The sequence below is a fragment of the Alkalihalobacillus pseudalcaliphilus genome (assembly GCF_028610675.1).
Classification (GTDB): Bacteria; Bacillota; Bacilli; order Bacillales; family Bacillaceae_D; genus Alkalihalobacillus; species Alkalihalobacillus pseudalcaliphilus.
Window position 1 is genome coordinate 230,685 of record NZ_JAQQWS010000003.1, and the last position, 57,671, is coordinate 288,355.

General features: G+C 35.9%; 53 protein-coding genes and 3 pseudogenes (1 of these 56 only partly in view). 17 read left to right on the forward strand and 39 right to left on the reverse strand.

Annotated elements, in window-relative coordinates; all coding sequences use genetic code 11:
• Positions 1–560 precede the first annotated feature (560 nt).
• From PQ479_RS09535 to PQ479_RS09545, 3 genes are all read right to left on the reverse strand, one after another.
• Positions 561–1,196 carry a CalY family protein gene (locus PQ479_RS09535; protein ID WP_047989970.1) on the reverse strand — a complete coding sequence of 212 codons (636 nt, stop codon included), beginning with the start codon at positions 1,194–1,196 and terminating at the stop codon, positions 561–563.
• 115 nt (positions 1,197–1,311) lie between these two features.
• Entirely contained in the window at positions 1,312–4,968 is a 3,657-nt protein-coding gene (locus tag PQ479_RS09540) for a S8 family serine peptidase (RefSeq protein ID WP_053070489.1), read from the reverse strand.
• A 494-nt stretch (positions 4,969–5,462) separates the two neighbouring features.
• Complete coding sequence (locus tag PQ479_RS09545; protein ID WP_047989971.1) at positions 5,463–6,035, reverse strand: hypothetical protein; 573 nt, start codon at positions 6,033–6,035, stop codon at positions 5,463–5,465.
• 229 nt (positions 6,036–6,264) lie between these two features.
• On the opposite strand from PQ479_RS09545, the gene PQ479_RS09550 reads away from it, so the two are divergent.
• Positions 6,265–7,485, forward strand: coding sequence for an MFS transporter (locus PQ479_RS09550; protein ID WP_047989972.1), 1,221 nt, complete (start codon positions 6,265–6,267; stop codon positions 7,483–7,485).
• 136 nt (positions 7,486–7,621) lie between these two features.
• Here the strand turns inward: PQ479_RS09550 and PQ479_RS09555 are convergent.
• Positions 7,622–8,154, reverse strand: a pseudogene (locus PQ479_RS09555) (GNAT family N-acetyltransferase).
• A 192-nt stretch (positions 8,155–8,346) separates the two neighbouring features.
• Between PQ479_RS09555 and PQ479_RS09560 the strand changes: the two are divergent.
• Entirely contained in the window at positions 8,347–8,658 is a 312-nt protein-coding gene (locus PQ479_RS09560; RefSeq protein ID WP_047989973.1) for a hypothetical protein, read from the forward strand.
• A 67-nt stretch (positions 8,659–8,725) separates the two neighbouring features.
• On the opposite strand, the gene PQ479_RS09565 is transcribed toward PQ479_RS09560, so the two are convergent.
• Together PQ479_RS09565 and PQ479_RS09570 are read right to left on the reverse strand one after the other, a co-directional pair.
• Entirely contained in the window at positions 8,726–10,555 is a 1,830-nt protein-coding gene (locus tag PQ479_RS09565) for a serine hydrolase domain-containing protein (RefSeq protein WP_047989974.1), read from the reverse strand.
• Positions 10,556–10,720: 165 nt separating this feature from the next.
• A complete protein-coding gene (locus tag PQ479_RS09570; RefSeq protein ID WP_273716953.1) occupies positions 10,721–11,344 on the reverse strand; it encodes a hypothetical protein in 624 nt (207 codons plus the stop codon).
• 377 nt (positions 11,345–11,721) lie between these two features.
• Here PQ479_RS09570 and PQ479_RS09575 point away from each other — a divergent pair.
• From PQ479_RS09575 to PQ479_RS09590, 4 genes and pseudogenes are all read left to right on the forward strand, one after another.
• Positions 11,722–11,820, forward strand: a pseudogene (locus PQ479_RS09575) (GrpB family protein); the annotation flags it as partial.
• Between the two features lie 80 nt (positions 11,821–11,900).
• Positions 11,901–12,062, forward strand: a complete 162-nt coding sequence (locus PQ479_RS09580) for a GrpB family protein (RefSeq protein WP_273716965.1) — start codon at positions 11,901–11,903, stop codon at positions 12,060–12,062.
• Between the two features lie 139 nt (positions 12,063–12,201).
• Positions 12,202–12,723, forward strand: a complete 522-nt coding sequence (locus tag PQ479_RS09585; RefSeq protein WP_047989975.1) for a TetR/AcrR family transcriptional regulator — start codon at positions 12,202–12,204, stop codon at positions 12,721–12,723.
• A gap of 616 nt (positions 12,724–13,339) precedes the next feature.
• Positions 13,340–14,455: an MFS transporter gene (locus tag PQ479_RS09590; RefSeq protein WP_047989976.1), complete on the forward strand. Its 1,116-nt coding sequence runs from the start codon at positions 13,340–13,342 to the stop codon at positions 14,453–14,455.
• A gap of 233 nt (positions 14,456–14,688) precedes the next feature.
• On the opposite strand, the gene PQ479_RS09595 is transcribed toward PQ479_RS09590, so the two are convergent.
• The 3 genes from PQ479_RS09595 to PQ479_RS09605 form a co-directional block, all read right to left on the reverse strand.
• Entirely contained in the window at positions 14,689–14,880 is a 192-nt protein-coding gene (locus PQ479_RS09595; protein ID WP_047989977.1) for a hypothetical protein, read from the reverse strand.
• A gap of 36 nt (positions 14,881–14,916) precedes the next feature.
• Positions 14,917–15,315, reverse strand: coding sequence for a VOC family protein (locus tag PQ479_RS09600; protein ID WP_047989978.1), 399 nt, complete (start codon positions 15,313–15,315; stop codon positions 14,917–14,919).
• A gap of 158 nt (positions 15,316–15,473) precedes the next feature.
• Positions 15,474–16,859 carry an aminotransferase-like domain-containing protein gene (locus PQ479_RS09605; protein WP_047989979.1) on the reverse strand — a complete coding sequence of 462 codons (1,386 nt, stop codon included), beginning with the start codon at positions 16,857–16,859 and terminating at the stop codon, positions 15,474–15,476.
• A 105-nt stretch (positions 16,860–16,964) separates the two neighbouring features.
• On the opposite strand from PQ479_RS09605, the gene PQ479_RS09610 reads away from it, so the two are divergent.
• Positions 16,965–17,579, forward strand: a complete 615-nt coding sequence (locus PQ479_RS09610) for a LysE/ArgO family amino acid transporter (RefSeq protein WP_047989980.1) — start codon at positions 16,965–16,967, stop codon at positions 17,577–17,579.
• Between the two features lie 122 nt (positions 17,580–17,701).
• Here the strand turns inward: PQ479_RS09610 and PQ479_RS09615 are convergent, their stop codons facing one another.
• Positions 17,702–18,424, reverse strand: a complete 723-nt coding sequence (locus tag PQ479_RS09615; protein WP_047989981.1) for a ferredoxin--NADP reductase — start codon at positions 18,422–18,424, stop codon at positions 17,702–17,704.
• 1,478 nt (positions 18,425–19,902) lie between these two features.
• On the opposite strand from PQ479_RS09615, the gene PQ479_RS09620 reads away from it, so the two are divergent.
• On the forward strand, positions 19,903–21,114 hold the full coding sequence (locus tag PQ479_RS09620) for an MFS transporter (protein WP_047989982.1): 1,212 nt from the start codon (positions 19,903–19,905) through the stop codon (positions 21,112–21,114).
• Positions 21,115–21,219: 105 nt separating this feature from the next.
• On the opposite strand, the gene PQ479_RS09625 is transcribed toward PQ479_RS09620, so the two are convergent.
• From PQ479_RS09625 to PQ479_RS09700, 17 genes and pseudogenes are all read right to left on the reverse strand, one after another.
• Complete coding sequence (locus PQ479_RS09625; protein ID WP_053070491.1) at positions 21,220–22,431, reverse strand: SEC-C metal-binding domain-containing protein; 1,212 nt, start codon at positions 22,429–22,431, stop codon at positions 21,220–21,222.
• A 122-nt stretch (positions 22,432–22,553) separates the two neighbouring features.
• Positions 22,554–22,703, reverse strand: coding sequence for a hypothetical protein (locus tag PQ479_RS09630; protein WP_273716954.1), 150 nt, complete (start codon positions 22,701–22,703; stop codon positions 22,554–22,556).
• Positions 22,704–22,991: 288 nt separating this feature from the next.
• Positions 22,992–23,306, reverse strand: coding sequence for a hypothetical protein (locus tag PQ479_RS09635; protein WP_047989983.1), 315 nt, complete (start codon positions 23,304–23,306; stop codon positions 22,992–22,994).
• Positions 23,307–23,535: 229 nt separating this feature from the next.
• The gene (locus tag PQ479_RS09640) at positions 23,536–24,165 is read right to left on the reverse strand and encodes a hypothetical protein (RefSeq protein ID WP_053070492.1); all 630 of its coding nucleotides are present in this window, start codon (positions 24,163–24,165) and stop codon (positions 23,536–23,538) included.
• Positions 24,166–24,176: 11 nt separating this feature from the next.
• Complete coding sequence (locus tag PQ479_RS09645) at positions 24,177–25,073, reverse strand: hypothetical protein (RefSeq protein ID WP_053070493.1); 897 nt, start codon at positions 25,071–25,073, stop codon at positions 24,177–24,179.
• Between the two features lie 297 nt (positions 25,074–25,370).
• On the reverse strand, positions 25,371–26,309 hold the full coding sequence (locus PQ479_RS09650; protein ID WP_337957093.1) for a GIY-YIG nuclease family protein: 939 nt from the start codon (positions 26,307–26,309) through the stop codon (positions 25,371–25,373).
• A 481-nt stretch (positions 26,310–26,790) separates the two neighbouring features.
• Positions 26,791–27,798, reverse strand: a complete 1,008-nt coding sequence (locus PQ479_RS09655) for a reverse transcriptase family protein (RefSeq protein ID WP_047989985.1) — start codon at positions 27,796–27,798, stop codon at positions 26,791–26,793.
• A gap of 194 nt (positions 27,799–27,992) precedes the next feature.
• A complete protein-coding gene (locus PQ479_RS09660; RefSeq protein ID WP_047989986.1) occupies positions 27,993–28,313 on the reverse strand; it encodes a MarR family transcriptional regulator in 321 nt (106 codons plus the stop codon).
• Complete coding sequence (locus tag PQ479_RS09665; protein ID WP_047989987.1) at positions 28,314–29,225, reverse strand: phosphoribosyltransferase-like protein; 912 nt, start codon at positions 29,223–29,225, stop codon at positions 28,314–28,316. It abuts the gene before it with no gap.
• Between the two features lie 605 nt (positions 29,226–29,830).
• Complete coding sequence (locus tag PQ479_RS09670; protein WP_047989988.1) at positions 29,831–30,166, reverse strand: hypothetical protein; 336 nt, start codon at positions 30,164–30,166, stop codon at positions 29,831–29,833.
• A gap of 49 nt (positions 30,167–30,215) precedes the next feature.
• Positions 30,216–32,228 (reverse strand): AAA family ATPase, encoded by a 2,013-nt coding sequence (locus PQ479_RS09675; RefSeq protein ID WP_047989989.1) that lies wholly within the window; start codon positions 32,226–32,228, stop codon positions 30,216–30,218.
• Complete coding sequence (locus PQ479_RS09680; protein ID WP_047989990.1) at positions 32,225–32,692, reverse strand: hypothetical protein; 468 nt, start codon at positions 32,690–32,692, stop codon at positions 32,225–32,227. The genes PQ479_RS09675 and PQ479_RS09680 overlap by 4 nt, the downstream gene beginning before the upstream one ends.
• Positions 32,692–33,642 (reverse strand): hypothetical protein, encoded by a 951-nt coding sequence (locus PQ479_RS09685; protein WP_053070494.1) that lies wholly within the window; start codon positions 33,640–33,642, stop codon positions 32,692–32,694. Before PQ479_RS09685 ends, PQ479_RS09680 begins: the two co-directional genes overlap by 1 nt.
• A gap of 182 nt (positions 33,643–33,824) precedes the next feature.
• Positions 33,825–34,271 (reverse strand): hypothetical protein, encoded by a 447-nt coding sequence (locus tag PQ479_RS09690; protein WP_047989991.1) that lies wholly within the window; start codon positions 34,269–34,271, stop codon positions 33,825–33,827.
• 8 nt (positions 34,272–34,279) lie between these two features.
• Positions 34,280–35,629 carry a recombinase family protein gene (locus tag PQ479_RS09695; RefSeq protein ID WP_047989992.1) on the reverse strand — a complete coding sequence of 450 codons (1,350 nt, stop codon included), beginning with the start codon at positions 35,627–35,629 and terminating at the stop codon, positions 34,280–34,282.
• A gap of 17 nt (positions 35,630–35,646) precedes the next feature.
• Positions 35,647–35,868, reverse strand: a pseudogene (locus PQ479_RS21900) (hypothetical protein); the annotation flags it as partial.
• A 242-nt stretch (positions 35,869–36,110) separates the two neighbouring features.
• Positions 36,111–36,269 carry a hypothetical protein gene (locus tag PQ479_RS09700; protein ID WP_273716955.1) on the reverse strand — a complete coding sequence of 53 codons (159 nt, stop codon included), beginning with the start codon at positions 36,267–36,269 and terminating at the stop codon, positions 36,111–36,113.
• A 450-nt stretch (positions 36,270–36,719) separates the two neighbouring features.
• On the opposite strand from PQ479_RS09700, the gene PQ479_RS09705 reads away from it, so the two are divergent.
• Positions 36,720–37,873 (forward strand): IS3 family transposase gene (locus tag PQ479_RS09705; RefSeq protein WP_273716956.1). Its coding sequence is split into 2 segments (ribosomal slippage): positions 36,720–36,993 and positions 36,993–37,873, totalling 1,155 coding nucleotides; the frame shifts between segments, so codons are not numbered across the junction.
• Positions 37,874–38,004: 131 nt separating this feature from the next.
• Here PQ479_RS09705 and PQ479_RS09710 read toward each other — a convergent pair.
• On the reverse strand, positions 38,005–39,735 hold the full coding sequence (locus PQ479_RS09710) for a retron Ec67 family RNA-directed DNA polymerase/endonuclease (protein ID WP_273716957.1): 1,731 nt from the start codon (positions 39,733–39,735) through the stop codon (positions 38,005–38,007).
• Positions 39,736–40,048: 313 nt separating this feature from the next.
• On the opposite strand from PQ479_RS09710, the gene PQ479_RS09715 reads away from it, so the two are divergent.
• Genes PQ479_RS09715 through PQ479_RS09725 form a run of 3 tightly spaced genes read left to right on the forward strand, consistent with a single transcriptional unit; the run spans position 40,049 to position 41,531 of the window.
• The gene (locus PQ479_RS09715) at positions 40,049–40,288 is read left to right on the forward strand and encodes a recombinase family protein (RefSeq protein WP_053070495.1); all 240 of its coding nucleotides are present in this window, start codon (positions 40,049–40,051) and stop codon (positions 40,286–40,288) included.
• A gap of 31 nt (positions 40,289–40,319) precedes the next feature.
• Complete coding sequence (locus PQ479_RS09720; RefSeq protein ID WP_053070496.1) at positions 40,320–40,553, forward strand: recombinase family protein; 234 nt, start codon at positions 40,320–40,322, stop codon at positions 40,551–40,553.
• A 33-nt stretch (positions 40,554–40,586) separates the two neighbouring features.
• Positions 40,587–41,531 carry a recombinase family protein gene (locus PQ479_RS09725; RefSeq protein WP_053070497.1) on the forward strand — a complete coding sequence of 315 codons (945 nt, stop codon included), beginning with the start codon at positions 40,587–40,589 and terminating at the stop codon, positions 41,529–41,531.
• Between the two features lie 38 nt (positions 41,532–41,569).
• On the opposite strand, the gene rlmD is transcribed toward PQ479_RS09725, so the two are convergent.
• The 3 genes from rlmD to PQ479_RS09740 all read right to left on the reverse strand — a co-directional run bounded on the left by rlmD (position 41,570) and on the right by PQ479_RS09740 (position 44,613).
• The gene (rlmD, locus tag PQ479_RS09730) at positions 41,570–42,946 is read right to left on the reverse strand and encodes a 23S rRNA (uracil(1939)-C(5))-methyltransferase RlmD (RefSeq protein ID WP_047989996.1); all 1,377 of its coding nucleotides are present in this window, start codon (positions 42,944–42,946) and stop codon (positions 41,570–41,572) included.
• A gap of 69 nt (positions 42,947–43,015) precedes the next feature.
• Complete coding sequence (locus PQ479_RS09735; RefSeq protein WP_047989997.1) at positions 43,016–43,528, reverse strand: LURP-one-related/scramblase family protein; 513 nt, start codon at positions 43,526–43,528, stop codon at positions 43,016–43,018.
• A gap of 68 nt (positions 43,529–43,596) precedes the next feature.
• Complete coding sequence (locus PQ479_RS09740) at positions 43,597–44,613, reverse strand: NAD(P)H-dependent flavin oxidoreductase (RefSeq protein WP_273716958.1); 1,017 nt, start codon at positions 44,611–44,613, stop codon at positions 43,597–43,599.
• Positions 44,614–45,310: 697 nt separating this feature from the next.
• On the opposite strand from PQ479_RS09740, the gene PQ479_RS09745 reads away from it, so the two are divergent.
• From PQ479_RS09745 to PQ479_RS09755, 3 genes are all read left to right on the forward strand, one after another.
• Positions 45,311–46,762, forward strand: coding sequence for an Msr family ABC-F type ribosomal protection protein (locus tag PQ479_RS09745; RefSeq protein ID WP_047989998.1), 1,452 nt, complete (start codon positions 45,311–45,313; stop codon positions 46,760–46,762).
• Between the two features lie 12 nt (positions 46,763–46,774).
• Positions 46,775–47,683, forward strand: coding sequence for a macrolide 2'-phosphotransferase (locus PQ479_RS09750; protein ID WP_047989999.1), 909 nt, complete (start codon positions 46,775–46,777; stop codon positions 47,681–47,683).
• A gap of 1,214 nt (positions 47,684–48,897) precedes the next feature.
• Positions 48,898–49,437, forward strand: a complete 540-nt coding sequence (locus tag PQ479_RS09755) for a hypothetical protein (protein ID WP_047990000.1) — start codon at positions 48,898–48,900, stop codon at positions 49,435–49,437.
• A gap of 142 nt (positions 49,438–49,579) precedes the next feature.
• Here the strand turns inward: PQ479_RS09755 and PQ479_RS09760 are convergent, their stop codons facing one another.
• The 8 genes from PQ479_RS09760 to PQ479_RS09795 all read right to left on the reverse strand — a co-directional run bounded on the left by PQ479_RS09760 (position 49,580) and on the right by PQ479_RS09795 (position 55,476).
• Complete coding sequence (locus tag PQ479_RS09760; RefSeq protein ID WP_053070498.1) at positions 49,580–50,089, reverse strand: hypothetical protein; 510 nt, start codon at positions 50,087–50,089, stop codon at positions 49,580–49,582.
• Positions 50,090–50,179: 90 nt separating this feature from the next.
• The gene (locus PQ479_RS09765) at positions 50,180–50,485 is read right to left on the reverse strand and encodes a hypothetical protein (protein ID WP_047990001.1); all 306 of its coding nucleotides are present in this window, start codon (positions 50,483–50,485) and stop codon (positions 50,180–50,182) included.
• A 40-nt stretch (positions 50,486–50,525) separates the two neighbouring features.
• Positions 50,526–50,888 (reverse strand): hypothetical protein, encoded by a 363-nt coding sequence (locus PQ479_RS09770; protein WP_047990002.1) that lies wholly within the window; start codon positions 50,886–50,888, stop codon positions 50,526–50,528.
• A gap of 369 nt (positions 50,889–51,257) precedes the next feature.
• Entirely contained in the window at positions 51,258–52,163 is a 906-nt protein-coding gene (locus PQ479_RS09775; RefSeq protein ID WP_047990003.1) for a diacylglycerol kinase, read from the reverse strand.
• A 277-nt stretch (positions 52,164–52,440) separates the two neighbouring features.
• A complete protein-coding gene (locus PQ479_RS09780) occupies positions 52,441–53,307 on the reverse strand; it encodes a LiaF transmembrane domain-containing protein (RefSeq protein WP_053070499.1) in 867 nt (288 codons plus the stop codon).
• Positions 53,308–54,399 (reverse strand): hypothetical protein, encoded by a 1,092-nt coding sequence (locus tag PQ479_RS09785; RefSeq protein ID WP_047990004.1) that lies wholly within the window; start codon positions 54,397–54,399, stop codon positions 53,308–53,310.
• Entirely contained in the window at positions 54,386–54,901 is a 516-nt protein-coding gene (locus PQ479_RS09790; RefSeq protein ID WP_047990005.1) for an anti-sigma factor family protein, read from the reverse strand. Before PQ479_RS09790 ends, PQ479_RS09785 begins: the two co-directional genes overlap by 14 nt.
• Positions 54,898–55,476, reverse strand: a complete 579-nt coding sequence (locus PQ479_RS09795; RefSeq protein ID WP_337957092.1) for an RNA polymerase sigma factor — start codon at positions 55,474–55,476, stop codon at positions 54,898–54,900. The genes PQ479_RS09790 and PQ479_RS09795 overlap by 4 nt, the downstream gene beginning before the upstream one ends.
• An 851-nt stretch (positions 55,477–56,327) precedes the next feature.
• Between PQ479_RS09795 and PQ479_RS09800 the strand changes: the two genes are divergently transcribed.
• Together PQ479_RS09800 and PQ479_RS09805 are read left to right on the forward strand one after the other, a co-directional pair.
• Complete coding sequence (locus tag PQ479_RS09800) at positions 56,328–56,468, forward strand: YrzI family small protein (RefSeq protein WP_083991329.1); 141 nt, start codon at positions 56,328–56,330, stop codon at positions 56,466–56,468.
• Positions 56,469–57,045: 577 nt separating this feature from the next.
• Positions 57,046–57,671: the 5' portion of an AI-2E family transporter gene (locus PQ479_RS09805; protein ID WP_047990007.1), read on the forward strand. 451 nt of this gene lie beyond the right edge of the window; the window shows 626 of its 1,077 coding nt (coding positions 1–626); the start codon lies at positions 57,046–57,048; its stop codon lies off the right edge, out of view.

Genomic DNA, 57,671 nt, shown 5'->3' on the forward strand with positions numbered 1-57,671 from the left:
ACTTTCATATAAAACTTCCATGGACTTGCTAAGCAACATTCACCAATAAACATGAAAGTCATCTTTCACCATGTTAACAAAACAAAAAGGTTGTGCAGATACGGACACCAAACTTAGGAGTATCTGCACAAAGACCATTCTTCATGGATAGTTACGACTTCTTAACCTGTGGATACGTTTACAACTAGTCCTCTCCAAATATATAAGTAGGGTTTCAATCTTTAACTGGTAGCTTTTCATTCATAAACGGTTTTGAGGATTCTCACACTTTACCGTAGCCCCGCCACTTTTTAGGAAAGAGGTCGCAAGAGCTTTCTAAAAAGATTCAGCTCACCGCACAACCAGCCACCACCAACACAGAAAATGTGTAGTATTCCATCAGGATTAGTATCCAAAAACAAAGACCGAAAGGTCACGTTAACTTAGGAAATGAGCGCCACCCAGGTAACTTTCATATAAAAGTATTTTAACAAGAGAAACTTACAACTACATTCATAATACAATAAAAACTGAGTCACAAAGGCGTACATAACGCCCTTATAACTCAGCTTTGATATCAATTATTCAAAAACTTCACCTTCAGTTTGATAAGCCTTAAATGTCCATTTTAGTTCAAGAGAATCGCCTTGAAATTGATTTTGATCCTTACCATTATCAACAAATTCAAAGGCGACATACATGGAATCACTCGTACCTGCTTTTAAACCACTTTCTTCCCCATTTAATTCAAAGAACCATGTAACCCAATCCTGTAAGTTTTCTACAGCATCTGGTGTCATATGTTGAAGGTCATATAATGTCGTTTCACTAATCACATCATTATAATCATCAATTAACCAACCATCACCGGTCTTATCAATATTTTCTAGGAAAAGCACCTTAATGTGCTTACCAAAATCCTCTGCGTTGTTGCCTTTTACATCAATTACTTTATAATTTGTGAGAATATCTATTTTTGAAATATCCAAAGTACCATTATTTTCTAGCGAGAACTCTCTCAGCACCGTATCACCAGGTTTCATATTCGTTATATCGACAATAACAGATGGATTAACAGCTAAATCTAAAGTACCTGCCGCAAATGTATTATTTGTTACCTCTGTGTCACTAAAATAAGCAAAAGTTCCCCCACCTACTAATGTTACGCCAAGAATAGCTGATGCGAATCCCATTCCTAATTTCTTCTTAATACTCATGAATCTTCCTCCTTTACCCACTTGGGTATGTAGTCTTATTTATTTTTCATCGTCCAACAGGTCTTTCCTTAGGTGAAGAGTTGGTATGTCACTACCAACCCTTCTTTATTTTTTGTTAACGTGAAGGAGTTACTCTTGGTGGTCTTGTATCATCATTTTTTGAAACTGCTACCGTAATTTGGATAGAGCTCTCACCATAATGAGCAGTGACGACGGTAATCCCCGCTTTCTTTCCTAAAATAATCCCCTCTGTTACAGTTGCAATCGCTTCATTATCAACCACGTATGTTGCCTTTGCGGTTACATCTTCTTCTATTTCGTCGTCACCTATTGTTGTTACCTCTAAGATTTGCACATTCCCCGTTGCACCTTCCTTAATTAGGAATTGCTCATGGTTAGCTTTTAAGCTTACGGTTTTATCCTCGTCTCCCTCTATTACTGTCACAGCTACTTCTACATGATTATCACCATAAGCAATTGTAACGATTGTTTCACCGACCGCTTTAGCAATAATTTCACCCGATTGGGCGACAGCAATCTCCTCATCAGCTACGCTATAAGTCGCAGCAGCAGTTACGTCTTCTTCCGTTATTTGCTCACCATTCTTTATTGTTTCTGTTACTATAACTGTTGTAGATTGTCCCGCTTCGATTGTAACGGCAGGTTTGTCAACGGATAAAGAAACTTCAATTTCTGTTTCCACATCAAATATTGCTTCACCTTGATTTCCTGCAGCGTCATCGACAATGACTTTTACTGAATCTGCTGCTTGTGATAAAGCAATCTCAAATGAACCATCTTGATCGAGTGTGAAAGCTACTGGCTCACTCTCCTCGCCATTAGTTGTAGTCACATAGGATGCTTGTAGTTTGGAATTCAGATCATATTGGAGACCATAATTACTAAGAACTTCATTGTAATCGATATACTTATCGGTTATTTGTCCTGTCAATGTATGCCCATTTACATCACCATTAATAACAGGCTTGGTTGTTTTAACGACAATTGGACCAACATAATCACCAATCGTCCCTCCTGCACTTACTTGTGCCGTAAAATCAATCGTGTAAAGGCCATCAGGAATTTGCTCAAGTCCGCTCCCGCCCCAAGGTCTGTATGTGCCAGAAATCGGCAATTGGTAGGAGCCCGCTCCTAAGGAATTCCCTGCATGTAAATAGCCGATGTAACCATCGCCATAAAACCCACCATCCGGATCCTCGATGTTCCATAATTCAATATAATTCGTCAATACATCACCTGTTAAAGTGAAGTAAAGCATGGCAGCGTCATTCACACCGTCATTATTAAATGAAAGGTCTGTTTCCGTAATGCGCATATCTTTAATTTCTGGAACTATTTCACCACTGAAATCGGCTGCAAACGGTAAAGACAGTTGATTTTGACCACCGTTAACATGAATATAACCGAGTAGTTCATCGCCAGGTTTTGTTGCGTTATTTTGCGAAGCTGTTAAAGTGACGGTTAGGAGTTCCTCACCATTAGGTGCTAATGTGAACGATGACTTATCAACCGTTAAGGAAGCATCTGCAAATGACTTCGTTACATCTACACTCACATTGAAGTTGCCCCCAACACCCTCTAAATCTTTGACGATAATTTGCTTCGAAACGGAAATGGCTTGCTCTAGATTTTGCGGTCCAAATGTGACAGTACCTTTTACATTGGGCACAACCTCGCCACTAGCATCAAGAACCGCTTCATCAATTGCATACGCAAGTACGCTTGGGAACGCAGCAGCATAGGCGTCTACCCGCCCAGCTCCTTGTGCGAAAACATCATATTTACCCGTATCAAGAATTTTCGCGGTATTAGATAAGGCTACTTTTACATCAAATGCATCCCACGTTGGATTCACTTGTTTGATCAGTGCGACAATTCCCGCTATATGAGGAGTCGCCATCGATGTTCCTGTGAAACGATCATAAGACTCTTCATAATTTGCTTCTGGGTAATCCCACTTATATGCTGGTATTGTAGACATAATATTTGTGCCAGGTGCTACTACATCCGGTTTTATATCAAAATTAGGTGTAGAAGGACCTCTAGAACTCGAATTATTTACATCATCGCCTTCCGATACTGTTGAAGTGAAGTTATTAAATGTAACAGAACCATTTCCACCGGCGAGCGCCTGGCGAATCGCACTACCATCAGTGACTGACATATCAATGGTTGGAATAAAAGTAAATGAGTCTCCTAAAAAGACATCCGATATTCCAGGGGCATTTGTCCCACCTGCGAAGTTATGAATAATCGTTGCAACGGCTCCATTTGCTTTTGCATGTGCAATTTTATCAACAAAAGCAATTTCACCTCGAGCTATAAGGGCTACCTTTCCTTGAACATCAATATTGTTATAATCAGCTAAATTTCCGACGCCTGGTACAGCTACAAGGTCGTATTCACCCATGAGCTGATTACTGAGTGCTTGTCCAAATGTTGTTGCCATAAAAGTCAACTCATTTGAGTAGTGATAATCTTCACCAACTCGAACCGTTACTTCTCCACTATATTGCGTTTCTGGGTTCGTCGTATTACCTACCGCAATGCCCAGACGAGCAGTAGCCGGTGTTCCCATCGTTCCCCGGTTCGGTCCTGAGTTGCCTGTAGCAATGACAGAAATGACATCTGCCATCATGGCGTTGTTGATTGCAAACGATCCCGCATCAGTCTCTGAATTAGCCCCACCGCCAAGTGATAGATTGATGACATCCATCTGTTCATCGACTGAATGCTCAATTGCTGCAATAATTCCCGAAGTAGAACCACTTCCATACGCTCCAAGAACACGATAGGCGTATAGATCAATTTCAGGTGCAATCCCTTTAATGCCGTATTCATTCGCTCCTATTGCTGCAATCGTACCAGCAACGTGAGTCCCGTGATCGGTATAGAAAGATCTTCCGTTTGCATTAAATTCCGGTTGATTATTAGGACGATCTTTCGGTGACGTTTCTCTAGCATCATCATCATCTCGTTCACGTGCATACATCGAGCTATGCGGAATGAAGTTTTTTCCACCTTTATAAATCCCTGCAAACTCCGGATGATCAGGATCGATACCCGTATCAAGTACAGCTACTTTAATACCTTCTCCTTTATAGCCTTCATCCCAAATTTGCTCAATTCCTAGGAAAGGAATACTTGTGTTCATAGCTGTATCATAATCGACAACCTTCTCGAGGTCAGAAGTATCGCCGGCTGGTTTATCATCCGTTAAGGCATGAACGATTGCATCTGGTTCAACTAATGTCACGCCTTTTATTTCAAGAAGCTGCTCTAGATCTTGTGCTTTAACTGTTGCTGCAAAGCCATTAAGGACCGTATTATAGGCAAAGCCCTTCTCAAAGCTAATACCTTTTATCCTCATTTCTCGCTCTACCGTTGCTTGCTGCCTGTTCACTTTCGCACGGATTTGTGATTTTTGTGTGCTTGATAGTGATTTACCTGTTAGTTTACTAATGCCTTGTTCTAGAGCTACAGGGTGCTCAGATAAATGAATAATGACTGAAACTTGCTCATTACCAGATAAACCCTGTAAATCTTTATGCAGCATCGCTAAGCCTTCTCTTGCCTCAAGCTGGTCAGAAATTGCTGCCTTTAATTCCAGTTTTTTTTCATTTTGTTGCTGTTGTTTAATCTCTTGAAGCGAAGTTTCTTGTGATGTCGCTGATACCGGAAGAACGATAGAAAACACGATCATAAAAGCTAAAAAACTACTAAACCATTTTGTCATTCTTTTTTTCCCCAATTCGATTTCCTCCTCCTACTTCACTATGAAACCCTTTTTACAACTATTTCGGTAAATCAAAAGAATAAATATTAGCCACCCTCCTTTTTTCCATGTTAATAAAGACTTAAATCCAACCATCTGTTCTCAATAAAGAACTGATAGTGAAAAAAATAATGAAACGGCTATAAAATCCATTTCATTCCACTTTGATTATACAACAAAATTCTGAAAATTGATATATAAATTCACATATTTGTTCTTTATTAAGAATAACACTAAAAATCTATGGTCGTTAGTTTGAAAGCTGCAAGTAAAAAACAAACATCTTGACGCAGCTTTACGTCTTTCTCAATATTTTATTTAACCTTTTAAATCGTCCTTTCAACTGCGAATAAAACAAAAAACCCTCATTGGGTTTTTTGTCAGATTGTTAAACTCGAGAAACGATAACCCATTTATTTTATTCCTGTCTAGAGTTTACTTTTTTTAATTAAAATTGAAAACATTCGTCGTTACTTATCTAACAGTCCTTCTTTTTCTTCAGGAAAATCAATAGAATTCGCAATTTGAACAAACACTTCAGGTGTTATGATGTCAGCACATTTACTATTTACACTTAACATGTATTGCCAACCTTCTCTTTCAAACACAAACGCTTGTAATCTTCCAGATACATTGATTAGAGTTGCTTCATGTCCATTCTTTAAAGTGTATGTTTCAATAATACGTTTCTCCCTTATTGGAATTTTGCTATCCATATGTCGAATCATCATTTTATAATGTATATACGGCTTCTCTTCATTGATATATTCAATATCCAAAGCATCATTGCTCGTTCCTTCTGAATCGTTAAACCTTCCAAATTGGTGCGTAAAAGGTAATGGTGGTATTCTTAAAGGTAATTTTAACTCCTTTTGAAAGTGCTCTTCCAACTCTTTAACAGCTACTTCAACCGTCGTATATCCGTATTCAGGCATATATTCTTCCATCGGACGTTGTTTATCAACTTCTGCCACCTCCACTTCATAATTAGGAAATCCCATACTTAACAAACTAATGACCACTAATAAACTCAGACTCTTCATGAACTCCACACCCTTCTAGACTAAGTACTGGTAGTTTCACCATCTCAAGAAAGAACATTCTTGCTTATTCATTTTTACAATTAGTTTATTATGAATTTCCCTTCCATCTTTATATTTAAAAAGACAGTGGATTCAAGGAAAATTCCCCAAACAAAAAACACTTGCCCCTCACGTTACGTGATCCTCTAGAATTGATGTTAGATTAACGTAGAGAGGAAAGATTATATTTATGGAAGAACAACAATCATTATTGAAAAATAGACCTTTTATTTTGTTATTTGTCGGGAGCTTCTTAGCCATAATTGGCTTTAGTATGTTTTTTATGACCACAACCTGGTTTGTAATTTCTGAGCTTGGTTCTGCTAGCTCATTAGGTATAATCCTGATTGCCGTTACCGTTCCACGGATCATCATGATGGCCTTTGGAGGTGTTCTTGCTGACAAATTTAAAAAGACGACAATCATGTTCAGCACGAGCTCCATTCAAGGTATTCTACTCGTTATCATTTTCATATTGGCGTATACCAACCAATTAGCCTTTATTCACCTATTAATATTGGGAGCATTATTTGGAACACTTGATGCTTTTTCTGGACCAGCAGGAACTTCCTTAATCCCGAAAATGGTTCGCGTTGAACAAATTAAACAAGCAAATGCCATTATCCAAGGACTGGGTCAAATTGGTTTTGTCGTTGGACCGATTATTGCCGGGAGTGTTATGGAGTTTGCAGGGGTTACGACGGGTTATTTTGTTGCGGCTGTTATTGTTCTATTGTCTGCCTTTTTTATGTTTCCACCATTCCTAAAAGAAGGACCCGTAGACAATACAATCAAACAAACACCACTGAAGGATTTGATAGAAGGGTTTTCTTATGTCAAAGCAAGTAAATTTCTCATTACAGGTATTCTAATCTTAATCACGCTCAATTTCTTTGCCTTCGGAGCTATTTCCATAGCCATTCCGATCTTAGTGGAAACTTACGGAGGTACACCTATTAACCTTAGTTATATCGAGGCTGCTTTAGCGATTGGTATGCTTGTAAGTACAGGTATTATTGGTACAGTCAAAATACGCCAGAGAGGTTTAACATCGATTCTAGGATTAATTGCAACTTTAATGGTGGCTGTTCTCTTTAGTCAGATTCCTAACTTGTATATCTTAACGGCATTAGCTTTCTTACTTGGATTCTCGATGACATTTGTTTCAATCCCTTTCTTTACCTCTGCACAAGAAGATACCGACCCTCGCATAATGGGGAGAGTCATGAGTATTATCTTCTTAGCCATGAACGGATTTGACCCGCTTGCTTATGCCGGTGTAACGTTACTTGTTTCTAGAGGCATCGATATTCAATCTGTTATTCTGTCCTTTGCGACGATTGGAATTCTAATTGGTCTTACCATCTTATTGAAAGGAAAAACGTATAGGAATTATACATCGAATTATTAAGCTAACCTAAAGACCACTTCAACATGTGAGGTGGTCTTTTATTTAAACCAAGTTCATGATTTTCTTATTTAGGCTTTATATATCATCCGATTTTTCTAATTCGATAAGAGCTCACTAAACCATAACTAATTCACTTTCATTTATTCTTTTTAAGTAATGAATAGACGTTTGCATCGTTTGCTTGACCATTTTGATAAATATAATTCCGTAAGACACCTTCTTGATGAAAACCCATTTTTGTTAATAGCTGATTAGATGCCAGATTATTAATAAGTACAACAGCACCGATACGAGTTAAATTCATCTCTTCAAAACCGTAAGAAAGAACTTTTGACATCGCTTCTGAAATGTACCCGTTCCTCCAGTGTTCTGGATGGAGTTCGTAACCAAGCTCTGCTTTTTATGATAAGGAACCCAAGCATTAAAACCAATAGTTCCCATTACTTCCTTAGTTTCTTTCCTTTCAATTCCCCATCGTATACCTCTCTTATCGTTGTAGTTCTTTTTAAATATATGAATAAGATTCTCCGCTTCTTCAAGATGAACGAAAGTTTCTAATCTATAATATCTTGTAACTTTTCCGTTAGAGAAACAAGAAAAGATGCTCTTCGCATCAGCTTTAGTAAGTTCTCTTAAATATAGTCTTTTTGTTTCTAATACCGGAAACATTGATTACACCCCTCCTTTTAATTCATCCATCTCACTTATCCAAAGATCAATCACGTCATTTGTTTTTTCCATTTAATTTGAATTCACCAATTGGGTACTTTAGATCATGTGTTATTCCTCCTAACCTATTATGATAGTTCTAATAAACTCTTAAGGAGCCTCCATTATGAGAAAAGCCATCCTCTGTTTTTTTTGCTTTTAATTTTAGTATCATGTAATCAAACGACTGAATTAGGAGTAATCGAAGAAATTGATACATCTACTCATTCACTTGTCATTTCATTGATTAATAGCCCAAGTAGCGAGGATATTTTATATGTGTATCATGTTCAAGTTACAAAAGAGTCGATACTAAGAGATGGCGATATCGAGATTCATTTAGACGACCTAGAAATTTCTGACAAAGTTGAATTCATATTTACTAAAAAAGATACGAACCCATACAATTTAAATCAGTACGATTTAGTTGAGCTTACAATCATAGAAGAAGGCGTGGATAATTGAAACAAGACTGCTTTTCTTTTGCCTAGATGCTCACTATTTAAAAATCAAGCTGCACCTTCATAATCACTTAAAAATAAAACTCCCAATACAATAAGTTTCCACATAGGATAACCGTACAAGCAACCGTCATGATCCAAACTCGCTTTTCAAGTTTCTTTAATGGTTGACTGTTAAGCTTAACGACTAAAAATCCACTATACACAAAAGCGATCACTAAATAGGCAAGGTTTAAAGTTAGAAACGGCTTAAGCGAAGCGTAACTAACCATTGATAAGGTTTTATAAACGATCCATAAAACATTCAACATCATGAGTAGATTTAGACTATGTTGACCAAACAAGTAGAAACGTTGAGGTTTTTTACTCGAGAGACTTCTTAAAGAAATGGTGACAACATAACCGACAGAAAAAATGGCTGCTATAACAGTAAGAATAAGTCCCCCCCACTCTATGTAATGTTTATATGTAGGTACATAAAGTAAATCTGAATATGTATTAGATAGCACGTTTTTCAAATGCGGGTGTTCTGAATAAACATCCAGACTGTATAAGCTCGGACCATCTTCCGTTAGGTAAATACCTGGTTGCAGCTGTGAATAATAAAAGCCGTTCATTATTAATTCATCAGAACCACTTTGTTCAACTTCCCCCCTTAAAAATAAACCATACACCTTACTAAAGCCTGACCTTGGTATTCGAGCCGGTTCATATATACCGTTCCATTGCGATGAATCTTCTAATCCTACATGAACTTTTCTATGCTCATACTCACCAAAAATGAGTTCAGGTATTCCCACAGTAAAGGTCATTTCATCTTTTATGTTTGTTAGAACGAGTACACCTCGTTGTTCCTTTCTATCCACATAAAAGGAGGAGCTAAACGCCTTAGAATTTCCGTTATGGCCATAAACATACTGACTTTTTGATGGTAAATAAAATAAGCCATTAGCTATTCTTGAAATATTTGTATTTGGGTAATATAAGGTCGGTTCAAACATGACATCAAGGGTCTCGTTATATTTAAAAAGAGGGTTTTCATCCTCAGCCAATAACGCCTCTAGTAGCTTTTGTAAATCAGTCGCTGTTCCCATCACACTTCCAATCGGATACATCGGAAGCGAGTATAAATTGGGATTAATTAATTGCCTTGCTTGGGAATAACCTTGAACCTTCTCCCTCTGCTCTTTCACCCACTGCTGATCACCTTGTTCAGGATCAATAGCCGTCTTTGTCATCTGAAGTGGTTCAAAGATATGCTTTCGCACGTACTCTTGATAGTCCATTCCACTCACTTCTTCGACAATAAATGCAGCAAGTCCACTTCCATAATTGGAATAAGCGACCACTTCACCTGGGACAAAAACTTGGTTAATGTCTGCTTCTTCAAGCACTTCTCTTAACCTATTTATAGCACTTGGTCGATAAATCATTAAATCAGTATAACTATCATCAAACCCTGCAGAGTGGTGCATTAAATGAGACATGGTGATTGGTTCATCAAAATTTGTTTTGCTACGAAAATGCTGAGGCAGATAGGTTTTAATATCGGTTTCTAGATCCAGTTTCCCTTGCTCAACCAACTGTAAAACACTAATCCAAATAAGGATTTTAGATACGGATGCCCATTCGAAAACAGTATCTTCACTGACTAAAATTTGATTTTCTATATCTGCATTACCTGCCATTTTGTAAATAACTTCATCTTTATCTATCACTATTGTAGCTAACCCCGCAATATCTTCCTGATGTTCATTGATATAATTCTCTACTTGCACTTCTAGTAAGCTCTGTTCGTTAGCAACAGCTTTAAATGGAACAGATAAGACTAAGACTATTAAAACGGAGATGCCAAGAAAGCAGATAAACATTTTAAAAGCATGACTATAACGATTATTCAATATGTTTCAGACCCCTTTATATTTATCAAACTATTGGTAATTCTTATCATACGTAAAAAATGAAAAAGTAGCAGTATTTCCTATTTCCTCTGCTCATTATTGAAAATAAAAGCTGTTACGCTAAAAATCGGCACCATACTATTATTATTATCTGGTTGGAATTACTCACTTCAAAGTCCCTATCCAAACGTCACCTTTATCCATGCAGTATATTAGATGATTTCCATATTCATTTTTAATCGTTTCAGAGGCTTTTCGTTTAATTGTTGATATTTCTTTCTCTGAAGACAGTCCTTCTTCTAACCATCCCTGCAGATCATTCTCATCATAATAATCTGAGTCTATATGTAGGCTCCAGTCGAATTGTTCTAACTTGTCTCTTAAGGAGTGAAATTGATAGAAGGGAAATGCTTTATCGTTCTCTCTTTTTTTGAACGTATGATGATAGAAATGAAGTGCCTCTCTGTAAGCCACAACAACTTGAGATTGGATAAAACGAGGCTCAAATAGCCAAATCTTCAAATAGAATTCCTCATTTTCAGCCTCCATTTTACGGTTCCATTCTTGATACACGTCAATCATAGCTTCTAGCAAAAGTTGATTATACCAATGAGGAGGATTTCTTTTTTCTAGTGAATAAAAGGGATCTATCCATAATTTAACGTAATCCCTTTGATACTCCCTTAAAGTGTCCACATCCAAATGTAAGGCCTGTTCTTTCCAAATTTCAATTTTTGCTTTTTGTCTTTTCCAGCCTCGTATTTTCTTTTTATTTGAGAAATACACCACCAGACCACTCCTTTTGATTTTCAATTATACGTTTAATTCCTATGATAAAAGTCTATTTGAAGGCAGAGTAAGAGTTCTCTAGTCATTCAATCTCTTCTGTCTCATACCTAATAAACAAATGTTCATAATCCCATAGTTCATTAACACGCATGACCCTCCTTAAGCCTTTCACTTCTGTTGATGTATGATTCTTTACTAGCATAGTTGTTACCCCTCACTGAAATATAGAGTTGATACATTCTAGTTATTATAGTATCACTATACTAACGTTAATCGATAGATAATTAACTGTTTCTTTTGATTTATCAGCCATATAGAAAATTCTCTGTTTGATATAGGTTACTATGATCAGGTAAATTCTTATAAGGAGGAAAATCATGAACTTAGGATTAAAGAAAGAGGAAGTTAGATTAGTGAAATATACATCAGAATGGAATATTGAATATAATCGAGTGAAAAGGGAAATAGTGGAGAGTCTAAATATTGAGGGAGTTCGTGTAGAACATATTGGTAGCACGCAATTAAAGGAATATCTCAACAGGAGCTTCGGAACAATCTGCTCTTCTTCAGAGACTACCTCAAGTCCCATGAACAAGCAAGAAAGCAATATGAAGAGATTAAATCGACCTATGTAAAAAAGACAGCGACATGTATCAAGCAATACACAGAATTTAAAGAAGCATTTGTCAAAAGCATCTTCAAAATGAGCCATCATTAAACCAAGCTATCCTTAATGAACAAAACCGCTTGGCCCACATCCCCCAGTTTTTTTAGAATTCCCAAAACATACTTGATTTGCATTTAAACCATCCTTATGTTAATAATATAATGACCATTCTATCTAAAGGTGATGTTATATGAGTAAAAAACGACAGGATTTAATTAGTCAGGCAGAGAGACTATTTTATGAACATGGCTTTCATTCGATCGGCCTTAAAAAGATAATAGAAGAAGCAAATGTTGCATTAATGACCATGTATAACCATTTTAATTCAAAGGAAGAACTGGTATTAGAAGTACTGAAATACCGTGAAGAGAAGTACTTCTCTCTCTTGCAGAAAGTGGTAAAAAAAGAGGCTGATGTGAACACGAATGCTCAATTAATAGCAAAAGCCCATCTGGATTGGATTGCAACTCATAAAAAAGGATGTATGTTTCTCAGAGCTAAAGAGGAGTATCCAGCTGAAGAGAACCAGATTAATCAATATGTCATAACTCATAAAAAGACCTTCTTAACCTTTTTGGAAAGTCTTCATTTTAGTCAAAACGAATCGATACGTCTTTCCATGCTATTAGAGGGAGCAACTTCACTAGCAGAAGTCGTGGATTGGAATAAGGTTTCCAAAGAATTGCTGTACACAGTAGATCATGCCATATAAAACACCCATGTCGGAGCAATCACTTCGCCACCAACAAAAATGAAAGTAGTGGCGACTATTTAAAGATCTGGCACGTTTACAACTCGAACACCATGAGGAGTCAGCCGCACAAGCAGGGAGCTATGTCCTGCTAAGGTCATTTATCGCAGATGGATGACCAGCTAACTTCAAGGCACGAACTATCGCCCATAAGTAACTTTCATATAAAACTTCCATGATGACTTGCCATGCAATTCATCACCAACAAAAATGAAAGTGTTTTTTGGCTCTTTGACTATTGGTATTTCATTCATTTGGTATTTTTTTAAACTTTTTCATTGTTTTTTTAATGAGAAGAGGACAAACAGACCATTGAGTTTGCTCCAGCCTAGCGGAGGGAATGGGGTGGCCGACTCCTGCAGGAGGAAAGGGCAGGCTGAGATCCACCGGCAGAGCCGGTTAGCTCAGCGCCCGCCTGGGAAAGCGGGCCCCTCATTCCCGGAGCGATCATCGAAGATGAGCATATTGTCTTTAGTTAACTTTCATATAAAAGTAAATGCTCAATCACATTTGCTTTTTTTTACAAAATATATATAATGATCGTTCTATATAATATTAACTAAGGAGTGAAATGAAAATGTGGAGACTCGTATTACCTGGGATCGCTTTGATCGGTGTAACTTATGCCTTAGCTAGATTCAGCTTTGGTTTGTTTTTACCACATATCTCTTCATCTCTTGGAATATCAGAAAGTGAAGCTGGTATGGCTAGCTCAGCTGCTTATTTCGCCTATACATTAGCTTTACTCACGTCTTCCAACTGCGTTAATAAATTTGGCGAAAAAAGAGTCATTCAATTTGCCGGATTAAGTGCAACTTTAGGGTTATTAGGCATCTCACTTGCTCAAGATCTTTATTTCCTAACAGCCAGTACATTTATTGCGGGTATAGGCAGTGGGTGGGCATCTCCGGCTTTTAGTCAAATGATTACAACGAATTTAAAAAAAGATGAGATCGACAATGGAAACACGTGGATTAATAGTGGAACAAGCTTTGGACTTATTTTGTCAGGACCGATTGCTATTGTGTTTGCTGAGCAATGGCGGTTTGCTTTTTTACTTTTCACATTTATATCATTAATCGTATTTATTTGGAACTCGCTCTGTGTTCCTACTAGTAAAAGTTCAGCTTCAAACCTTACTATCCTCAAGAAATCGGTTTTAGTGAAGGGTAAATTTCTCTCTCTTGCTTCTTTCATCATCGGCTTTGGCTCTTCTATATATTGGACCTTTTCTCGAAGTTATTTAACGGCTCAGTATAATATGAGCAGTGGGGAGAGTGCCTTCTTTTGGGTATTAATGGGGGCCTCTGGCATTATTGGTGGAATAGCTGGTGGTATTATTCGTAAATTTGGAATTGGAATTTCTTATCAGGTGACTTTGCTCATAATGTCGATGGCTATAGCATTAATAACTGCACCTCATATTGTGACGATTTATCTTTCATCGATTTTATTTGGCATGTCCTATATATGTATGACAGGTATATTTATTGTATGGGGGACACGTCTTTTTAAGGAGATGCCATCCATCGGGGTCAGTTTGTCTTTTTTAGCACTTGGTATTGGTCAGTCACTTGGTTCTGCAATTGGTGGTCAGTTAATTAATATGACTTCTTATTGGTTTAGCTTTATTTTTTATTCAGGTGTTTGTTTAGTTGGATTGATTGTATCTGTTACAAAGCAGCCTAAATAAAAGAATATTGGGCTTTGCCATGAGCGTTTTTATATGAAAGTTACTTAAAGGCGATATGCGGAGCTCTACTCACCGCTCCCGAAATTCATGCTCCGCTGGGTTCTTACTAATTCTCAAGTTCACAAAAACATCTAACACCATTCATTTAAAATGAAAAAGAACAAAGTCAAATTAAACGAAAAACCAACTGTTAAAGAACCAACTGACACATTCAGGCCTTTTCGCGACTTTACTCACCCACTTCTCTTATTAATTGAAATACCACCAGTCAAAGAGTCAAACACCACTTTCATCTTTGTTGGTGGCGGAGCTGATTTTTGCTCCGACATGGGCGTTTTATATGAAGGTTGCTTAGGGGCGATGGATTGTGCCTTGAAGTTAGCTGGTTCTTTATTCCCTTCAGCCCTTTTCGTGACTTTACTCATCCTCTTCTCTCTTTCACAACATGATCTTTTCTGTATTTATTTAGGTAAATTCAATTGCCATGAAACACCAAATCGGTCATTAACCCAACCGAACTTCTTACTGAAACCATAATCGCCTAGGGGCATGAGTGCTTGTCTATCTTCAACTAACTGCTGATAAAGGCTGTCAATTTCCTCTTCTGTACTGCATGTTAAATAAATCGAGAAGGATGGTGTGAATGTAAATTGGTGTTGGATGTTACTATCAATACACATAAATTCTTGACCCCTTAACGTAAAAGCAGCTGTCATGACCTTTCCTTCCTCTCCGCCTTGATTAGCACCATACCGAACGATATGTGTAATCGCTGAATCTTCAATGAGAGATGTGTAAAAATTCATCGCTTCCTCAGCGTTTCCATCCTGAAACATTAAAAAGGGTGTGACCTTTTCCATTGTAAATACCTCCTTATTTTAGTGATGTTATCCTTTATCTTTATCATAATAGCTGGTTCTAAACCAGAATGTCTTATTTGAAGGCCAAAATACCTCTCTACATTTGGCCAGATCTGAAATTATTCCTTAATCAAACGCTCTCTCTCTGCCTCATATCTTTACAAATAACGTCTAATCTCATCAGCTAAAGCAACCAAACTTTTTTCTATCTCCTGATAACTACAGTAAGAATAGGAAATTCTTATATGATTATAGTCATTAGGTTGATAAATATAACCTGGATTAATTAAAATATTTTGTTTGAGCATACGTTGAAATAAAGCTTTCGTAACAACTGGCCTTTTCATTTTGAGCCAAATATAAAAACCACCCTGAGGAGTTTCCCAATTTGCTAGTTCAGCAAAATGGTACTGTAAGAGTTTTTCAGTAAAATCTGCTCTTTTTTTCAATTCTGTTCTCAACCAACTCATATGTTGATGATAATGTGACGATTTGAGCCATGCCGCCACTATTTTTTGAGATACAATACTTGTCCCATAATCAAGCTGCATTTTCAAGTCTGATAAATGGTTCATGACTGATTCAGGACCTACCATCCAGCCCACTCGTAAACCTGGGCTCAAAATTTTAGAAACACTACCTATATAAATAACTTGTCCATCCGTATCCATTGACTTAATGGAAGGTGGTGATTCACTAAATATAAGCTCTTGATAGACACCATCCTCTATCATGGGCAATTGTAGCTTTTTACATTCTTCTAATAGCCTTTTTCGTTCTTCAAATGAAAGAATCTTTCCAGACGGATTATTTAAAGTTGGAATTGTATAGAGAACACTCGATTGTTTATTGAGTTGGCTATTATTCATGGCTTCAGATGGGAGTGAGGGTAATGAATGTAGATAGGACGGTGATTGACAGTAGATTTTACCGTACATATTGATGAGTCCAATAGAAATTAATTGCAATGCCTGTAAACCACCAGATACGATTAAGATATTTTCAGGTGTGGCACTTATTCCCTGACTATGTAAATACCTTGTTAGTACTTCTCTTAACTCACGATCACCCATTGGATCAGAATAACCAAATTCCCTACTTGTTATTGAAATAGAACCCATGAATTCTTGAAGCTCTTTAGTAGGGATCAGCTCTGGTGATAGCTCACCCGTTCCTAACCTCATCATCTGTGGACTCATCTCATGTTCGTTGATCGATTGAATCGTTTGAATGTTAGATTTATAGTAACTTTGCTTTATTCTAGTGCGCCAATCAGGGGCTGACTTTTTCACAACATATTCCCAACTTCGTGCATTCACGTATATGCCGCTACCAGCCTTCGAAACTAATAAACCTTCTGCTTTCAATTCATCCAAAACTTGAACAATCGTACTTCGATTTACTCTGAGGTTCTCAGCTAACTTCCTCTGTGATGGCAGTTTCGTTCCAACTGGCCAAATCCCCTGCTCTATTTGTGTCACTATCCAAATTGATATTTGCTGAAAAAGCGAAATGGTAGATGAATGATCTGGCTTCCAACTCAAGCGAACCCCTCCATAAAATTGGTTGGTTAAAGATGCAACCAATTGGTTGTTTATTAAACGTAACGGATCCTTTACGATAAATCAACAAGCAAGGAGTGATATGAAATGGTAACTGCTTTTCTTCATGGGTTCATTTTAGCCGGTGCCCTTATTCTTCCACTAGGTCCCCAAAATATTTTTATTTTTAATCAAGGTGCTTCTCACAAAAAGTTACGATTGGCTATGCCTGTGGTCATAACCGCCGCTCTGTGTGATACTGTTTTAATTTTGATGGCTGTATTAGGAGTTTCAATGATTATTTTGGCTGTACCACAGTTGCAGATTCTATTTTACACAGTAGGATTTCTCTTTCTCATTTATATAGGCTGGTCGATTTGGAAATCGGAAGCCAAGAGTGTAGAACAAAAAGGACCGATAAATATCAAAAAACAAATAATATTTGCCTTATCCGTATCATTGCTTAACCCACATGCTTTATTAGATACAGTAGGTGTTATTGGTATCAATTCTGTGCAATATACGACGAGTCTAGAATTATCCGCTTTTACCATTGCCTGCATACTTGTTTCATGGATAGCTTTTTTTCTACTGGCTGTCGTTGGGAGAGTTATGAAAAGGATTGATAAAAGGGGAAAAGCTATAAACATGATTAACAAACTATCAGCTCTAACTATCTGGGCTATTGCTTTATTTATCGCAATGCAGCTATTCGTTGCATAGCTAGTAAGGCTTTTTAAGTCGCGTTTGTATGGTTTGTACTCTTGAGCAGAAAAGTACTACAAACAAAAAGCACCCCAACAAGTTAGGGTTGCCGTCTAACTGTTGAGGTTTTAGACTTGTGATTACGCTTGATTAGATAAATCCAATGTTAAAAAATCAGGTAGCTGTCTTTCGTGCTTGTCAAGCTTAATCTGCTCTGCCTTAATTCCTTGTTCTAGTAATAATTCTATGTTCTGCTTCAGGAATTCGTCACTACCAACTACATAGAAAAGGCCTTCCTTGTCTGCTGCAAGATTCTTCACCTCATTATAATAATCATGACGATTATCAACAAACTGAGAAGTAAAATTCTTCTCAGGTGCTGTCTCAAAAATATCGGTAAATAAGAAGTCTTTTGATGAATCAACGTTTAAGGAATGAATTTGATTCACGTCATCTGCACGATTGAAATAATCAAGGACAAGTGGTCTGAACGTTGCCAGCCCAACACCTGCTGATAGCAGATACACATTTTTCCCTTCTCTTCTTAGTGGTACATTGGTATGTGTTTTAAATATCGCGACTTGATCGCCTACATCAAGACCTCTTAAGATCCTTTTGAATTCAGAGCACTGCTCCTTGATTCGTGTTGTAATACCGATTACCTTTTCATGTGGTAAGGTAGAAATCGACATGTGACGAATGAGACTACGATTGGGCTTCTCCCCCGCATTAAATCCTTCCAATGCAAAATGAGTATGTGAACCTTCTTCCCACGTAAAACCTTCTGGACATTCGAGTAAGTATGTTTTAACCTCAGGCGTTTCTTCAATAATCTTCTTGATTTTAGGCCAGTATATTTGCATGATTTATTCTCCTCAATGATTATGTCTTTATATCTAGCATACTACAATTGAAAACAATTCTCAATAAGTAACCATTTATTCACATCAATGCTATTCAAGATGCCTAAAACCTTTCTATACAAAACCCTCATAGCGGAGCCAAAACCACTCCACCACCCACAAAGATGAAAGTCAGCTATCGCCAACTTAACGATTAATAAAGGTTTGTGAAGGTAAAGACGCGAAACCTTGGAGTATCTGTACAAAGAGGCGGGTAATTTGCAGATGCTGATGCCAAACCTTAGAGTATCTGCACAAAGTGAGGGTTTATGTGCAGATACTGAGGACAAACCTTGAAGTATCTGCACAAAGAGGCGTTTTATGTGCAGATACTGAGGACAAAACTTAGAGTATCTGCACAAAGTGAGGGTTTATGTGCAGATACTGAGGACAAAACTTGGAGTATCTGCACAAAGAGGCGTTTTATGTGCAGATACTGATGTCAAACCTTGAAGTATCTGCACAAAGTGAGGGTTTATGTGCAGATACTGATGCCAAACCTTAGAGTATCTGCACAAAGAGCCGTTTTATGTGCAGATACTGATGTCAAACCTTGAAGTATCTGCACAAAGTGAGGGTTTATGTGCAGATACTGAGGACAAAACTTGGAGTATCTGCACAAAGAAGCGTTTTATGTGCAGATACTGATGTCAAACCTTAGAGTATCTGCACAAAGAAGCGTTTTATGTGCAGATACTGATGTCAAACCTTAGAGTATCTGCACAAAGAGCCGTCTTATGTGCAGATACTGATGCCAAACCTTGGAGTATCTGCACGAAAAGGTGCGAAGGGAATAAAGAACCAGCTAACTTCAAAGTAACCCATCACCCATAAGTAACATTCATACAAAATCCACATGGCGAAGCCCCATTCACTTCGCCACCAACCAAGATGAAAGTAGTGGCACATCTTAAACAGTTGGTACTCCATACAACTCCATCACCATTAGGAGTCGGCACGACCAAAAAGGGAGCAGTGACCTGTTAAGTCATTTATCGCAAGAAGGATGACCAATTAACTTCACGGCACAACCCACCGCCCCCCAAGTACCTTTCATATAAAAATACTACCTATACATCATTCTGAACATTTGATATACTAAGAAAACTAAAAGGCGATGATGAGAAGAGTACTTGTGCACAAGCATAACAGAGAACTCCTGATGGTGGGAATGGAGGATGTAATGGCATAGGGAAACAAGCCTCTGAGCTGTACAAAGGATCTTTCATTAGAGAGTGATGGTGTGCCGGGTTCTCCCGTTAAAGAGATAGAGTATAACCATGTTTACATGACGTACTTGAAAAGGTTGTTGTAGCGATACAATAACAAACTGGGGTGGCACCGCGAACTTCTAACAATCAGAAGTCTCGTCCCCAAGGCTAATAACCTTGGGGGTGAGACTTTTTTTCTTTGCTAAAAAATGTTAGGAGTGGTGCTACATGAATTGGAAAGCCCCTTTGCTTTTACTCGTTGGGATTGGAATATCAAATATTGGTGCTTGGATTTATTTACTCGCGTTAAACCTCATGGTGTTAGCGAAAACAGGATCGCCGTTAGCCGTTGCTATATTATACATCCTTATTCCTGTTGCAACACTTGTAACCGATGTATGGGCTGGTTCATTGATTGATCGGCTTAATAAACGTACGCTCATGATCACATTAGATAACATACGAGCATGTCTTATCTTTTGTTTGCCGTTTGTAGATTCATTGTTTTACATCTATGCACTCGTCTTTCTAATTAACATGGGAAGTTCCATCTTTGGATCGACATCGCTTGTATATATGACAAAGCTGGTTCCTAAAGAGAATCGTCAACGCTTCAACTCGTTGCGTAACTTTATTCAGTCGAGTGGCTTCATTATAGGACCATCAATTGCCGGCCTTCTCTTTGTTGTTAGCACACCACAAATAGCGATTTTCGTTAATGCTATTGCCTTATTTCTTTCAGCCTTGGTCATTGTGCTCCTTCCAAATCTAGACAGAGAAAGGGATGTTATCTATACGAGAATAACGTCTAAGGTTATCAAAGAAGATTGGAAATTAGTTATTTCCTTTGGACGAAAACATACACATGTTACTTGGGTCTATATATTATTTGGTGGATTTGGAATCTTTTTAGCTGGAATTGATTCACTCGAGGCAGCATTTGCAACGACAGTCTTACTATTTTCAGAAAGCACCTATGGATTTTTGGTAGGGATTGCGGGTCTTGGAATGGTGGCAGGTTCACTTCTTAATGCTTGGTTTGCAAAACGACTCAAAATGAATGATTTGATGGGATTTGGGGCTATCATAACACCGATTGGGTACTTAATTTTTGCCTTCTCAAACTCTTTTATCGCAGCTTCGATTGGTGTCTTTCTACTAACGTTTGCGATGACGTTTGCACATGTAGGATTTTTGACGTTTTACCAAAACCATATTCCTGTCTCGATCATGGGGCGTTTCACAAATCTTGTTGGTATGATTGAAGCCGTTGGCACGATCGTAATGATTATACTTATTGGTTTATTCGCAGAGTGTCTGGCGATTCGACCGATTTATATAGTAAGCTCGACCTTGTTCCTACTGCTAGGCTTTTATATATACAAAGTCGTGATGAATAAAGAGAAAGAACGATTTTATAAGGAAGAGATTATCGTTTAACGGATAAAAAGGTAAGGTCCCTAAGTAAACTCGGGGACCACTCCTTTTAATAGAACTTTTTTAAAATATTAATAATTCTGCTGTAAGTTTTACTACGCTCACTTATTACATACAGCATTTCTTATATTTTTTTCCACTTCCACAGTGGCATGGATCGTTTCTACCTATTTTTACTTCGTTCACGAGTGTCTTTTTTGCTAAACTATCCACTTTAGCATCATCATTCTTTTTTTGTAATCGATTTCGCATTTCCTCTAAATGAGGATGTTTGATTTCATTGATTACAAGATTGGCATAAAGTGATTCTTCGAGGTCCACCATTCCAGAATCATAACCTTCATTTATCAGATTTTCAACCTGAGGAATCGCCCGTACCGAAAATTGCTTACATAAAGCATCTGCAATTAATGTTTTTTGCATAATATCATTTGTTTGTCCAAGGAGACGCAATAGGGCATCCTCGGCTTCGATTGTCTTAATATTTGCTAATACATCAATGCTATAAAAACACGTACTTTCTAAAAGGGCAATCTTTTCAACTTCTTGTACCACTTCACTAGTTCCGATCTTGATGAGTGCCGTTGCTGTTTCTTCAAGTACAAGGTCACCTTCTTCTTGGTTTTCTAACACCTTAATTAAATCTGGAAGAACGGAATGGAGAGCCTTTTCACCTGCCGCATAAAGGTTATATATCCCCGCATAATACAAATGACCATTGTCATCTCTGTTCTGGCGGATACTATTCTCCACTTCCCAATCAGGAATGTCACCACGTTCAATTAGCTCATCATACATCAATTTCCCAAAATCATACATATGTTGATGGTATCCATCTTCCTCTAAATCATTAAATATCTGACCAAGATTCTCAAATAATTGTTCTTCGTTTAATGTTTTCATTTCTTTGATATCATTCAAATATCTAGAATCGAGATAATCAGTTAACCGTTGTTCATACTTCAATTTCAAATGAACAGGCGCTTTTGAAAGTATTCTTAAATAGTGGATCTTCTGAACCTGGTCGACTTCTTCTAACTTGTCCAAAACTTTCAATAAGCCTTCTTCTCCAATTGGAAGAAAATCAATAAAAGGCAAAAGCGGTGCCCCTTCTCCTATTGCTTCTAAGGAAAGTAAAAATGTTTCTTCGGTCGCAAGAAAAGAATTCGATAAGGAGTGAAGTGCGTAATCTTGAACATAAGGATCATTGGCCCGAAGTGCTTGCTCTACTTTTTCTAAAAATGTCATGGTCTCATCATGCCTTTCTTCAAACTTATTGTTTAGCGTAAAAAGGGTCCACAAATTACTCACTTGACTCATGAAACATATTCACTTGAATCATACATACTTTTCAGCTAAAATGGGTATAGATAATAAAAGAGAGAAGAGCGTGAACTCTCCTCTTTACAGCCTCAGCCGTTAGGGCAGTGGTTGTCAAAAATTTATTTAGTTTTTCGAGAACCACCCTTATGCTTCCTACGGCGCGGGGTGGCTTTCTTTTTGTCTAAAAAGGTTCTCTGAAAGAGATGCGCACTGATTGCACGTGTAACTCCCTTCAGAACTTCTTTTAAAAACTCAAGAATTAGATCCATGATTATCACCTCCTTTCCCATGACGGAAAAGAAACAGTGACATCCAACCAGCCCAACAATTTCGGCTATTATCATTCTATCAGATTTTATTTAAAGCAAACAGACCAACCACACAACTAGCCTTAACTCTCATGATTTCGTCTTCAACCTTGACGATTTTAGTCGTTGTCGCTCGTATTAACATTTTATTTTTTAATTAGACATTAGTTGAGTGAACCCAAGTGACATCAAAATTCCGACTTGTCTATATCTCTCTGAATTTCATTTCAAAATTTCATAAACCCCAAATTAACTTTCAAGAAAAAATCTCGCCGTTTCCTTCAGTTCATCACTAAATTCTTCGAGATCCTCATAGCTAATTACACCTTCATTTATAAGTGAAATAATGTTAAAAATAAGCTTTGAGCGGCTCATTTCTACTCTAACACCGGTATCTTCTTTTATCCTCTCTTCCAGTCCCCAAAATTTCTCTGACGGATTCGCATCTTCACTTAGTAATTTTATGTATTCCTTATTGTTCCTGTCTATATAGGCTTCCTGCCAATCCGCTATCTTATTTCTAAAAAGCTTCCAGTCACCTTCAGTAAATCCTCTTTCTACCAACAGTATCAACCCTCCCATTAACCTTTAACCATTCGGAATTTCTGGGTGATTTAGCTATTCATTATAAAAAAATATCTTATCATTACTGTTTCTATCCATTTCTGTCTTAATATAACAAGAGGATTTTGGGATTCAACACCCAATCATTCCCTGTTTTGTAATTCTATTTTATCATCAAATTCATTATAGGTGCCACTTCATTACTCTTAACATCATATTGAACAAGCTATTATTCATCTGGCAAATCATATTCTACATCCGTACATTTTCTTATAATGTACTTTGTTTTTTTCACGGGCATTGGAACATGATCCTCACCAAAATATTCAATGTTAACCACCTTTACAATCGCCCTGTGATTATCTTTCCCCACAGGCACAATCACAAAATCATCAACCTTAATGCTGTCGTCTTCGGTCAAATAGTAATAGGATTTCTGGCCCTCATCAAAGGTTACACTACAAAAGATATAATCCGTCTTGCGGCGAAATACTTTAGCGTACACTGAAGGGTCCAGTATTTCACCCAAACCATAAAAGTTCATGAAATCAATTACCATATCTGCAAACTCTCCAAAATCTTCCGGTAAATTATTTTTATCAAATGAGCCTGTGATAATACGCTGTTGGTTCTTTTTGTAGTCAATGGTGATTTTATAGTCCTTCATTTCGTTCGGTGTATCAATCACATCATCGGGATTACCAACGATTTTGCTGAACAATCGCTTAGCATCAAATTCATCGAGCAAATGTTCAATACCGCCTTCAATCTCATATTTCCGAGAAACCTTGCATCCAGTTCCAATATTCTGAATATGTTCAAGAGTTTCCGTTTCTCTATCTATAATCAAGTGTTCCATATAATCCCACGTTACAAACTCCACGCGGCATTTTCTGATAATTTATTTGTCTTCATTTTCGTAACCCTATGATAATCTAAAGCAATTCCGTTTATAACGTCCGGCTTACAGTTTCCGTCAAAGACATATAAGTCACCCATGCCAACTGTATCACGTACAAGGTCTGACAAATCCGTGCCTTCATAACTAAAATCGGCACAAAGTGAACCTCGAAATTTATATATTGCCCCTTCAGTATTGGTCAGTTCCATTATCCAGTTACCAATATCCGTGGCGAAAACCTCCATATACTCATTTCCGAAATAGTTGGAAACCGCATTAAGTAACTTATTCGCTGATGCCTTTTCAATTTTGAAATTCTTGCTCCTCGCTTTTTCATATTTTCCGTCTGTGTGTCCAAAGTTATATCCAGAAAACCATACACGACCTTGCTCATTGATCGTAATACGCTGTTCCACTTCATCACTCGGTACTGGTATTGGACCATAACAGATATTATTGGATATAATACATATCTTTTTCAGTTTCCCTTGGAATATGAATGGATCCTCTCCTGATAGGAAAGCCAGTCGGCTAAGTGCTAAAATAAACCACGCACGATTATTTTGTGCTAAAATCTCTGCTCCGTCATATGCCCAGTGATTAAAATATCTCCATCTTGAGTATATAGCAGAACCAAGCAAGGAAATATCGGTCACATCATCGATGATTTTATCAAGTGCGATGCTATCATAAACAGCCTTATCATACATACGCCCAAAGGCAAGACCGCAGTCCATCTTGAAACCAAGGGCAGCACAGTCATCTGCCATATAGTGGTCAACCAGTTCTATGTAGTTGATTTGTTGGTCTTTGAATTTATCAACCCACTTCACTGCGAAATCGTGTATTAGATTTATATCAGCCACTATGGTACGCCTCCAATCGATCGTTGTGTTTTTCTAAATCAATTTTATTAATGAGGGATTTTTATAGCTTTGTTTATGCCTGCACTGTTTCTTCATGCTTAGATAAATCTGTTTTTGTACATATCATCAATGTTACGGACAAAAGCAGACAATTCATTCTTGGCGTTGGGTATGTTAGAATCCGTTCCTTTTTCAAACCACTTTGAGAAGTGTTTATCATAAGCTATTTGTTTCCCTCACTTTTCTCCTAAAACATTTCTTAGACACCTTGGAATATCAATAATCAATTCATTATTTTTAATTCAAAATGGTATTCGCAGTTTGTTCAAACAAGTTATCTTCACTATTTTCAATTTCTTTTAAAGTCATACCTTCTTTTGTTTTCCATTCGATCAAGCCGTTTACACTACTACCTGTTACAAATGCTGCGGCATAACTGGGGCTCTTAAAAAGAATATCCTCTTGCAAGATGCCCCCATCGTCAATTTTTGCTGATTTTCGAGTTTCTTTTATACCGGGTGGAATACTGTTAGAACCTTCTCGCTCTATGCCACTTCCTCTTAATACAACAAAGCCCTCAGATGTTTGCTTACAGTTAGCCTCAATTATTCTACCGCTTTTGCGGATTTTGCGTTTCATATGAAGGATTCTGTCATCACTTTCGAAAACATCATTATTTGAAGTTATTGTTGTTTTAGAATCAGCGAGTCGTTCAAAAACCTTATGCCCCAGCGTGCCCATTATAATTTTTGTATAGTCAATAAACTCTTCTAGCTCGCTTTCTTTTTCTTCTGTAATATTTCCGGAAGTAGGATCATTGCCATTTTTAACAACATAACGTTCTGCTTCTTTTGCGATTTTTGTAAACCTATTTTCAAGATAGCTTATCTCAGTGGGACCGAAAGAATTGTTCGAAGTCGTAAATACTACAGCTTCTGTCCAATAATCCTTATTTGAATTGCGCTTATGTTCTTGTAAACGGCATAATATCCCTTCCCCATTCTTTCTAACACCTGCTTGTCCTATATAAACTACGCTTTCACCTGTTTGATCTGATATTCCGAATAGAAAATATACACCGCTTTGTGAGAGGTCATCTCTTCCTTTGCAGCTGTCCAGTTTTGTTCGTGGAATTTTATATGCCAATCCTGTCCAATTGGCAAGTGTACATTTTATTCTGCCGTTTGGCTCTCCATCCATTAAAAATAAATTTATACTTTTTCCTCTCATCGCTATCGGAACCTCTTTTCAATGCTTTTTTCATCTACTTTTCTATTAACTTTTCAGTATCTCTGCTCTCTGTCAACACATTATTTCTCTACCCATGACATCAATTCAACACACTTCACATGTGCGGGGTGTAGGTCACCGGCAAATGGTGTAGTTGTGTTTATAAATACTAATAATCTCCAAAGTAATAGTTAAAAAAATTGTAAAAAAGTACAAATTCTCAAGGATTAATGAATCCATGTGAGAAATTCTTTAAACTGTTAGCATTAAAGAGCATATTGTTTCTCATGTATATTACAAAAAGCCATTATTAAAAACACCTATTTAAAAGAATATTTACATAATATGATTGTAAAAAATTTCAATTAGTATACTAGAATGATTTTAGTGTTCTATACAATCTAATATATTTTATACATTATATTATTAAAGATATTAAATTCGATTTTCAATTGATTTAAAAATTAAATTACAATTTCAAAATCAATTATGATTCCCAATCAATTTTATCAAGTGACTTCAAATACTCTTCACCTAATTTTGAATCAACCATTTTTATAAATTGTGCTAATCCAGTCAAATGTCCTTGATAATTAGTTTTATATAATCCTTTCTTTGACATATGGTCTTTGACCCCATACTTTTGACAATAATAAATCTCTTGCCTTAAATAATTTCTTGTCTTTTTAGGAATACTTAACTTCTCATTAACAATCAAGCCTGTAACCATTTGTCTATGGTATTGAAACTGGACCCTTACTTTCTTTTCATTAATCAAGAATCTTTCTTCTTGTACCACCTTCTTAATTAACTTTATATAACTAGTTATACCTCTGTCGCCGGAAAAAGTTATATCGTCAGCATACCTAGAATAGGACGCATTAATGTGTGAAGCTAATAAAGAGAGTCTATCATCTAAATTTTTACATATTATATTCGATAAATACGGGCTTGTCGGCGCACCCTGAGGTAATTTATTATCTAATGTACATAAGCCTGTGAAAACCATAGAAAGATGCCTTGAATAACCTAGTCTATTAAAAAGGTTATAAACTTGTATATAAGTTATACTTGGAAAGAAATCCTTTATATCAAGATTAATGACACATTTTTTTCCGATATGTTGTATCGCATTTGTAACAATTGACCTTTCATTAATAAATCCATTAGCATGAACAGAAATACTAACATTACTTAATATATTATCTAGTATCCATCGTTGTATATACTTTAGGTTTTCAGAAGGCGCATTAATTACCCTTTGACCTCCTGTTCTTTTTGGAATTAATAATTCATTATAAAGATTAGATGATAGTTGATAGTATGCATAACATTCATCAGCATTAATTCCAATAAGTTTTGCTAAATGCTCAATATTAAAAATAACCGGTAGTTCATTCCTTTTAAGATTAATCGCATAATCTTTACACAACTTAATATAATCTGCCCGATGACCTTCTAACCTCATGCTTTGTTCCAATTTTATTATATCCATAAAATACCTCTACCGTTATTTTCTACTGGATTATTTAATTTACCTATACACCACGTTTACTGGTGTATACAACAAAGTGATTTTCTTTGTTGTATGATACTAATTTTACGCTCTTGAAAATTAGTATCATAGATACATAGTAACTTTACTTCACGAACAGCGACTCGCTGCTCAATTCTAGAAAACAACTACAATTATAATTTAAAATTCTTCGGTATGAAGACATCATCGAAAGATAATGTTTTTTTCAAACTTAAAGTAACCGTGTCCATTTGAAATAATTCTTCAATTGATACATTGGTCAACCCTTTTTCTTTTAATAGTACTTCACCTTTTGAACCTAAAATTAAACTACCATCTTGATTTAGCAATAACCCCTTCTCAATTAATTTATCCAATGTTTGTTTCATTTGAGAAGTAGTAAAGTTACAGAGTTGTTTTATCTCTGTAAACAGATACTCATCTTTATAATCATTTAAATATATCAATACTAAAAGTTCTTTAAAATCAACCATTTAAACCTCTTTCAATCTTGACATGTTGTATACAGCATTTTTTTTATTTCTATTACCTCGTTTGAATAAGGGTTTTCTATCGTCTCTAGGGAATAAACCCTCCCACATTTTATTCTGATACCAAAATGAACTAATTGTATTATTAGGAGTATTTCTAAAGAATGAAATAGTAGCTTGGCTATTTTCATAACCCAATATATTTTTATTTCTCTTTCTTCCTCCCCATAAATTCATTTCGAAATCTTTCAATAATTGCTCATAATCTTTACATCTATCATCAAAAATATGGTCCTCACAGAATGCTTTTTTATGAATGTTTCCAGATATTATCTTACATTCAAATCCATTTTCACGAAAATATTCATTAAGAAAATCCTTTGCTTCATCCAATACTTCAATACAAAATATAAAATTATTTACCTTCAACAACTTTGATTTATTTTCTTCAAAAAATGTTTTTACAGTGTTCCCAGAGCCAATAACATCATCAAGGAAAACAATATTTTCTATTTCATTAAAATCGGCTTCTTTTAATTTTTCGATAGCGTGACTAAAGTGATTTGAGATTTCATTAATAACTTTAAATTCTTCTAGAAACGAATTAGAACTATCAATTTTTGAATCATCCTCTATCCTAGAGTATATCGTTACATCTTCAACTAGCCTCAAGTCATCCGTAACTTTTTTATAGAATTGCTTCAAAAGTTCCTCTATGTGTTTTCTTGAATAATAATTGTATTGTTTGATTAATTCTAAAAAAACTGTCCTAAGTGTAACATTAGTTTCTATTTGTTTTATAAATGAATCTAATCTCCTTTCAAAGTTAACAGTTTTTTTATCCTCTTCTCCCCACCTTTTCATACATGAAGATGCAATGTTCCTTATTTCATGAGAAATCTCATTCTCGTTCAATCAAACACCACTCCTCTCAAATCCAACAAAATTCATAGAAATAAATCTAATAGAGTTTTCATACTATTATCTAAAACATATTTTAGATTTGAGTTTTTAAAATTGTATTTCTTAAAAACTAACAATATTATATGAACATCCAGTAAAATTTCCATTTCAATATGGATTTATGATAAAAATACATTACATTAAACCCATCATTTCTCAGAATACTATTTCATAGAAATGTAGGATTTTTACGCTTTAGTAAAATTTTTATATTAATCTGTTGAGGGAATTTACTTCTATTTTCATGAAATCATCCTTACTTCTTCATTTTATCAAATTCTTATTTACTTAAGTATTTCTACTAGTTTAGTCTGCCTGCTCATTTCTTCGCATAATGGAAGAAAATTTTTTGCTCCATACTAATGCAATTTGATGACATTCTTCATATTCACTAGTCCCTGCTTCTAAAGGTCTTTCTTCATCAAAAACCTTAACAGTATGGACTCTTCCTTCTAAAGTGCTTATCATGATATCGATTTTATTGATTTTTATTCTTCCATCTTTCCTAGCTGTAGCTCCAACTACAACAGCACCAATTCCACCTGCAAGTAATCCTCCTACAATTGCTCTTCCAGTTCACTAGATAGAGAAGTTTTATACTCGATATCATTATCTATAATCAACTCCACATCCTTAATAGTTTCGTGTTGCACTATAGCTGTCCAACCATCCATCAAAAGAAATACTTGTCCATATTCCCTATCATTAAGAATAATATCTCCATGGTCAAATTGTTGCCACTCATAGTCTTGTACATTATAATCTACTATAGTTTTTTCTACTAAATCTCTTTTTCCTTTTACATATTTTAATTTAGATGTACCTCCAATTATAGATGTAACAACGCTTATTATAATAGCAAGTATAAGCATAAATAAAAAGAATCCTAACATTATTATCCCCTTTAGGCATGTATATTAAAGTATTTTTTTATAGTGTTTCTTACTGTAATGGTTTTATTATATATTCATCCCCTAAATTAATTATATTTACATCTAACCCCCTAGATATCTCTAATACCTCTTTCATAGTTAGTGATGAACCAACTATTGATTGCCCTTTAACATTTGATAGAGCCACAAATAATTCTTGTTGACTATTAATATCCATTTGTTGTTGACCAGGTTCATCAAACACTAATAAGTTGACATGATTGGAATTATACTCTAAGCAACATAAATATAATGAAATAATATAAGACCAAATTAACCTTATGCTATCACTAGCAGAGGAATCGAATTTAATATCAAAACCACTAACAATAGGTGTATATTTATCATGTGAAATAGATATATCGCTAACTTTGACGCTTGAGTAATTAAATTTAGTTAACAGCACTTTAAATTCAGTTTCAAAAAATCCCAACTTTTCCTTATCCTTATTAGAAAAGTATTCTTTGGGTAAATTTTCTAATCTACTTAAATACTTTCTCCACCTCTTTGTAATGCTCAAGTACTCTATATGTAACTTTTCAAAGTTACTTAATGCTTCTTGCATTTTTATTAAGGTAATTTTACTATCGACTAAATAATTTAGTTCCCTTTTTGTTGGTAAATGAGGATTTTCAGATAACTCAGATTTTAATAATCTTAAATCTCTTCTTTCTTTCTCAAGGTTAGTATTTAATGCTTTTAACTTTAGAGTTCTATTTTCTATGACATTATGAGATTGTTTAACACCGAAATTTAATGTCTTAATTTGTTCTTCCACAAACCTAATATTTTCTTTTAGTTCTAACGGCTGAATTTTTAAATCCATTGGCATTAATGTATCTTCAACTTTTTGCATACAAGTTGGACATATTTTTTTCGAAAAATTTTCATCAACATTAGAACCTAACCTATTAAGTTTCTCAGCTTCTTTATTTCTTTTTAAATCAATTTCTAAATTTTTCAAATTATCAACCATGTATCTTTGATTCTTTTGCTCTAAATTTAACTCTTGTCTTAAAGAATTAATTTCATTTTGAAGAGATTGAACTATCACTTCTTGTTCATTTATTTTTTCTTCATATTTATCACTTACATCTGCTATTTTATTAATTTTTAGATTTTCTTTTCTTTTTATTGACTCTTCTAATTCAAAAATTCTATCATGCAATGAAATAGGTTTGTTATCTTTGCCATAAATTTTCAGTGTCAAGTTCTCTAATAACGTTGGAGAATCAGGTAAAGATTCAACTATAGCATTAATTGACCTTGCCAAATCCAAATATTTCCCCTTTAATGTAGACCACTCATTAGCCAGGACTCTTCTTAATAGCTTTAGAGCTTCTCTTTCTTTAGTATTATGCATAACATCCATTTTTAATAGATATTCAAATGCTCTTTTAGGCAAATCTCTAATTCCAAAATTCCCAGAAATAGGAGCATAAAAACTATTCCATCCTTTAATTTGTTCAATAAAAAAAAGAGGAAAAAGAGATTGTAAGTATAATAAATTATCTCCTCCATCAAATGCAGGTACTTTAGGTAATTCTAAACCTAAAAACTTCGCAAGATAACTATGAAAGCCTGCATTTTCTACAGCCGAACCTTTTAAATGAACATAAAAATCATTATAGTTATAATGTTCTTCTGTGGTTAGTAAAGGTCCATCATGTACTCTTATTAACCTCTCATCTATACTCTCTGATTTAATCCACCTTGTAACAGTAATAATTTCACCATTTTTATTAGAAAACTCTAACTGTACTTTGGACTCTAATACATTTAATTCCTTATCTTGATAGTTTAACTTATCTTTTAAAGCAGGCTTCATCGTCTTGGCATTCTTACCTCCCAGTAACTCTTCGATACCTAATGAATATAAAATTGAATTAATTATTGAGCTTTTGCCTTTTGTATTCTTAGCTCTTAGTACATTAAAGCCTTTTTTAAATGGAACATTTGACCCGAATTTCCCTTCAACTGTATCTATAGTCAATTTCAAACACATTAAATTTAAAATTTTCATGTACTAAACCTCTCTTTAAATGAAGATTGTATATATGTGTCAGATAAACTTTTCTTCAATTTATTTAACAGAATTATTTCTTCTTCTAGAATATTCTCCTTTATAATTCCTACGGCTAACTCCTCACCCTTTATTGTCAATGTATATTTCCCTGTGGTTGCAAAAAAATCAAAATATCCTTTAGAAACTCCTAAATTCAGTGCCCTATTTAAAAATGGGTCAAAGTTAATTAAAGGAAAATTATTTGTCTCTTTTAAATTAATTAATGTACTAAATCTTTTATCATTCTGAAAACACCAATTAAATAATTGTAGTTTTAGAAGAGAGGCTGATTGTTTAACTGACGAAATATGTAAAATTAGTATGATTTGACATATCCTATATGCGGGTCTCATAGTAGGTGATATTGGGATTTTTCTTCTTTTGAACCTTATACTTTTAATTTCTTCTAAAGGTAAATCCATTAATCTTCCCCTCCGAAATCTAATGGGCAATCTATTAACCAACTTGCAACAGCTTCATGCAACAAATTTTCATAAACAGAAAATTCGAATTGTTCATCGAATTTTTCCCCGATTAAAGCTGCTCTATATTTTTCCATTGTTTTTTCTATGAACTTTTTTGGACTTAAATCAGTAATCAGTGACTCAGTTTCTAAATGGTCAGCTATTGTACTTTTAATCCTTGCCTGCTTTTCATAAGATAAGTTATAAGTTTGTTGCATTTTGTTTAAAAGCTCTTGACCTTTAATATAATTCCTAATTTGTATGTTTACATATTTGTTGACTTGTTTTTGTTTCTTTTCTTTATCAGAATCTGGAAATAACTTTTCTATTTTATTACTTAGAGTAATGATAGATTCGGATTGACATTGTCTCCAATCTATTATTTCTTCTTCACTAGGTATTTCAACATCAAATTTAACCTTTTGATTTAAAATATTTTTTGCTCTTAATATTTCAGTAACATAAAAATTTTCATCATGAGCTAGTACATCAAACTCTACATCGAGCAACTCCTTCATACTATCATCTTCTCTAAGCTCAATTGCTTTAGAATGGCAGTGGGCTATTAAGTCTTTGTTAGGAATCTTTGGAGTGAGAAATATCCATTTCTTGATTTTAATATTTCTAAAATAATTCAATAATTGCTTTTTATATGTCTTTAACTTTTTTAAATCCTTTGTTACTTTGTCTCGTTGATGATTATAATAAACTTTCGTCTCGTATTCATTATCCGGACAGTAACATTGGAATACTATACCACTTCTTGTAAACCCCTCAATTCCTAAATCACCATTAGTATGAGCTGTCATCTCTTGATAACCTTCATTTTCATACTTCATTTTTAATATAATTTGACAGTGTTCTTCCCAACTATCTCCGTTGTATGTACCAAAAGGAGTTTTAATCATAAATACCTCCGTATAAATATATCGTGATATTTTTACTACTACAATAGTACATTATTTTTACATAATTATCTATAATTTGATAAAATACACTGTCTATATACATATTAGAACATATGTTCCTTTTTGTATATACTTCATAAAAAAAAAAAAAAAAAAAAAAAACAGACCTAATTTGGTCTGCATTAACTTACTTTGGATTCCCAAAAATGATAACTAACTTCCACGTCGCCACAACCAAAAACTTGAATCCCAGAAACAAACCTATGTATTAATTCAACTAACACTTCATCACTATAAAGATAGCTTAAAACCATAGATTCAATATCTTTATCTACTAAACTTAAAAGGTTTTCTACCCTTTTCAGATTCAATATTTCCTTCTCCAATTCATTTCTTCTTTCTTCATTTTCTCTGATATATTCTTGAAATTCTACCTTCGTAACCTCTCCTTCAGCCCTCATATCTATTAGCCCTTTCTTTCTTTGAGAAATTCGTATTAATGACATTTCAATTTCTTTAAGTCTTTTATTAGTTCTCCTATTAATAGATTGAAATTCCCTTTTAAATAGCGCTTGATAGTCTAGAGAATGAAGGAGTGCCTTCCTATTTGATTCAAGCTGATTAATCACAATCTCTTTTAACCTCTCATCTCTAAGTGCGAACTACACTTTCTTTTACCATATTGAGCATATGTACTACAAACATAAGCTTCCCTTCTAAACCACATTGAGGCATCACATTTCCCACACCTAATCAAATTTGTAAAAAAGTGCTTTTTGGCTTTTGCTGGCTGTCTTGTTCTTTGCTTTATCATTCTTTGAACTGCTTCAAAATCTTCTTCAGAAATAATTGGTTCATGTTGATTTTCACAAATGACTCCTTCAGAATGGCGCATCTTTTTAATCGTGACACTAATTGAGGAAGTTCTACATTGTACTAATCTATCAGTATAATGCTCATTCATTAAGATGATTTTTATTGAAGAACCCCTCCAATATTCACCTGCGTTCTTTTTACCAACGACCATGGCTGGTGTTGGAACTACTTCTAACGTTAATTGCTTTGCGATAGAATCAATCCCTTGACCATTAAGGTAATCTTGATAGATTCTTTTCACAACATCAACTGTCCAATCAGTTCTCTTAAACAATCTACCATCTTTTTTATAATATCCAAATGGTGGTTGAGAACCAATAAACTTACCTTTTTTTGCTGTAAGTTTTTTAACAGATTTAATTCTATCACTAGTACTTTGGGATTCAAGTTCAGCAGCCCATGCAATTAAACCGAATGTATCTAAACTTTTTTCTCGAGAATCATATTGTCCATTTGTAGCTACCAAGTGTATGCTGTTTAACTTTAATTTTTCTAAAAAATTATGAGCGAGCTTTTGGTTCCTAGCTAACCTAGATACATCTTTAATTAAAACAATCTCCACTCCATCAGTTTCCAAGTTATCTAATAACTTATCTAACTCTGGCCTTTTTGATTTTGTACCACTTAAAGATTCTTCATATACCTTAACGAGATTCCATCCTTTTTCAGCTGCGTATTGTTTAAACAATTCCTTCTGATTTTGCAATGAATCATTTTGGGCTTCACGATTGGTTGACAGATTAAGTTCCTTTTTTCGGTACCTCATTTGTTGTCCACACTTCTTACAAAACGGTTGAACTATATTTTCACTATCTCTTTCCTCAATCTCTGTTTCTACATGATTTATGAGATGTTTTACTTTCACCTGTATTTCCTTAAATTGAGAAAGAGAGATAAAGGGTTCTACATATGATAGAAGATAATATTTCCCTTCATACCATTCATGACCAGTATAAAAAGGGTCTAATATCATTTTCATCACATAGCTTAACTCCCTTTTCTGTAACTTCTTAAATATTCTAAGGTATTCTAACAATTGCTCAACATTATCAATTATTAATGCTTCTTCAAAAAACTGAATAATATTATCCTTGATTTTCCCATCTATCATGTACCGCCCTGATTGCTTTAGATAACCGAATTTTTAGATGGAGTCTTTCTATCTGCATCTCGTTTACGTCTAATAATTGATTGCCCTTCTTCTTCAATTAATATTCCGTGCATTGCTTCTGTTAGGATATTCCCAGAAAATGGTGCGCAATTAGTGGATGTATATACAATTTTTACTTTGTATTTCTGAAAAATATCTATTAGCTCAAGATACTCATAGAACTTCCTTGTCAATCTACTCCTATCGTAAACTTACAGAGCTTGCACTTCTCCATATTTAATTTGTTCAATAATGCTCTTAAAAAAGGGGACGTTCTGATATTTTTAGCTTATTTATAGAAACACCAAATTCGTTTACTTCTAAATAAGAATCTGAATCCATTTTTAAACGTTACTTTTCATCGGAAGCAATCTTCATCTCAAGACTCTGCTGTCTAGAACTTACTCTTCGAAAAAAGATATTAATTTTTTCGTTCATTATTTTACTCACCCACCTTTACTGATTTGGAAACTATTTTTGTCTCAATTTCTAATGGAAGATTCAATTTTTTAAGGACGACTCGTTCAATAACACTAATTAAAACCTTATTTGAATCCTCGTTACTTTCTTCTAATATTTCAAATTGGACCCTGTTACTCATGACCCTCACCTCCTCCAATCATTTATTAGAATGATTGACGAAATGAAAGTCTTCTATACTATTCATTCTTCAACTATCAAAAATAAGCTAATACTTTCTGAGATATCAGGAGAAGATTCATCTTTTTTACAGGCAACAGTTATTAACTCACCGAAATCGATCTTTATTCATAATTCAGTCTATTTAACAAAAGCGTATTTTAATATGCTATTTTTAGGGGTTGATGTGCTAAAAATAATAACACATATAAAATCAACTAATTAATAAGCTTTATATTTTCGATAGATAAAGTAGGAACCCAAGATAATTAGTATTAGCAAAGTGAAAAGCCAAAAAAAAGCCACTTTAACTTAAAAATGGGCTGACCCCAAAAAGTGAGACAAATATAAAACACCTTTAAGTAGAAATCGGTTATTGTTAACCTAAAGAATACTTGGAGGTGTTTTTTCTATGGGAACTAGAGTGAGCTACCCTGCAGAGATCAAGTTAAAAGCCATCGAAATGAGGTTAAACGGAGTATCGGTAAAAGAAGTCATGAAGGAGCTTAATATTATAAATTACACGCAACTGAAAACATGGATGAGGTGGTACAAAAACGGTGAAACTCATCGGTTTTATCAACCTGTAGGTAAACAATATTCCTATGGAAAAACAGCTGATTTCGCCAATGAAACAGAAAAACTAAAAGTGGAGAATCGATATTTAAAACAACAATTAGATGTTTTAAAAAAGTACAAAGAGTTGGAGAGGATGTGGTACCAGAAGTAGCCGTAAATTTAGTGGAAGAATGTAAAGGAGAAATGACGGTGCGAGAAGTATGTAATTATTTAGGGATTGCTAGAACCACCTATTATCGCTGGAGAAAGAATGTAAAATGTCGAGATGAACAGACACAATCGGTTGAATTTGAGGTCGGAGAACTCTGTCGCAAGCATAACTATCGTTATGGCTACCGTAAAATTACAGCCTTATTAAAATCAAGATGGTCGATCAATCACAAAAAGGTACAAAGGATTATGCAAAAACATGGATGGCAGTGCAGGGTACGAATGAAAAAGAGGAAGCCAACAGGACAACCTTATCATGCCGCTACCAATTTGTTAAATCGCACTTTTCGGTCCGATAGGCCTTTAGAAAAGCTAGTGACCGACATTACCTATTTGCCTTTTAGTCAGAAGACGTTGTATCTTTCGAGCATTCAAGATTTGTTCAATGGGGAGATTATCGCTTATTCCATCAGTGACCGCCAGGATACATCCTTTGTTTTAGACACATTGGTTCAGCTTCCCGAACTGCCCAAAGGATGTACATTGCATAGTGATCAAGGTTCTGTTTATACTTCTTATGAATACCAACAAAAAATAAAAGAGAAAGGCATTACCATGAGTATGTCCCGTAAAGGTACGCCTGCTGATAATGCCTCCATCGAATCGTTTCATTCGACCCTGAAGTCTGAAACATTCTATTTAGACGGGATAAAATGGACTACGACCGCCATCGTAGAACAAACCGTCCACAACTATATTTATGATTATAACAATAATCGTATCCAAACGAAACTAAATAACCAGTCGCCAATAGATTATCGACAACTGATTATTTAAAAAGGTGTTTTACCCTGTCTCAAAAACGGGGGTCACTCCCAAAAGTGACTAGTTTCTTATTATGATATTTTTTTAAATTGTGTTAAAAAACTCTCGAATGTTTATATTTCATATTTTTTTTACTCCAGTATTTAAACATTTAAAGGTTCTTTAACTTTTTCAGAAACCTTAATAACCCCTAGAGTTTTAGACCTTTTCTTAGTATATTCTTCCAAAGTATCATTTAATTTATCTAAAAGAGGTCTAAATTTATTAAAATCAATAAATTGATAATTTTTAATAATATACTGAGAAAAAATTTCCTTCCCATAGTATTTTGAAGTGTCATATTTATCTTTTTTTATAAAAGATTTTCCGCCAATTAAAGTTGAGAGGGTAGTCTCATTGAATAAATCTTCTATGTCACTTTCAGGTAAACCTGGAATAGAAGGTACTGTTAACAAATATAGATTACTAGTTAATCCAATCTTATACTCAGTTTTTAAAAATTCTATTTTCTCAGCCTTAATACTCGAATGTTTAAGGAAATTACCGATAGGTTTTTTCGCTCCACTTTCAATTTCATTATCAAACATAAAGATAACAGGATTTTTTGGTACATCTTTACTAATCTCTCTAAAATAGCTAAAATAATTAGGTCCTTGTTTCTTATCATCATAGTAATTATAGATATTTTTAAGCGAATCTGCTCCATCTTTATCAATATTTAGGAAGTATCTCAACCGTTTGGTTCTTTTTAAAAATGATACTTTAAACTCAAAATTGCCACCTTTCTTAGTAATTAGATTAGGATAATCTAAATGAAGGTTTTTTAAAGCAGATTTTAAATACGCGATATCTGTCTTACCTTCAGTAACGATAAGCGGTTTTGGATTTGCATAGAAATATTTATAAAATAAAAACTTTTGATATTGAGTTTCTCTCGAGTTTAGATTGTGAAAACTATGCTTCTCTCCATCTATTTTGTTATTATAACGACACAACTGGTTAATAAACGCAAACCTTCCTTCTAATTGATTAAGTGAACCTGGTTTACCTTCTATCTGGAAATTGCCTTCTTTATAAAGTTGAAAAGCCATTGCCCTAGTTTTTTTATAAAAAATTCTATTAACATTTATTTTTTTATTGACAACAAGCCCAGTTACCATTTGTCTAGTATCTTTTATTTGTAATCTAGTTTTATTATCATTTATTTTAAAGCCAGCTCGAATTATCTCACCTTTTATTCTTTCATAGAATTCGGTTTGTTGTTCTAAAAATTTCTTGTTATTAGTTGAGAATGTAAGGTCATCTGCGTAACGCGTATAATCTAATTTGTATTTCTTAGAAATTTTTAACAACCTATGGTCAAGTATTTTACAAATTAAATTTGTAATAATTGGAGAGCTAGGTGCCCCTTGAGGTAACGTACCTTTATAGCAAGTCAATTGAGCTATAATTGTAGCTACTTCCATAGAAAACAAAAAATTCTTATTATTTTTAAAATAACCTCTTACACGACCAAAATGAAAAGATTCAAAGAAATCTTCTAAATCAATATTAAGAACTAGTCTTTTATTTCGGTGAATTTTGGCATTTGTTATAATACTCTTTTTTCTTTCAAATCCGTGAGAGATATTATTCTCCCCTCCTAATAATCCACTTTTATGGGTATACAATATAGTTTCAAGTGCCTTTTGAATACTTTTTAGCTCATCGTTAGGAACATGTATTTTGCGGATACCTCCACTTTTTTTATGCAAATCAAATGAAGTGTACAGATTATCTATACCTTTTCTATATAATAAATAAGTAAATCTTTTTTGGGATATATGTAAAAAATCAACTAAATCTCTTCTTGTCCTAATATCATAAAATTCCATCATTTATCTCCTTAATAATGTACGTGTGGCTACTCATTAAGCAATTAATAGCGGATAATAATAGAATAATAGGAAAGCAAATGTCCCCACCATTGTTGTAAACGCTTGCGATACACAAGCCAAAAAAATCTAGCCACACGCAATTATATTATACACTATTTTCCATACGAATTGTTTTGTATTTATTATTTTCTTACACCTTTCATATTTGATTATTACAATTTACTGATATGTGTATATCTTTAATAAAATAAGACAATATTTCTTATAAACACTACTACACCTCAAAATTTAAAATGAGGTGAGTAATCTTATGAAATGTGCTCTATACGTTCGAGTTTCAACTGACAATGAAGAACAAAAGGCATCTTTAGAAAACCAGCAACGATTCTTTTATCAATTTCTTGCTGAGAAAGACTGGGATTTGTATAAATTTTATATTGATGTCGAATCGGGAACAAAATCAAAGAAGAGAGAAAGCTTTAAACAATTAATACAAGACGCCAAGCACAAGAAGTTTGACATAATCTTAGCTAAAGAATTGCTTAGCTAGAAACGGAAAGCTGTCTTATGAAGTAAGAGAAGTGGTTGAAAAAAATGGTATTGACATCATCACGTTTGATAATGCAATTGATTCCACGACTGGTTCAAGTCACATGTTTGGTTTATATGCTTGGATTTACGAACAAGAAAGCCAAAGAACATCCGAACGAATAAAGATGGCTTTACGTACAAATGCTCAAAGGGGATTCTTCAAATCCTCTAAACCTCCTTATGGTTATAAGATAGTTGATAAGAAATTATGCTTAGGTAAATAAAGTGAACCTGATGTAATTAAACGCATCTTTGAAATGTACCTAAGTGGTATCGGCTTTGATTCCATCGCAAAGACACTTTCTTATGAGAATGTACCGTCTCCTTCAATGGTTGCTGAGAAGAAGAAAACGTCTCCCTATTGGCATGGTTCTACAATAAGATATATCTTGACCAATCCACATTACTTAGGTCATACAGTGCAAGGTAGAGAGACTACAGCAAGTGTTACTATCGATTCTCGTATTTGGTTACCTAAAGAAAAGCACATTGTTGTTAAAGATACTCACGCTGCAATTATCTCTGAACATGTTTTTGAGCTAGTTCAAGATAAAATCTTTAAAGTAAAAAACCATATCCCAAAAGCACAAACACATCTATATACGAATTACTTATTTTGTAAAGATTGTTCAGCATCGATGTGGTATCGCTCTAACCGAACTGTTTATATTTGTGGTCGCTATGCCAAACACGGGAAGAAATACTGTTCAAATCATACTATTAAGGAAGAAATAATAACTAAAGCAGTTATTTCAGATATTATGCAAGCGGTAGAGCTAATTGATAACAAGCATGTGAGGAAAGAACTTCAACGTAACAACGAAGTGACTCTGGAGCATCTCTCAGCCCAAAGACAAAAGCTACTTGATAAGGTTGATAAGTCTAACAGTCTAAAAAGGTCTTTTTTACGCTTACTAGCTGAAGGAACTATCACTTCGGACGATTATCAAGGAGAGACTCAATTAATCGATACACAATTAATTGAATGGAAAAATAAATTGGATAAATTATCTGATGTATTGAACGGACTTGATGTCGAATATGAGTTGAGAAAATTTCAATATGGGTATCGCCAATTCTTTCAAGACCACCAGTTAACAAAGAAAAACCTACCACAATTTATCAACCGAATTGAGGTAGGTGAGGATAAGGTGCCAATAATTACTTATCGGTTTCCTCATTTATTCTCTTTGTTGAATTAATAGTTCTCTTTAGAATCAGAGCCAAAATCAAGCTCCCTTTAGTCCTTCCTAATTAACAGTGAGCAACACTCCACATGCGTACTCTGCGGAAACATATCAACAGGCTGCACTTCTTTCGTTCTATATCCCCCTGCTTCTAGTACTTTCAAGTCGCGGGCGAGTGTGGCTGGGTTGCAGGATACGTAGACGACACGTTCTGGCTTCATTGCGAGGATTGTTTCAAGTAGCTCCGCATCGCAGCCTTTACGTGGTGGGTCAACGACTAAGACATCCGCTCTCACGCCTTGGGCATACCACCATGGGATGACTTTTTCTGCTTCTCCAACCGCAAAATCAACATGATCAAATCCATTAATTCGTGCGTTCTGTTTGGCATCACTTATCGCTTCTGGGACGATTTCAACGCCAAGTACTTTTTTGGCTTTTTGGGCTAAAAATAAAGAGATTGTACCAATTCCGCAATACGCATCAATGACCGTCTCATGGCCACGAAGATCTGCATATTCTAAGGCTTTATCATAAAGAACCTTCGTCTGTTCTGGATTGACTTGATAAAAAGAGCGTGCTGAGATGGCAAAACGAATGTCACCGATATAATCATGGATATATTCTTCTCCCCATAAAACAGAGGTTGTCTCACCAAAAATGACGTTCGTACGCTTTGGATTGACATTTTGCACAATTGAAGTGACTGATGGTAGAGATTCACGAATATCGTCAATGACATTCTTTTTATTCGGTAGCTCCTTGCCTCTTGTCACTAAAACAATCATCATTTCACCCGTCTTTTTGCCTTGACGGACAACGACATGACGTAATGTTCCGCGATGTTTTTCCTCATCATAAGCACGAATTCCATAACGGGCAGCAATGCTCTTCACTTCTTGCACAGCGAGGTCATTTTCCTCTTGCTGAATGATACAACTATCCATATCTATGATGTTATGGCTACGCTTTTGATAAAAACCGGCGATTAATTCACCATCTTTTTCGCCAAATGGGACTTGTGATTTATTCCGATATTGCCACGGCTCTTCCATACCAAGTGTAGGATGAACAGGAACATCATAAATTCCGCCAATACGCTCTAATACGTCTTTGACTTGCTTTTGCTTCATCACAAGCTGAGCCTCGTAGCTCAAATGTTGGATTTGGCAGCCGCCGCATTGACGGAAGATGGGACAGGGTGGCTCTACACGGTTTGGACTTTCCGTAATAACGTTTACTAACTTCGCAAAGCCATAACCTTTATTTGTTTTAATGACTTTTACCTCTACCTCTTCACCTGGTAAAGCTTCAGGGATAAATAAGGCGTAGCCCTCTATTTTTGCGACACCTGCCCCTTCATGGGTTAAATCCTCTATATGAACGTTCAAGACATCATTTTTCTGTACGGGTATTCCTTTTTGTTTCATATTTAAGCCGTCCTTTTCCTTAAGCTACTTGTGATTGTAGCATACTTCCCGACCATTTTGGAAACGGCATTAATGACTGCTGCTAGTAACAGCTGCATTATACATTCGGTTCAGTGCGTTAACACCTGTAATCGCCAAGATTAATTCCTCCGTCGACAGCTCCAATGAACGATTGGTTAGCTCATAAGCAGGGGCAGAGAAAAAGAAACTTACTCTTTTTACCTCGCCAACTACCTGTCCATCACCATCTTGAATTTGATACGCTTCTGAAAACACAGGAGCCTGAAACAAATAGGCCTGATCGTCCTGTGCCTTATTGTAATGATATTTTTTATTCCAAGACCAATAGTTTTGCTTCACATAACCGAGCTCCTGCCCTTGATAATCCTCCATCAACCATTTTGAAGTAAATCCTTTTAATTCTCCACGCATCATTTCACGTTGGTTCTCATCTAAAATAGACGCTCTCGTTCGAAAGCCTGACTTTAATTCTAAATAACCAATTTTATGATTGTCTTTATCAAGAATTTCCGTTATTCCTCTTGAAAAGAACTTCTCTCTAAAATAAACAACATGCTCCATACCAGTCACCTACCTGATGTTTTCTAATGTATACGAATATTTCCACTTAATCGTTTCATTTTTTAGAATCATGAAAGAAGTATTCCGGCTTCTGCTGCTAATGTTTTCACCAACTTTCCTGCTGGCATTGCGCGAATTTGCTTAAAATTACTTCCTGCCCACAACGCCGCTATGTCTGCTCTTCCGATTGAAACAGCTTCTTTTCGTAATGATTGAGTAAGGTAATGAATCTCTGGATATGCGTAAGGTGCATCCTTATTTTGACCGATAAAAGGTTGAGAAAGACCACGTGCGAATCTTCCTGTATACGCACGTGTTAATTCAGTCTTGGTAAAAGCTTTGTTCATTAATGACTCACGATGTAAGCGATTTGTCCCACTCTCTGTGCAGCATAAAAAGGCGGTTCCTAGCTGAATGGCTATTGCTCCTTGATCTAGTAAACTCTTAATTTGTTTCCCATTCATCACGCCACCAGCTGCAATAATAGGTATCGTGATCTTTTCTAGTAATCTCTCCACTAACACGCTCGTCGTTAATGGCTCATCTATTTGTTTTTCATTAATAAAGCTCCCTCTATGCCCTCCTGCTTCAATTCCTTGTGCACATACAAAGTCAGCACCGGCACACTCTGCCTGTTCTGCTTCCTTCACTGTCGTTACCGTGACGATTGTCTGAATATGTAGTGCCTTTAATTGCTCAAATAATTCATTAGAGGGACAACCAAATGTAAAGCTTACATACGGAACTTCCATCTTTTTAATCAAATCAAGCTTTTCTACCCAAGCATCATCAGAGTATTCGAGCTTTCCAGTTTTTATCTGGAATGCTCTTGCAAAATGATTAATCCTATCCTGATAGGCTAATAGTTCTTTTGTAATCACAGTAGGCTCATTAGGTACAAATAGATTCACACCAAAAACCTTCGTACCTAATGATCTGACTCGAATAATCTGTTCTTTCAATTTAGTTACAGGCAGATAACCCGCAGCCAAAAAACCGAGACCTCCATGGCAACAAACTTCGTGGACTAATCCAGGAGTCGTAACACCTCCTGCCATTGGTGCTTGAATAATAGGATTAATCACCAACGATACCTCCTTTTGGTTGAACGAAATGAGCTGTGCTCACAAATCTTACTTTAACTGTAATCCGAACTCATCTATATGTAAATCCTATCCAAAAATAAATACATCATTTTTCCAAAAACGAAAGAAACATTGACACCATTTAGATCGTCCCTTAAACTAGAAATAACTTTAATCGGAGGAGGATTGTTAAAATATGTGTTTTATGAGATTGCGTTTCCCAACTTTGAACTCGTAATTAAATACGTTCAAAGGCTCTGTTTGTGAAACAGAGTAAACGGGAGCAGTCTGACCTTTTTTAATAATCCTACAAACAGCAGTAGTAACTGCTATTGACGGAAAGGCCGACTCGTTCTGCCTTTCTTTTTTATATGTATATTTCATTCTACACAACGTTAATAGGAAAATTTTTGGCTACTCATCACGAGTTTATGTTGTTATCGCTCTTTACAACTGCATTTACTTGAATGGGTTGGTGGTGGTGCATAGAGGCCCAAGATCTGAGATGAAGTTAACTTGTGAAAGCAAGTGACGAGACCTCTTGAGGCATAACTTTTAGTACCAGCACCGTCCTTAATTTCCTAAAAACTAAAAAGACATTGTGTAAAAAAGAAGCCCGGCAACGTGTTTCCCGTTTACTCCTTATCACAGGCAGAGGTCTGTGATTTTTTTGTGCAACAAATAGGAGGAATAAACAATGGAAACATTACAATTAGAACTGGCCCATATTGAAGTAAGTTTTTTAGACCAGACCATTCTGGATATTGAAAAACTGTCTGTTTACCAATTTGACCGCATTGGTATTGTTGGCAAAAACGGGAGTGGAAAAAGTACCTTATTAAAATTGTTGAAGGGGGAGATTTTACCAACAAAAGGTCATGTTCATAGACAAATTGACTTTGGCTATTTTGAACAGACAGCTCCCCCCACAGAGCATGATGCAGACTATAAAATGCTCGGGCTCTTAAATATAAATGGGAAAAGTCACGGGCATTTAAGTGGTGGTGAGCAATCACGCCTTAAGCTAGCCCAGCTTTTTTCTAACTACCATGAGGGTCTATTATTAGATGAACCAACGACGCATCTAGATCAGAACGGTCAACAGTTTTTACTGGATCAGCTTGCTTATTATTATGGTGCCCTACTTATCGTTAGCCATGACCGTTACGTACTCGACCAGCTTGTCAATAAAATTTGGGAAGTGAAGGATGGAAAAGTCACGGAGTATAGTGGCAATTACACGGACTATTTACAGCAAAAGCAATTAGAAAAAGAGCAACAGCAGGAAAAGCATGAAAAGTATATAAAAGAGAAAGAACGATTAATAAAATCGGCTGAGGATAAATTAAAGAAGGCGAAAAAAGTAACACAAGGAAAGAAAAATGCGGCGAAAAATCAATCACCAAGTCGACTATCTGCTTCAAAATCAAAAGATAACGTGCAAAAAGCGATGCAGCAAACAGCCAAATCTCTAGAGCATCGTGCCGAACAGCTTGAAGTAGTGAAAGCACCTGAATGGGAACGAACGATTTCATTCCCACAATCACAGTCTTTGCAGCTGCATAATAAATTTCCAATTATGGCAGAGCGGCTAACCTTATATGCAGGAAATAAACTTTTGCTCAAACAGGCCAGTTTTCAATTCCCTGTAGGTAAAACCATTGCTTTAACAGGCGAGAATGGATCTGGTAAGTCAACTTTACTTCATCATATCCTTGAGAATGGTCATGACCTGACACTCTCTCTTAAAGCCCAAATCGGTTATTATGACCAATTAAGCTATCAATTTGAGAAATCTGAAAGCGTCTATGATTATTTAAAAGAGCGCAGTGACCATGAGGAAACAGTGATTAGAGCTGCCTTGCATTCGATGTGCTTTGGTGGGAGTGACCTCTCCAAAGATATTTGCACCTTAAGCGGTGGAGAACGGATTCGTCTCTTGCTTTGCCAGCTGTTTTTGGGGCGTTATAATATTCTCATCTTAGATGAGCCGACGAACTTTCTCGATATCGATGCGATTTTAGCTTTAGAAAAATTTATTCAAGGTTATGAAGGAACGATCGTACTTGTCTCACACGATCGAACGTTTGTGAAGCGAATTGCTGATGTACAATATACCTTACAAAACAAGCAACTATATTTAAATTAAGGAGTGTTTACTATGAAGAAAAATAACGGAAATACGGGAAATGAAATTATGGAAATTACAAAAAAGAATGGCATTGAATTAGACGCTGCCTCCATTCGTGTTAATCAATCAGGACTAGACTTTCTTGTTGCGATCGCTGAGTCGGTTACAGGTAATAAGTGGTTACTTAGAATGCCTCGACGGACGGAGGTTTTTACAAGGACAGCCGCCGAAAAAGATACGTTAGCTTATATTGCTAAGTTTGTTCCTTTTGAAGTACCTATTTGGGAAGTTTACACACCTGAGTTGATTGCTTATCGACCACTAGCAGGCGTACCCGCTGCCACCATCGATATGGAACAAAAAGCATATGTTTACGAAATTGACGAAAAGAATCTTCCTGAAATTTACCATCAATCTTTGGCGGAATGCCTTGTTCATTTACATCATCTACCCGTTGAAGGTGAAGCCTTACCTGAACTAACGAAAAGACAGACCGCTGAACAAATTCGCCAAACGATGAAAGAAAGAATTGAGAAAGTGAAGCAAGATTATAAGGTGAACCCAGATTTGCTGAATCGTTGGCAGCAGTGGTTAAATACGGATGAGTATTGGCCAAAGGTGACGGGTATGATTCATGGTGATGGTCATGTCGGTCATATGATGATTAACGAAGCCGGAGAAATTACTGGAATGATCGATTGGACCGAGGCGCAGATTGCCGATATTTCCAAGGATTTTATTCCTCACTATCTTGTTTTCGGTGAAGAAGCTTTAGATAAGTTACTTCATTACTATGAAAAAGCTGGTGGTTATACGTGGCCAAAAATGAAGGAGCATATTATTGAACTTTATTCTACCTATCCGATTGATGTGGCAGAGTTTGCCGAAGCTTCTGGTGAAGAAGAATATAGAGAAATGGCCAGACAAGGACTAGAATAAAGTAGTGAGAAACCACTTTACATTTTAAATGGATAGTGCCGTTGACAGTTTGGGAGGTCAACGGTATTTATATGAAAGTTGATGCTGGTACTCACGTGTGGAGCTTTGCCCGTCGCTACCGAAAATCATGCTCCGCGACAATCACGTGGCGCCGAACTAACTAGCTTCGCTTGTGGATTTCGGCTCTGCCACTACTTCCCACGGGAGCTTTTCTCCAGAGAGTCTCCGCATGACTCGCCCGCTGGGTTACTACTAATTCTCAAGATCACAAAACAATTAACTACCCTTTGAGTAACTGGCACGTTCAGACGTTTTCGTGTAGTTACTCACACTTTTCCCTCCAGTAACTAACACGTTCAGGCTTTTTCGTGTAGTTACTCACGCACTTCCCTCCAGTAACTAACACGTTCAGACGTTTTCGTGTAGTTACTCCAAGGTTTGACTTCCGTATCTGCACATTAACCACCTCTTTGTGCAGTTACTACTTGGTTTAGCTTCCGCATCTGCACATTAACCCTCTCTTTTTGCAGTTACTACCTGGTTTGGCTTCCGTATCTGCACATTAACCACCTCTTTGTGTAGTTACTACATGGTTTAGCTTCCTTATCTGCACATTAACCCTCTCTTTGTGCAGATACTACCTGGTTTAGCTTCCTTATCTGCACATTAACCCCCTCTTTGTGCAGTTACTACTTGGTTTAGCTTCCTTATCTGCACATTAACCACCTCTTTGTGTAGATACTACCTGGTTTGGCCTCCGTATCTGCACATTAACCCTCTCTTTGTGCAGATACTACTTGGTTTAGCTTCCGTATCTGCACATTAACCCTCTCTTTGTGCAGATACTACTTGGTTTAGCTTCCGTATCTGCACATTAACCCCCTCTTTGTGCAGTTACTACCTGGTTTAGCTTCCGTATCTGCACATTAACCCCCTCTTTGTGCAGTTACTACCTGGTTTGGCTTCCGTATCTGCACAAGACTTTCATCTTTGTTGATGGTGGATCGGTTTTGCTCCGGTATCGGCGTTTTATATGAAAGTGCGAACATAGAGCGTTAATCGTCGCACCGAAAATGATGCTTCACGTCCTGCGGGCAGTCTCCGCATAACTCGCCGGCATTAATTATTTTTATGAGCACTTTGTAACCTTACGCCCATTTTTGCCGTTCAACATCTATAGATCATCATTACGTATTAAAATAGGAGGATCACATATGAAAAGAACTCTTTGGCTTACTCTTCTTATCCTTTGTTTTTCGGTCGTCAGCTTTCAACCGGGCAAAACCTATGCTTTAAGCTGTGTGGAGCTCCCCGACCGAGTTACAGCTTTTGAAGAGTCTGATTTTGTTTTCAAAGGCACACTAACATCCATTCAATCAATCTTTGCCAATGATCGATTTCTATTTGATGTAGAGCTTGTTTTTAAAGGCGATGTCTCACCAACCTTTACGGCACTTGATTCAGAAGGACAATGGCTCAGACAATCACTTAACGAAAATCAAACGTATTTAGTTTTCGGAAAAATGTCGGGCAATAAAGCTTATATCTCGGCATGTGGCAATACCGAGCCCTGGAGTTGGGCAGAAGATGAGCTTCCTGAACTACCTGTTGAGAGGGAGGTTATCATTGAATATACAGCAGAAGATCGCCTAAATAATCAATATTCATCGTTTACTTGGCTCTTCAGCACAGCCATTATCTTAATTCTAACCGTAGCCATTTTTTATATCATTAAAAGAAGGAAAAAATCTTGATAAAATGCTCCTTATGAAGGGGTGATAAGAAGAACACACAACAGGACAAACCACACCTATTAGAAATATGGTTTGTCCTTTTTAGTTTCATTCTACTCAAATAGTCATACTAAAAGATTGCTCATTTAAGAGCATATAACACTTATTCATACCCCCCTTTAGCCTCAGGTAACTGTTGATATTCTTCCTTCACAAAAATAATCGTTGATTCGAGATTATTGACAAACTTTTCCCACGCTATTTTCGCCGGCGTTTCACAAGCCGTATCCCATTTCAAGCGAAACTCTTCTTCTGCAACGGTCATTTTCAATACATAGGTAGAATGCGGTTCCATACATGTAATGTACTTTCCCGTTGCACGATCATGAGGTAAGTCTTTCACACCTAATTGCCGAAATTGCTCATAAATATATGCTATCTCCTCCTCCGTCAAAAATAGCTCCGTTGTTGCCGTCCCATCTTCAATCAAATCCTTCGTGTACGTATTCTCATATGTATTTAATTCGTTCATATTTAAACCCATCCCATACTTTAATGAGAAATCAAAATCATCTGGTTTTTCAGCAGGCATACCTTGCTCACTCTGCTCATCTTGAGAAACGCAACTTGAACAGAACAAAACAATAAGCAAAATTACGTAAACACGTCTCATCACATTCACTCCATCTCTTAACACTCACTTACTTGAAATAGAACGAACGCTTACCTCATAACGTTTCAGAAACTATCTACGTATTTAAAATTATTCAGAATCTAACTGAAACCCCTCTTCACCAATACGGTCATAAGGATAAAAGGATTCCAACCAATTAAACCGTTCTCCTTCTTCATCCCATCTGAACACATTAACCTCACCATGATTATAAATGACGATCTTATCTTCCCCTACAGGGATTACTTTGTCTTCAGTAACATTAGTTTCAATATAGCTTGGGAAGTTATCATAGTTGTAATGACTATTATTCTGATTGAAGACCAATAAAATTAAACAAACTAAAATAGCGATTAAAATCCCTCTATTTGAGCCTCTTTTCTCATTTGTTTCCATCCCTCTACCTCCCATACATAAACTTACTTCTACGAACATTTCACGACATTGATATGAATCTCGTCCGAATTTCACCTTTCACCTTTGCAAATTTAACAACCGTCACTACCATTAAAAGAAAAAATATCGATAACGCTCCAACCCACTCATTTGGAAAATTGATAAACCCAAACCAAAATAAGCTTAACGGAAGCATGAACAATACCGTGATTATATAAGGCACAAATAAAAGTAAAAACGCTCCTTGACCACTTTTAGATGAAAGGAGAGAGCCCCACTTTTCCTCCGTCATTTTAAACAACTTATTTATCATAAATAAGCTTGAAAAAAGAATGCCTAAAAATACAACCGAAACGAGTACACTCATTAAAAAATAAGAACCGATAAATATTAGCAAATCCACCCTATCCACCACCTATAATTCAAATTCGTTCATATAAAACCATCCTATAACAAATACAGGATATTAATCCCTATCATTGATATACATTAAGATTGGATTTTACTCCACTTTCATTTTTAAAGTGTACTACACTATATTCAATATGTTTTGTTTTTTTCCTACAAAATAGCACGGCTTTTCCTCCACTTATGTTGTTACTTCCTTGCTTTTTCTAGGCCTCTTGCTAACATTCATTTATTTTTTTGTATGAGAAATTCTCTAACAAAATAGCGTGCCCCCATTCCCGGAGCACTTATCAAAGATAAGCATATCGCCTTGAGTCAGCTTTCAAAAAAAAATCAGCTCTACCATCAGAGCTGATCCCATACCTTAATCTTTCTTTTTCCTATCCTTAGGCGTTAGCATCTGAAAATGCTGATAGAGATTCACAAACTCTGCCGGTAGTTGTCCACCATGCTCCCCGTCCAAATTCAGCTTCATATCCTCGCCTTCCACATGCACTTTAATTCGATTTGCTTGCACATAAATGACCTTCGAGTGATTTAAATGCTCACCTCGTAAAGCCATACCAGCTAGTGTTAAAAACTCTGGAAAGCTCGTTTTCTTCACGATAATAAAATCAAACATCCCATCCTGTAACGAGGCATCAGGAGCAAGCTTCTCAAACCCACCAACCGAATTCGTATTAGAGACTAGGAACATCATAATGTCGCCTTCAAATAACTTCCCATCATATTCAATTCGGACAAAAGTAGGCTTTATTTGTGGTAACATCTCAAGCCCCTTAATATAATAGGCTAACTGACCGACTAATGTCTTCATTTTACTCGGAACCTCATACGTGAGTTCCGTTAAAGCACCAGCAGCAGCAATATTAATAAAGTATTTATCATTCACTTTCCCAATATCAATTGGCTCAATATGTTCACCACATAACACATCGCAGGCCTTTTCAATATCCCTTGGAATCCCAAGAGCTCGGGCAAAGTCATTCGTAGTACCAGCCGGAATCAAGCCTAGCATTGGTCTATTCGGCAATTGAGCTAGTCCATTAATAACTTCAAAAATCGTACCATCACCGCCTGCTGCAATAACGAGGTCATACCCATTTTCAGCTGCCTTTTTAGCGGCCCTCGTCGCACAGCCTTCCCCCGTTGTTGCATGGGCAGAAGTTTCATAACCGACTTCCTCTAGTCGCTCTAAAACATAGGCTAAATTTTTTCTAATTTGTTCACGGCCTGAACTTGGATTATAAATCAATCGTGCTCGTTTCATAAATATCCCCCTAATAAACGAACGAAGTACAAATATAAAATGTGTTTCATTGTATGAGTTTGTTTACATAATTATGTCTTGTCTCACCCTTATACACAAACGGAAAACCTGACCTAATAGCCAAGTTCCTAGTTCCACATATTGTCATCCATATATTCACTCCTATTTTACATCAAAAAGGTCGTAAACAACAAATTTTACAAAAAGATTCACGAATTGCTTCGATATTCGCTTAGTTCCTAAAAAAATAATTGACAACAAAAACTCAGCCTATCAGTCATGGCTGAGTATAAACAAAAATAGTGCTAGAGCTCACATAGGAGATTCGGTTCTCGCCACTTCCTGTTTGAAAAGAAGTACTCTCCTGTTCACCGTTATTTACCCATATCTGTTCCCCTTGTAAGGTGACATTGCTTTGATTTGATAAGTATGTTTCAATGGCTCCTTCATGTTGAATATACCAATTAGCAGATAGTTCGCTTGGATACAGGGTGATTTTTCCTTCATAATTACGACCTCTGACCTCTAATTCCAACTCAGCAGGAACTAGAATGGTTGGTCTTGTTAAAGGTTGATAAGAAAAGAAACCACTCACTTTAGGTAAGTCTTTTAACGTAATATAGAGCGTATCACCTTTCACTTCTGTCAACATATAGTCATCCTGGCTCTCCACTAACTCATCCTCAATCGACTGATATGTCCCAAACACCTCAACAGCTTCATGTTCAGAAGCCTCTACATTCACGTGCTGATTTCCTACTTCCACCACAACCTTCTCATAACGGTTATTGACTTCCTCAGAATAAGATGGCAGATTATGAGTCGTTTCCGTTTTATGTGTCACAGAATAACGAAACTGTTCCATTAAGCCAGATACAGACAAAAACATAAAACTCAAGGCAATCGTCCCAATAATCCCTACAAAAAAGATACTAAGGAAATCATATTTGATGCGGGCATCCTCATCATCACGTTTTTTCAAATAAATAAGCATTTCCGTGCCGACAATAATCAGTAAAAATGGCCACCAAGACATAAATAATTCATACATACTTACATTGAGCCAATTCGAGGCAACTAAAACGACCCCTAACAACACTAATGTAATGCCCATTGAAAATGAGCCAACTCTCCAAGTCCTCATTTACGACTCCCCTTCCGCGACCTCTTTCTTTTTCTCTTTCTTTTTTGAACCAGACAACAGATGTAGCCCCGCTCCAATTAATAAGGAACAAACCACAAATGTTTGGAAATATTGATAATACATAAAGCGTAAGTCCGTACTAAAATATGTTTCAAACACCGGTGCTAACATATGAAGCAAAACTTGATCAAATAAATAATAAGCCCCTAACAGGATTGCTCCAATTCCGATCCATTTTTGATAATTACGAAAAGCGGTTAAAATCGGTACATCTTCAACACCCTCATCATATTGAGCCACTTTTTGCAGAGCATCAAAGAAACTATAAAACCATACAATCGGTATTAAGAATAGAAACATGGAAAGCCTCAACATATCCATTAAGAAAATACCAATTAAGAACAAAGCCATTAATTGAATACCTCGACTTTGTAACCCTAAGTAGAGATGACCTGCCCCTGGAAAAATCGCAAATAACATCGCAATCGGTTTACTCTTTTTACCTACTCGATTTGCTTCAATATCCTCTAAAATAGAGCGGTCCTTTAGTTCTTCACCTTTTCCTTTTCTATTTAAGAATTGAATGACATCGAACATATTATAAATCCAGATAATCGGCAGCACGCCTAAGAACACGAGGAAAACCGCATGGCCTGTAATCGCTGTGATAAAAATCAGCATCGTTAATAAACCAAAGAACGCAATCATTAACGTTAATCCACGGTTCATTAAACCAAGTTGCATGTGACCTAATCCTGGTAATAACGACATAAATGTAATAAATAGACGTTCTCCATCATCTGTTTTTTCAACAAGACCGTCCTCATTATTTACAGATTGTACTGGATCCTTTAAGATGTTTATTATCGAATGCAGGAATTGGATAAACCAAACACACATCGCCAAAAACATTGTAATAATAGACTCACCAGCAAATAAATAGCCATAATCAGCCATAATAAATAAGCTAACTAAAAAGAATATCATAAACATCAAGCCATAAAAGGAGGCTATGAAGGGTCTTCTTAAATAAAAGAAACTCGCTCCTGGTATAAACGCTAAAAAGAATGCAATTAAATTACTCCGATTCATGCTGCTTACCCCTTTCTGTGTTGATCATCTGATCAAATACTTGTGAAATTTTATCTAAAACTCGTTCTGAAACAGCTGGTTCCTTAGTAGCCATCACAACTTCACGCTCTACTTGTTCCTGGTGGGCCCCCTCGGCAATATCTTCAAAGATACCTGAAGTCATCAGAATAAAGGTTAAGGAGGCTGCCAAAATATAGTGAAGGAAGGTTTGTTTTCGAGATGCTCCTTTTTTCTTTTTCGATTTGAGCTCGTTAGTTTTCATATCCGATTTCATATGAAGCTGTTGATGGGCTTTTGCTATCGGCTCAACCTTAGTCATTATCGATTCGACAAAACTAACCGGTTCCGTTGTTCCAACGTCTACTTGCTCAAGTAAATCCATATATACAGATAAGCAGTCATCACATGTGTATAAATGGTCCTCCATCTTGCTCTCTTGTGTTTCGTCATACTCACCAAGAATATAAAGTTGCCATTCCTGCTTAGAAAAATGCTCCTTCATCGAAAATCCTCCTCCTTCCAACGTTCCTTAACCCATTTCCTTGCTCGGTATAACTTCGTTTCGATCGTCTTCACTTCTACCATCTGCTCCCTCGCAATTTCTTGATAGCTTTTTTCTTCTATGTAAAAAGCAACTAACACATTGCGGTAATTCTCTGGAACCGACTCCAGTTTTTCATGTAATAAACGCTTCGTTTCTTTTTTTAGAAGCTTCTCCTCTAATTCATTGGAAACACTCATGCCCTCCCAATTTTCGAGCGCTTCTTCATTTCGCCTTTTCTGTTTTCTTTTTTCATCTATCGCCATATTAACAGCAATCCTAGTAAGCCATGTTTTAAAACCGCGTGCTTCATACTGGGGGAGAGCATAGTAGACACGGACAAAAACATCTTGAGCTAAGTCCTCGGCATCCTTCACATTTTTAACGATTGGTATTATCGTACGAATAACATGAACACGATACTGTTCAACAATTTCTTGAAAGGCTTTTTCGTCACCTTTTTGGGCTTTCATCACTAGCTCCTCCATGCCATTGCCACTCCCCCTTTCTGCTAGTCTACCTATTAGACGCGTCAACTTTAGAATCCCCTACACTTTTAAGAAAAAAATATGTAACTATATTATAGACTTACCAATCAGCTAACAATCAAATAAAATACCAATAATGATTTGCGGTCACAAATCATCACCAACAAGAATGAGAGTGGTGTCTGGCATTTTAACTGGTGGAACTTCATTCAATTTGATTTTGTTCTTTTTCATTTTAAAAGAATAGTGTTGGATTGTTTTTTTGAACTAAAGAATTACTGTAACCCAGCGGACGAAAATATGCGGAGACTCCCGCGGGAAGTAGTGGCAGAGCTGAAATCCACTAGCGAAGCTAATTAGTTCAGTGCCACCCAGCAGGACGCGGAGCATAATTTTCGGTAGCGACGAGTAACGCTCCATGTTCGCACCAACTTTCATATAAATTTTCAAGATGCCTATTTACAATTCCATTACCACCCGTTATAATTATCAGAGTAATTTAAATTATCTAAGGAGGTCGATGACTATGTTGAAGTTATTTACAACACAATCTGAACAACCAACAATTATATATGCATCGTTACCTGTCTTAGAGAAGGCCTATACCCTTTCATAGGTTTTAATTATCTCTTATATCCAACCACAGGGGCGATCTCTGTGGTTTTTTGTATCCTTTTCCCCAAAGCCACAGATCTGTTCTGTGGCTTTTTTCGTTGAACCCTCAGCTTAACTGCTGAGTTTTCATAAATAAATATTCTTTCCGTTTTAAAACAGGTAAAACAGTCAAAAATGAAAAAGGAGGTCGTATGAAGTGTTTATGTTGGAAGTGATTTTATTAGACTGGTATGCAAAGGTGAAAGGGCACACCTGAAAGAGTAAGACAAAGGAGGTAGATACTCATGACATTTCAATTTCTTATATTCACAATTACTGTTAAGAAGCGAGCTTATTCAGAAGCACAGCTTAAAGAATTTATTCGTCAAGAACAATTTGAACATGAACTCTCGCATCGACGAGCGAACATTCAGCTATATCGCTAAAAACTAAGAATAAAAGAGATAGTTAGTCCGAATTAGACTAACTATCTCTTTTTTCATGGATTCATCACAAGATTAGCCTTTAGAAAATATTCTAAAACCTATTTGCCTCTTGCATATAACGTTACGTTAGGCATTATGATGATTATAAATACGACTATCAGAAGACTGACATTAGGGGGTATAATGTTCATAGAGATTATATTGTTAATCCTCATGATGCTCCTCATTTCATATTGCATCAAGATTATTTTTAATCTTTTAGGCTATGACATACATTACATCGTCATATTTATACTATGTACATGTGTACATGTAATCACCTATTTTCTTGTATAATAGTAATAAACACAAAATAATCATGGCGAAGCCCCATTCACTTCGCCACCAACAAAGATGAAAGTAGTGGCGACTGTTTAAACTGTTGGCACGTTTACAACTCGATCATCATCAGGAGTCGGCCTGAATAAACAGGGAGCACTGTCCAACTAAGGTCATTGATCGCAAGATGGATGACCAGCTAACTTCATGGCACAAACTATCGCCCATAAGTAACTTTCATACAAAAGGAGATTGGTAAATGCTCAACAAATTATGGTTTCAATTAGGAATAGGTATCCTTCTACTCACTTTTATTATTAAGAATTTTATTGACATCCGTTGGTTATTTGATCCGATTTGGATTGTGATTACGACAATTCTAATACCTGTACTCTTAGCAGGACTGTTATTTTACATTACCGTACCACTCCAAAAATGGTTAGCTTTAAAAATGCCTCAATGGGCAAGTGCCTTATTAATCCTATTTTTTGTTATGGCATTGCTTGCAACAGGTCTCGTATTTATGCTTGAACCACTCATCAATGAAGCCAACAAGCTTATTCAAAATGCTCCGGTGATTTTCCAGCAAATAGAAGAGCTTATTACTAGATATATTAACGGCGAGAACTATATACCTGTCCAATTAGAACAAACCGTAAATTCATTATTAGATAATGTAGAAAATATTTTAATTGTAAGCTCGAGTTATGTCATTTCCTTTTTAAGCGGAGCCGTTTCCACAACACTTACTTTGATATTAGTACCTTTTTTCTTTTTCTTTATGTTAAAAGACCATGATAAGTTCGCACCTGCTATCTATAATCTTTTCAAAGGTGACCTTAGAAAATGGGTAAAGAAATTATTAGAGGAAATTGACTTTACACT

Excerpts from the sequence above, each read along its gene's own strand:
- PQ479_RS09535 (WP_047989970.1), bottom strand. The coding sequence starts at position 1,196 with ATGAGTATTAAGAAGAAATTAGGAATGGGATTCGCATCAGCTATTCTT.
- PQ479_RS09545 (WP_047989971.1), bottom strand. The coding sequence starts at position 6,035 with ATGAAGAGTCTGAGTTTATTAGTGGTCATTAGTTTGTTAAGTATGGGA.
- PQ479_RS09550 (WP_047989972.1), top strand. The coding sequence starts at position 6,265 with ATGGAAGAACAACAATCATTATTGAAAAATAGACCTTTTATTTTGTTA.
- PQ479_RS09585 (WP_047989975.1), top strand. The coding sequence starts at position 12,202 with ATGAGTAAAAAACGACAGGATTTAATTAGTCAGGCAGAGAGACTATTT.
- PQ479_RS09590 (WP_047989976.1), top strand. The coding sequence starts at position 13,340 with ATGTGGAGACTCGTATTACCTGGGATCGCTTTGATCGGTGTAACTTAT.
- PQ479_RS09595 (WP_047989977.1), bottom strand. The coding sequence starts at position 14,880 with ATGAGTAAAGTCACGAAAAGGGCTGAAGGGAATAAAGAACCAGCTAAC.
- PQ479_RS09600 (WP_047989978.1), bottom strand. The coding sequence starts at position 15,315 with ATGGAAAAGGTCACACCCTTTTTAATGTTTCAGGATGGAAACGCTGAG.
- PQ479_RS09610 (WP_047989980.1), top strand. The coding sequence starts at position 16,965 with ATGGTAACTGCTTTTCTTCATGGGTTCATTTTAGCCGGTGCCCTTATT.
- PQ479_RS09615 (WP_047989981.1), bottom strand. The coding sequence starts at position 18,424 with ATGCAAATATACTGGCCTAAAATCAAGAAGATTATTGAAGAAACGCCT.
- PQ479_RS09620 (WP_047989982.1), top strand. The coding sequence starts at position 19,903 with ATGAATTGGAAAGCCCCTTTGCTTTTACTCGTTGGGATTGGAATATCA.
- PQ479_RS09625 (WP_053070491.1), bottom strand. The coding sequence starts at position 22,431 with ATGAGTCAAGTGAGTAATTTGTGGACCCTTTTTACGCTAAACAATAAG.
- PQ479_RS09630 (WP_273716954.1), bottom strand. The coding sequence starts at position 22,703 with ATGGATCTAATTCTTGAGTTTTTAAAAGAAGTTCTGAAGGGAGTTACA.
- PQ479_RS09640 (WP_053070492.1), bottom strand. The coding sequence starts at position 24,165 with ATGGAACACTTGATTATAGATAGAGAAACGGAAACTCTTGAACATATT.
- PQ479_RS09655 (WP_047989985.1), bottom strand. The coding sequence starts at position 27,798 with ATGGATATAATAAAATTGGAACAAAGCATGAGGTTAGAAGGTCATCGG.
- PQ479_RS09660 (WP_047989986.1), bottom strand. The coding sequence starts at position 28,313 with ATGGTTGATTTTAAAGAACTTTTAGTATTGATATATTTAAATGATTAT.
- PQ479_RS09670 (WP_047989988.1), bottom strand. The coding sequence starts at position 30,166 with ATGTTAGGATTCTTTTTATTTATGCTTATACTTGCTATTATAATAAGC.
- PQ479_RS09675 (WP_047989989.1), bottom strand. The coding sequence starts at position 32,228 with ATGAAAATTTTAAATTTAATGTGTTTGAAATTGACTATAGATACAGTT.
- PQ479_RS09680 (WP_047989990.1), bottom strand. The coding sequence starts at position 32,692 with ATGGATTTACCTTTAGAAGAAATTAAAAGTATAAGGTTCAAAAGAAGA.
- PQ479_RS09685 (WP_053070494.1), bottom strand. The coding sequence starts at position 33,642 with ATGATTAAAACTCCTTTTGGTACATACAACGGAGATAGTTGGGAAGAA.
- PQ479_RS09695 (WP_047989992.1), bottom strand. The coding sequence starts at position 35,629 with ATGATAGATGGGAAAATCAAGGATAATATTATTCAGTTTTTTGAAGAA.
- PQ479_RS09700 (WP_273716955.1), bottom strand. The coding sequence starts at position 36,269 with ATGAGTAACAGGGTCCAATTTGAAATATTAGAAGAAAGTAACGAGGAT.
- PQ479_RS09710 (WP_273716957.1), bottom strand. The coding sequence starts at position 39,735 with ATGGAATTTTATGATATTAGGACAAGAAGAGATTTAGTTGATTTTTTA.
- PQ479_RS09715 (WP_053070495.1), top strand. The coding sequence starts at position 40,049 with ATGAAATGTGCTCTATACGTTCGAGTTTCAACTGACAATGAAGAACAA.
- PQ479_RS09725 (WP_053070497.1), top strand. The coding sequence starts at position 40,587 with ATGTACCTAAGTGGTATCGGCTTTGATTCCATCGCAAAGACACTTTCT.
- rlmD (WP_047989996.1), bottom strand. The coding sequence starts at position 42,946 with ATGAAACAAAAAGGAATACCCGTACAGAAAAATGATGTCTTGAACGTT.
- PQ479_RS09735 (WP_047989997.1), bottom strand. The coding sequence starts at position 43,528 with ATGGAGCATGTTGTTTATTTTAGAGAGAAGTTCTTTTCAAGAGGAATA.
- PQ479_RS09745 (WP_047989998.1), top strand. The coding sequence starts at position 45,311 with ATGGAAACATTACAATTAGAACTGGCCCATATTGAAGTAAGTTTTTTA.
- PQ479_RS09750 (WP_047989999.1), top strand. The coding sequence starts at position 46,775 with ATGAAGAAAAATAACGGAAATACGGGAAATGAAATTATGGAAATTACA.
- PQ479_RS09755 (WP_047990000.1), top strand. The coding sequence starts at position 48,898 with ATGAAAAGAACTCTTTGGCTTACTCTTCTTATCCTTTGTTTTTCGGTC.
- PQ479_RS09760 (WP_053070498.1), bottom strand. The coding sequence starts at position 50,089 with ATGAGACGTGTTTACGTAATTTTGCTTATTGTTTTGTTCTGTTCAAGT.
- PQ479_RS09765 (WP_047990001.1), bottom strand. The coding sequence starts at position 50,485 with ATGGAAACAAATGAGAAAAGAGGCTCAAATAGAGGGATTTTAATCGCT.
- PQ479_RS09775 (WP_047990003.1), bottom strand. The coding sequence starts at position 52,163 with ATGAAACGAGCACGATTGATTTATAATCCAAGTTCAGGCCGTGAACAA.
- PQ479_RS09780 (WP_053070499.1), bottom strand. The coding sequence starts at position 53,307 with ATGAGGACTTGGAGAGTTGGCTCATTTTCAATGGGCATTACATTAGTG.
- PQ479_RS09785 (WP_047990004.1), bottom strand. The coding sequence starts at position 54,399 with ATGAATCGGAGTAATTTAATTGCATTCTTTTTAGCGTTTATACCAGGA.
- PQ479_RS09790 (WP_047990005.1), bottom strand. The coding sequence starts at position 54,901 with ATGAAGGAGCATTTTTCTAAGCAGGAATGGCAACTTTATATTCTTGGT.
- PQ479_RS09800 (WP_083991329.1), top strand. The coding sequence starts at position 56,328 with ATGACATTTCAATTTCTTATATTCACAATTACTGTTAAGAAGCGAGCT.